Genomic DNA, 57,671 nt, shown 5'->3' on the forward strand with positions numbered 1-57,671 from the left:
CGTCCAGGACCGAGACGGAAATATTCTTGAAAAGGAATTTACCATCATCAGAAATAGGACATCGGTTAGCAATATTGAAATCTTCAATTCCTTCACTCCTGATGGAGACAATGTAAATGATACTTGGGGAATAAAAGAATTGAGATTCTATAAAGGAGTAAGGATTCAGATCTTCGAAAGAAGTGGAAAGCGCCTATTCTATACTGAGAATCCTGATGTCAGATGGGATGGTACTTTCAATTCAACTGATATGCCAACTGGAACTTACTACTGGACAGTAGAAGTAGGAGAAACAGGAGAAGTGAGAAAAGGGATATTGAATTTAATAAGGAAATAAGAACGATGTACAATGTACAAAGTACCAAGAATTACCACTGAATGAGTTTAGAACTCTGACTTGGTACTTGGGACTTTGTACTTAGTACAATAAAAAAATATATCATGAAAAAAACACTCATCATATTTATAGGAATAGTCTTAGTAACTACAACAGATATTCTCGCTCAATCTAGAAAATATGTATCTCAATTCAGTCATATGCAGAGTTACTTCAATCCTGCATTGACGGGGTATGAAGGTTCGAACTTCCGTGGGCTTGTTCGCAATCAGTGGGCAGGCTTTGAAGGGGCGCCCATGACTTATGTGGGTTCGCTCGAGTTTGATATTGCAGATTTTGCGAAGGGCTCAGATGCCAACAAAAATGCATTGGGGATTAATGTTCTACATGATGAATATGGAGCATTTTTAGAGACAGAATTGATCGCTTCTTATGCCTCAAGGATTCAGATTGCGGAGAAAACTTCTCTAAGATTGGGAATGGGCGTTAATTATAATCGAGTAAGATTGGATGGAAATAGTCTAACGACTGAGCAATCTAATGATCCAAAAATTGCACAATACTTGAATGGATTTGCCAATATGCAGGTAGTGGATTTTAACATTGGTTTGGCCTTGACCCATCCGAATTATTACATCTCTTATGCGATGCACAATGTGAATCAGGGAGCGATCAACTCGGGTGATGTTTTTATGGAGCGGAAGCCAAGAGTTGGAATCGTACAAGCGGGTTATAGAAATGCGATCAATGAAAATTTGGCGATAGCGACCAACTTCATGTACAGAAGTCAGGAAGATTTGCCAGACAATGTTGAGTTGAACTTCAAAGTATTGATGATGGACAAGATCTGGCTAGGAGCGGGGCATCGAATCGATTATGCGAACAATTTTCAGTTGGGCATCTTACTTCCGATGATGCGGATTGGCTATGTTTACGAATTACCGATGAACAAGTCCTACTTGCTTCCAAACACTACACATGAATTCCTGGCGGTGATTCCTCTTTTCAAGAAGAATATCAGAGAAGATAAGAAGGAAGTTTTGATTTGGTAGTGTTAAATGATTAATCTGGAAGGTTTATATTCATTTTATGAGTATGAAACTGAGTTGGCTGAAAATCATCAAGTTTAAAAAAATAATAGGTTAGGGCTAATAAATAATAGGATATGATTTCTGATACTGACAATATTCTTGGGCAAAAAATGCTTCAGCTTTTAGAAGAGAATGAAAATTATAAAAATGAAAATTTGGATTTATATAGTTTTTCAAAATTGCTCGGGGTGAGTCCCCGAGCAATATCTAATTTAGTGAGTGAATGTTTCAAAATTGGGTTTCGTGAATTTTTAAATCAATTTAGAGTCAAAAAAGCCGTTGAATTGATTCATTTAAAAAAGAATACTTTAAAAGTTAATGAATATGCTGGCTTGGTAGGGTACAAATCCAGAATAACATTTTTCAATGCATTTAAAAATCAATTAGGAATGAGTCCCGAACAGTTTATAAAAAAGGTATCAATCAGCAAACAAGAAATCTAATTTTTCCAAGGTCTTAATTTCTTCCATATTATTCATGCTTACTGGTTTTTCTATGTAGCCTGCAACTATATCATATTTCTCTGCTCTTAATCTATCAGATTTATTGATTGAAGAGGTGATGATGACTACATAGACATGTTCGCAAAAATTGGATTTGATCAGTAAATCCAAGAAGTCCCAACCATCTAAGTCAGGCATATTGATGTCCAAAAGCACAATTTGTGGCGTAGTATTTTGCTTAAGTGAACTCAAATACTCTAAGGCATCCTGTCCATTTAAAAAGGCTTTTGGATCACCATGTAAATTACTTTTGACTATAAGATGACGGACAAGCTTGATAATGATGTCTTCGTCGTCGACTATTAAAATATCGTATTTCATCGAATTTGATCTATGTTGATTTGTTCTGTTTTGTTTGTAATATCTCGTATGATATTGTCAAGTTCTACTGTAGAATTTAGAATATGCTGAAGCAATTCCTTTTTGTCAACCTCTTGATCATCCTCTTCAGTCATATTAATCAAATTAACAAGCCCCATAAGCCTAGCAAGCGGTGCTCTTACCACGTGTGATTGAATCCAAGCGATTTCCTTAAGTTTTTCATTCTGTTTTTCTATCGCTTCGATATATTGAAATTTCAAGGTGACGTCATTTGCCAAAACAAGTAAAGCTTTACGCTCCTCAAAATCGATTTCATTGTAGCTGATTTCGACATCAATTAGCTCTCCATCTTTTTTAAGATGCTTGAATACCCCTGGAGTTTTCATTCCAGGATCTTCATCATTGAGGATAATTGATTTCGCTCTTTCAATTTCATCTGAAGGTCTAATGTCAAATACCGTCATTGTAAGAAATTCTTCTTTTGTGTAACCGTAATGTGAAATTGCAGCTTGATTTACATCTAAAAATTTAAATGAAGACTTATCAAACACATACATAGGTAGTGGACTCAAGTGGAAAAGCTCTCTATAGCGCTTTTCAGAATATTCAAGTTGATTGAATACTTTCTTTCGTTCTATAGAATAAACGATACTTTTTTGAAGAATATCTGGATTTAGTTCATCTTTCAACAGGTAATCTGCTGTTCCTAGACCGATTGATTTGATTGCAAAATTTCTATCTGAATAACCTGTCAGAACGATCACAGGAATATTTTCTGCAAATCTGAGAATCTCATTGACTAAATCTTCACCGCTTTTATCTGGCAAACTTAAATCCAACAAAATCACATCATAAGAACCGGGATCTTTGGTTAATGATTGTTTGCAAGTTGAAACATGTTCTAAATCGAGTTGATTGAATTGTTCTTCTAAATATTCAGATATCAGGAGAAAATCACCCATGTTATCCTCAATAATTAGAATTCGTTTTATAGTATCAATTTCAGTCATAGAGCCCTAAGTCGTAGATGGTAGTTTTACAATAGAAAACCAAAATTCCTCAATTTGAGAAATCACTGTAAGAAAATCAAGACCGCCAACTGGTTTGGTGATATAGCAGTTGGCATGCTCACGGTATGCTTCAACAACGTCCCTTGGTGTGGATGAAGTTGTGAGCATGATTACTGGAATTTGTTTGAGTGCAGCATTGTTTTTAATGAATTTGAGTACTTCATGACCATTCTTTTTGGGCAGATTAATATCCAAAAGTATGATGTCGGGTGTAATAGCATTTATATATTCTCCAGCCTTTGTCAAGAGTAAAATGGCTTCCTGACCATCTTTTGCGATTTGTAATTCGTTAAGGATTCTTCCTTCTTCAAGCGCCTCAGAAATCAATAATATGTCTCCATCATTATCCTCAACTAATAGGATTTGAATTTTCCTCATCTTTTAATCTTTCAAATAGAATCTTAAACTTTTGATTTAATCTTTGAAAACATAATTACGTAATTTCATGATCAAAAACCAAAGCTTATTCTTTGCTCGTTGGAAGTTTTACAATATTTATCCAAAAATTCTCGATACTTATCACCGCATTAATAAAATCTTCTACATCAATTGGCTTTGTAATAAAACAATTGACATGATTCTTATAAGACTCGTTGATATCTCGAGGTGAAGAGGATGTGGTGAGCATGATTACGGGAATATGCTTATGCTTTTCACTATTTTTTAAATATTTCAAAACTTCATGCCCATTGAGCTTTGGTAAATTCACATCTAAAATGATTAAATCGGGATAGAGTTCATTCTTGAAGTTTTCCAGTTTCTCCACATATTGAATGGCTTTCTCGCCATCTTTTACGACGCTAATCGTGTTTTTCATTTTCGCTTCTTCTAGAGCTTCTAAGGTTAGAAGAATATCTCCTTCATTGTCTTCTACAAGGAGAATATGGACATTTTTCATAAAGTAAAATTTGCAGAAAAGTACTTGAAAATATTTGTTTTTAACATATGTTAAGATAGTAAAAAGTTCGTGTATGATAGGTGGTTCAATATGATTTTATTTTCGTCATTAAATATGCTTCATGCATTATTTGATCTAAAAATTTCAACTGAAATTGCCTCCATGACTATGCTAAATAACATTGCATGCCTCTTTACTCATGGGACATGTTGCGAGTCAATTGTATTTAAGAGGATTTCAGTTTTTCTAAAAAGGTGATACAGTTTTGATCTGTAAGTGGTTTTTCCCAAAACGCCTCAATCTGCGCATAATTTTGCGATTTCAATTTATCATGTTGACTCAATGAGGAAGTCACGATGACTACTTTGTATTTAATGTCTAAGTTTAATTCATTCAGTTTTTCTAAAAATTCCCAACCTGACATTTTTGGCATATTTAGATCTAGGAAAACCAAAAAATCAACCTTTTTTTCTTGGTTTAATTTAAGGAATTCTAATGCTGACAATGGATTATTGAAACAATAGGGATGGGACGAAAGTCCGCTCTCCATGACCATCATTTCATGATAGTATAAAACGCCCGGGTCATCATCAATAATAAGAGTTTCGAAATTCATAGGCTATAAATTTTCAATTTTTTCTGCTTTGAGATGTATTTCTCTGATGATGTCGTCCAACTCTAATAATCCATCTTCCAACTCTAGAATTAATTCAGCTTTTGATTTGTGATTATACTTGTAATTTTCATGATTTTTCAGAAGGTGCGCCAATCCCATTACTCTTGTCAAAGGAGCTCTAACGACATGAGATTGCAACCAGGTGATTTCTTTTAGTTTAGTATTCTGATTTTCAATGTTTCGCAGTGCAATTTCGAGGGCTTGACTAGACTTTTCTAAATCAGCGGTCCTTATTTTAACTTTTTCCTCTAGATTTTTACTTGCTCTAAGCTTTTTGAAGTAAATAATACTTAAGGCTCCTAATATGAATACAAGAATAAATATAAGTAATTGAAAATAGATGGTATCATGAAAGAAACCTTGTACTTTAAAAGTGATTTCGGCTGGTTCAGACCATTTACCTGACTTATAAGCTAATATTTCTACAGTATAAATTCCAGGCTCTATTGAAGTTAGGCTAATTTCCTTTCGATTTCCTAAGGCGATTAAAGATGCTGATTGATTCTTGAATCTGTAATAGTATTGGGTATTTTCTGTATCATCAAAATCAATGGAAGTGAAGTCTATATCAAACTTGAATGTACCTGCGGGAATTTCGATTTTTGATTGATGATCAAAAAATGTATCACCTATCCAAATACCTTCTATTAGAATATTTGGTGCTTCACTTCTTTGAGAAACTAGGTCAAGATCGACTACTACAATGCCTTTGATTGAAGGAAACCAAAGGTTTCCATTGGCTAGTTTGACGGCCGAGGGAAAGCAATTGCCATTAGTCTCACTATTGGCCATGCCGTGTGATCGGTTGAACGACTTTGATCGAATAAAATTTGAACTGGTATTTTCTTTAAAACTCAGTAAATCATCTATTGGAAGACTCAGCAAACCGGAATTTGTACTTAGCCAAACATGGCCAAGGCCATCATCTTGAATAGCATATATGGCTTGAGAACTGATTCCATTATGAGATTTGACTTCAATGAATTTCTGATGATCAAAGTAGATTAACCCAGATTCAGTTGCTAACCATAAGTCACCTTGAGGATCTTCATATATGCTAAAAATGACTTTAGATTTGATGTCTTTTGTAAGCTGAAATTCGCTGACTTGAGTATAATTTTCTATACTTAGCATACCTGTAGCAAATGAACCAAGCCAAATCCGTTTTCTGGAGTCTTCAAGAATAGTAACTAAATCTGTATGGGAAAACTTCTCGGGGATTTCAATTAAATTGATTTCTTCTTCTTCATTCAGAATATGAACTCCACCATTCTCGGTTATTATCCATATTTGATTATTTAAATCTCTATAAACTGCTGTAGCAATTCGGCCTTTAAGTTTTTTATTGATTTCTATTTCTGGATCAATTTTTCTTGTTGTCAAATCAAAACTGTTGATTCCTCCATAAGTGCCAATGTAAATTTTATTGCCTCTGCCATATATTGATGCAATGGTATTGTCGGTTAGTCCATTTTGTGCATTGTATAAGACGGTATCCTTTTCATTCATGTGATAAAAACCTTTGCCGAAGGTACCCGCAAATGCATCTCCATTACTATGCTGATAGATAGGGAAAATGGAAGCGGTAATTGGATTATTTTTCACTTCTAGCATCTTTAAGGAGGCTGGTTTTAAATGAATCATTCCAAGACCATTTGTTCCTAACCAAACATGGTCACCATCTATGAAGATAATTCTGATTAAGTTTTCATCAATCCCTTCAATATCTATTTTGGTAAATTTATTTTTCTCTGAAACAAAAAGCCCTTTTTCTTCAATTCCTGCCCACAAAACATTATTTTCATTTAGAGCGATGTTGTTGACAAAAGAATTTTTATGCTCCTCGTTCAGGTTGTGTGCTTTCAGCTTATTCTCTGAAAAATGATGAATACCATGATTTTTTGTTCCAAACAAATAGTCATTTCCATCAGGGAGAATGGTTATAATGTCAAAAGTTTCAGTTTCAGGAGTAATGCTGATTTTTAAGCTTCTCAAATCGATTTGATACAAGCCTTGATTGGTGCCTACAAGTAACTTATCACCAGCGACATCAATCACTTGGATTTTTCTACCTCTAGCAGTTGTCCATGGTTTAAAAGCCTTTATTTCATCATCTTCTAAATAGTATAGCAAATCACCTAAAGTACCTATCCACAATCTTCCAAAATTGTCTTTAGAAATTGAGCTAATTACATTGTCATCAATGATTTCTCTTGCATCTATGACTTTCTTGATTCTTTTATTGAAAAGGACTAAGCTATTGTCGCTTGCTGCCCATACACCTTCATTATCAACTTTATGGACATCATAGTAGATGTTAGAAATGATTTCTGAATTATTCTCTTTGTTGAATTCCGTGAAGGTGGAGCCGTCATATCTGACCATTCCTTCCTCTGTAGCTATCCAAAGGAATCCAAAATCATCTTTTTCAATATCAAAAACAGTGTTTTGGGGTAGCCCATTTTCATTGTTATAAAAAACAGTAAGGTAAGGCTTTTTCAGCACCTCAACAGTACTATGTTGAGGTAATGCAAGCCCTGAAAGATGTATGGACATGATAATTCCCGTCAAGAAAATTATCTTGTGATATAAACAAAGTTTCATACTGGATTTGATTAGAAGCGTTTTTACGGTGATTTTGCTGTTCTAATCTGGTCTAATGTATGGATATTAAAAAAAATAAAAAAGCGAAACGATATAATTATTTTGAGATAAATAAGGTAATTTTTTTTGAATGAACTATTTTTCAATTCAAATATTGTTTTTTGATGGTGAAGAAAAATTTACTTCCTACACCTTCTTCAGATTTTACCCAAATTTCGCCTCCATGTTGCTTCACGATCTTATTGCAGGTAGCTAGTCCCATTCCTGTACCTGCAAATTCTTCCTTGGTATGAAGTCTATGAAACATTTGAAATATTTCTTCATAATGTTGAGGTGCGATTCCAATTCCATTGTCCTCAACACAAAATTCCCAATTACTAATATTTTCCTTCCCGCTTACTTTGATCAATGTGTTACTTCCTGGTTTTTGATACTTTACAGCATTACCGATAAGATTCTGGAAGAGAGTTTTGATAGGAGTGGTCTTACCAACAATATCTGGCAACTTTTCGATTTCAATTTTTCTATTCTGAATTTCCAGATCCGTATTGAAAAGTGGGAGAATTTCATTTATTAATTCATTGGTCTTGATAAGTTCAATTGGTGCGTCCTCACTTCCTATTTTAGCATAATTCAATAAGTCATTGATTAAATTGGTCATTCGCTTTGCCGCATCCACCGAAAAATGAATGTAAGTGTCAGCTTTATCATCAAACTTGCCTTTATAATTTTGCTCTAGTAAGCTCAAGAAACTACTGATCATTCTAAGAGGTTCTTTCAAATCATGCGAAGCTACACTTGCAAAACGCTCTAGCTCTTCATTCTTTTGAAGCAAGGCTTTTCTAGAGTCTACAATTTCCTGAATTGGCCTTCCTTCTGGGATGATAGCAATTACCTCTCCTGATGCATCGAATAGAGGTTTGAGGTTAAATAGGATGGTGGTAGGTCCCATTCCGCCCAAAACTTCCACTTCGTATTGGATGAATTCACCTTTTGCAGCGCTTTCAATATTTGCTTTTAGCGTTTCCTGAGTTTCTTTAGATATGGTCCACCAATAACAATCCCAAAACTTCTTTCCAATAAGATCATCAGCATGCAGTCCAGCAAAGTTAACAGCTGTTTGATTTGCTTCTAAAAGTGTCCCCTCTGGACTTAGGAAACCTATAAATTGAAAAGTGGAATCAAATATCCCCTTAAATTTAACAGCTATGTCTTCTGCATTTTTTGTTGCCAACTTTAAATTTGTAATGTCAGTCATGGCAATGACGGCACCAAGAAGGTTGTTGTTTTGATCTAAGATTTGATTGCCTGTACAATTGACAAAAATTTTATTCCCAGAAGCATGCTGTATGATAAGTTCACTATTTGAAATTTGCCCATCTTTAAGTGCCATAAAGAGTGGGATTTCATCAAGTTGAAGTGGAGTTATACCATCTGTTTTTAATAAGTCATAATAAGAAGTCCAATTTTTCGATTCTAGTGGATTGAATGGGATGCCATGCATATCGGTAGCAGCTTGATTGAAGAGAGTCAATCGCCCCGTGTGATCGCACACTACAATCCCGACATCTACAGAATTCAAAACTGTATCCAAGAAGGCTTTACTCTTACTGAGTTCATGTTGAGCTTCTTTTAAATTTGTGATATCGGTGTGCGTGCCAAACATCATTAATGGCTTACCATCTTCCGTCCAAGTCATCACTTTTCCTCGATCCAATACCCATATCCAATGACCGTCTTTATGCTGCATCCTGCATTCACAGGTATAATATTCAGACTGTTTCTCGAAACATTCGGTGAGTTTTTGCTCAGAGATGAATAAATCATCAGGATGTGTGAAGTTCATCCAAGTGTTGATGCTTATAGGACTTAGCTCTTCAAGAGTATAGCCAATCAATTCAGCCCATTTTTGATTAAAGATAGTTTCGCCTGTTTGGACATTCCACTCCCAAGTCCCAGCATTGGTACCATCTATGATGTTTTGAATTCTTTGGCTTTGCTCTTCGATTTTTTGGAAGGCATCCTTTCTGGGCGTGATGTTTTCTATTTGTGCTATGAAGTGCTTAAAACTTCCGTCAGGATTTTTTACTTTGGAACCGCTTAGATTGATCCAGATTATATCTCCTTTTTTAGTGAAATAGCGCTTTTCAATTTGATAAGTTTCTATTGCATCATTGACGAGTTTGGACACGTATCCAAGATCTCTTTCTAGGTCATCTGGATGGGTTATTTCTTGAAATGTCAATTTGGTGAATTCCTCAGAGGAATAACCTAAGAGGTCACAAAGACTCTTGTTTACTTTGATAAATCTTCCTTCCAAAGAGACCAAGCCCATTCCTATTGAAGCGTATTCAAAAGCGGTAGCAAATTCATCAGAGCTAGAAGAACTTTCTGTTGATAAATTTGAGTAAGTATTGAATTTCTTTAACCTTAATGCGATATAAAAAATGAAAACAGAGAGCAAAACAATTGCAATGGATAATAACTTGAAAGGATGATCCAAATAGCTAAACAAAAAAGCTGCTAATGCTACTATAGCAACAGACAGTCCTATCAGCGTAGGAATTAGTTTTTGGGTGGAGTTGAGCATGATTTGAAGAATTGGGGTGATTCTATGTATGTAAATTTATATTAAAAAATTCAATTTGATTGCCCTTTTAATCACTATTTTACTCCATAAGCGTAATTATTTTTCTTGTTGTATCTGCTTTCTTATCAATTGTAACCTAGAATGTGATAGTTTCATTTTTGTTAGTCGATTACACTATGTTCATAGGATTTTAGATTGGTAGTTCCTTAAAATAATCTCAATACTTTAGTTGACATTCAATGGACATTTAGCCGTCGACTTTTGACAATTTGATCTTGCCTGATTTTAGTACACACATTAGTATCAAGTGGCAAGTTTTGACTCTTCGTATCATGGTATTTTTGTTATTGGATACTCTTGATTTGAAGTTTTAGACTTTTGTTTTTAGAGTAAATATAAAGTGACTTCCTTTGCCTTCTTCCGATTTGATTCTGATTGTGCCACCGTATTTTTCAACAATTTTCTTACATATGGAGAGTCCAATTCCCGTTCCTGAATATTCATCTTTGCGGTGAAGTCGCTGGAATATTTCAAAAACTTTATTTTGATATTCTTCAGCTATTCCTATTCCGTTGTCCGAAACAGTAAATTCCCATGAATCTTTGAGTGCTTTGCAGGAAATATGAACCTTTGGCCTTGCGGATTCTTTTTGATATTTAAGACCATTGGAAATGAAGTTTTGAAAAAGTTGAAAAATTGGACCTTTTTCACCCTTGATTTCAGGTAAATTGTCCCATGTCAAAAGAGCCTGTTTTTCATCCAAAACCGTGTGATTGATCCTACTGATTTCCTTCATCAGTTCATTTAGATTTATACTTTCTTCCTGATATTCAATCCTGCCAATCCTTGAGAACTCCAACAAATCAAGAATAATTTGTCTCATTCGAACAGCACCGTCTGAAGCAAAATTGAGATATTGTAGGCCTTTTTTATCAAGTACATTTGCATATTTTTTTTCCAGTTGCTGCAAAAAGCTGGTAACCATTCTAAGAGGTTCTTGTAAGTCATGTGATGCCACAAATGCAAATTGCTCCAATTCCGCATTGGACTCTTCCAATTCATGGGCTTTTTGTTCGAGCGTTAGGTTAAGCTCCAACATCTGTAATTCGGCTGCTTTGCGGTCATTGACATTTCTAAAATAAACAGTCACACCATCTTCAGAAGGGAAAGCACTCAAATCCAACCAAAGTTTTAATGGAGGAAAGTACTCTTCAAACCTAATTGGCTTTTGATCCTTCACCGCTTGATCAAGACAGGAGAAAAACTTGAGTTCTTTAGCCTCAGGAAATACTTCCCAAATATTCTTTCCTAAAATGAACGATCGTTCTTTGAATAGCATGTTTTCTGCTTCCGTATTCCAATAAGTTACAATCCAATTTTGATCTAGTGCACAGAATCCATCCTGAATACTTTCCAGTGTTTCTGAAACTTTCTTATTTGATAATTTGAGCTCTTCCTCTTGTATTTTCTTTTCTGTGATGTCTTTTGCAATTGCGAAAATCAGTCCTTCTTCAAGAAGTGGCGTAGATGTCCAAGCGAGCCAGATATAATTTCCATATTTGGTTTTATAGCGACTTTCATAATAAGTGATGTTATTTCCATCACCTAACTTTTCTACCGTAGCCTGTGTACTTCCTTTATCCTCCGGATGGGTAAAATCATTGTAACTAGTGTTTAAAATTTCTTCTTCGCTATATCCTAAAACTTTCACAAAAGACTGGTTGACTTTTTTGAAATAGCCATCAAAACCAGCAATACACAGTAAATCCGGTGATAATTCAAAAAACAAGTTCAATTCATATTCTGCTTTCTTCCTTCGGATCATGGATCCCAATTGAACAAGGAAGTCTATGTCTAAGGTCGGAATATCATGCAAGTCGACTTTTTTATCAATACTACTCAGAATAATGCCTGCTACTACTTGCCCTTCAAATTTCACAGGATAGCATATAGCTGATCTAAAATTGTGTTTAATTAAGAATTCACTTCTTACGATACTTTTATGATCTTTTAATTCCTCAATATAAAGAAATTCATCTTGCCGGGTAATCTCAGCCATTAATCCAACTTTGCCATTAAATTCACGAATTTCGCGATTCGGGACTACATGTTGAGGACCATGAAAAGCCTCCAAAATCATGTTTTTATTGTCTAAACTCAGCATCCATAGCTCGGCGTAGTCTAACCGAGAATATTCTAAGAATAATTTTAATGATTTACTTGCAATATTATTTAAGTCTAAGTCCTCGGTGAATATTGAATTGATGGCTAATCTTAAATTATTCTTCTCTTCAACCTTCATTTTCTCTGTACCATCTTTAGCGATGCAGTAAATCATTTGATCTCGAGAATCAAATTTGGCTGACCAGACAAGCGGTACAATAGATCCATTTTTTCTCACATACCTATTTTCGAAATTGGTCATATTCAGGCCATTCGCAATTTCTTCGGCAGCTTGTTGAGTCTTAGGTTTATCTTCTTCATATACAAAATCCATGAATTTGCGCCCAATCATTTCCTCAGGCTCATAACCCCAGATATTGACTGAAGCAGAACTCATATCTCTGAAATATCCATGCTGATCTATGGTACAAATCACGTCCAAAGATCTGTCAAGTATGTTTTTTAGCTTTGATCTGTTTTTATCTCTTTCTAGCTCTGCTTTTTTCCTATCATTGATGTTCGTCATAATTCCCCGAAGAAGTGTTGGTACACCTTTTTCTTTAATGACCGTAACGACATCACTTATCCAGATAATCTCACCGTTTTTTGCAATAAACCGATATTCAAAATTATGATTAAGCCCTTTTTCAACTTGATCTGAACAGTAACTGACAGTAAAGTCTTTGTCATCGTGATAGATCCTGGACTCCCAAAAACCAAGCGCTTTCCATTCTTCTGGATCAAAACCTAATATGTCTTTTGACTGAGGGCTGACAAAAGTGAATTGAAGAGGATCTATTGTCGCTTCCCAAAAAATACCGTCGATGGTAAATATTAAGTTATCCCATTTTTGATTGGTGGATTTTAAATTTTGCTCAGCCAAAATCTTCGATGTGATATCCTCTGTGGTATGCAGTATATGAGAAACGTTCCCTTTTTGATCAAAAATTGGCGTAAACATAGGATCCCAGTAAATATCCACATATTCATCTGTTCCCCTTAATGGTATTTTATATTTCTGAATTGGCGCTTTATATGTTTCTTTTGAATCCAATACCCTCTGTAAGGCAGCTCTTAACTTTTGTGCATCTCCCTCTTCTTGATTTGCTTCTGATGGAAATGCTTCAAAAAGTCCTCGGCCAATTAGATCTTCTTTTTTGCTATTAGTAACTTTCAAGTACGCAGGATTTGCCGATACCAAAGTAAACTTTGGTTCGTCTACTAAAATCAGTAAAGACGGTAGAGGAGAGGCGTCGAATATTTTTTGATTGATATTGTGCTCTGTCATTGTGCGACTATTTTTACTTTGGGAATGGTGAAAAAGAAAGTACTGCCGATTTCTGGTGTAGACTTAACCCAGATTTCACCTCCGATTTTTTCAAGAATTTTTTTACAAATAGCGAGCCCCATACCAGTCCCTTGATATTTCGTTCTATCATGAAGTCTCTGAAAAATTACAAAAATCTTTTCAAAATATATAGTTTCTATTCCTATTCCGTTATCTTTTATTTCAAATTGATGAAAATTATTTAGGTCTTTGTATGAAATTTGAACAAGAAGAGGAACATCATCCCTTTTGTATTTCAATGCATTAGAAATGATATTATGAAATAGATGTTGTAGGGCAGTTTTTTGCGCGATGATTCGTGGTAAATCAGTAGTTGTAATCGTAGAATCGGAATTTTCTATCAGTTTTTGATTGTCCTGAATTATTTCATCAACCATCAGCTGAATATCGCACATCTCAGTGCTGCTCTCAAGCCTACTCATCCTCGAAAAATCTAATAGTTGTAGGATGATTTCACGCATTCTCTTGGCTCCATCTACTGCATAAAAAATGTATTGCTTTCCTTTTTGATCAAGAATCTCGTCATATTTTTTTTCCAAAAGTGCCAAAAAACTGGAAATCATACGAATTGGTTCTTGTAAATCATGAGAAACTACATAAGTAAAATGCTCCAAGTCTTCGTTTTTTTCTTTTGTTTTTTGCAAAGCAATTTTCAATTCGGCTTGAACTTGATCTTTTTTTAAAATTGTCTTTTCTAATCCTACAAACAGCTTAGGTATAAGAGCTGAGGAAATAAAACTGATAAATATCAAATTTGAAGTAACAGCAATCCATTCACTTACTGAATTAGGATTAATGGTAAGGTGAGGTGCTAGTTCAAAATTTATTAAAAATCCAAAAACTAGGATGATTATTAAGATAATACTACTCCAGAGGTAAGGGAACCTAATTGGAAAAATTAAAAGTGAAAAAATATTTGCAGCAAATAAATAGATTAAACCAGGTCCGCCAATTCCAATTTCATAGAGAAGAAAAATTCCTAAACTATACATACAAATTAAGAAAATCACTTTTTTAATTTGAATATTGATAGTACCAACAAAGCCAATTATCAAGATTAAAAAAAAGATGGTCAGGTCAAAAATGGCCAAACTATAATTTTGTATCAAGAAACTGAAATATACACCCGGAGCAAGCGCAATCAAACACAAAGGAAGTAAGTAGATGATTGTCTCAGCGAAGAGTTTATCGCTCCAATAGGCAATTCCAAAAGACTCAAGATCGCCTTGAGGAAGGCAATTTTTTCTAATAATATTTTTATACGCTTGTAAAAGTTTCATCATTTTCTTTTGAAATTTTAAAGTAAAAAACACTTCCTTTTCCTAGTTCAGATTCAACCCAAATAGAACCACCGAGTTTATCAACAATTTTTTTACAGATAGCTAAACCTATTCCTGTTCCAGATATCTGATCGTTGTGATGCAGTCTGTTGAACATAATGAAGATTTTATCAAAATAATCCTCTTCTATACCAATTCCATTATCAGCAATAGCGAATTGGTGGTACTTCATACCTTCAATATAAGAAATTTCAATGATTGGACTTTGTCCTTCTTGCTTGTATTTTATCGAATTTGAAATGATATTTTGAAAAAGTTGTTTGATTAAAAGTTTTTGAGAGTGAATTGTAGGCATTTTACCGATGATGATTTTTGCATTTGATTCTTCAAGACTTTTGCGTAAAAGACCTTCCGTTTTCACAATCACATCTTTGATGTTTACTAATTCTAACTTTTCTCCATCTTTGCCAACACGTGAATATTCTAGCAGATCGAGGATTGTTTGACGCATCTGCTGCGCACCACTTGATGCGAACTGGATGTAATTTTTGGCTTTATCATCGAGTTGGTCTCCATATTTAATTTCCAGCCTACTCAGAAATGAGCTGATCATCCGAAGTGGTTCTTGCAAATCGTGTGAAGCTACGTAGGCAAATTGCTCCAATTCTGCGTTAGAAACTGCCAAATCTTGTGCTCTATTTTCTAGTTTCTTATTGAGTTTCTCCAGGGATTCTTTATTTTTTTTCAATAAAGTAATATCTGTGGCCGTAGCAATAATCCGACGATGATCAAGATCTGGAGTAGGAGTCCAAGCAAGCCAGACTATTTTTTTTGTTTTAGTGATAAATCGGATTTCAACCTGAGGACTCTTGTTTTCACTTACTAATTTCTTCAGAGATTTGTCCGCATATACCAAGTCATCAGGATGTACAAATGTCTTGTAGGGTATCTCTAACAATTCTTTTTCGGTATACCCTAGTATTTTGCTTGCAGCAGGATTTACTTTTTTGAAAAACCCATCAAATCCTGCTATAACAATAATATTAGGTGAAATTTTAAATATATAATCAAGTTCTTGTTCAACAAGCTTTCTCTTAATTTCTCCTCCCAAAAATGTCCCTATGTGGTCAAAATGAATTTTTAAATTTTGATCATTTGACATCAGGCTTGTTGATCCTAATATCAACACTCCAATGATCTCCTCATTAAAAAATAGAGGTAATCCAAAAAACGATTTTAAATCATTTTTATAAGCAGCTTCTTTTCTTAAAAATATGGGATCATCAGAGCTCCAATGCTGAAATTCTTTTGTTTCCCAGACAACACCGGGTAGGCCCTGTCCGATAGCAACTTTATTTAAAAGTTTGGAGTCCTCGTAGAATAAGTTTACTTCTTTATTTTTTACCTTTTTGCTGTATAAGAGTAATTTTTCAGTTCCGGACTCTTGAATCCATATCTCTGCAAGTGAAACTCGAGCGTAATTTATAAATTCCTTTAAAACCTTTTTTAGAGACTTTTGAATGGAATTTGTATTATTAAAGTGTTGGCTAATTTTAGATGTTAGCTCATTTTGGAGTGCATAGGATTTTTTATTGGTGATATCTCGCTGTACTGCTATCCAATGAGTGTAAGTCCCCGTTTCATCTGCGAGTGGACTTAGGGAAATATTATTCCAAAACTGTTCTCCATCTTTTTTGTAATTCAAAACCTCTACTTCGATCGGTTTCCAAGCATTGATAGCAAGTCTTATTTGGTTGAGTGTTTCGAGTTCTGTTTTTTCACCTTGAAGCATTCTTGGTGTATTACCTATAGCTTCCTCCTTGGAGTAACCTGTCATTCGGACAAAAGCATCATTTACATAGACGATTTTCGGTCCGGGGAAATTTGAGGGGTCAGCTTCTGTGATCACCACCATGTCGTTGGCGTTTTCAAGAACCGACTCCATCAATTTGAGCTTCAATTCCCGTTTTTTGATTTCTGTAATGTCTTTGCTGATTCCAACTAACCCAATGATTTCGTTTAGATGATTGTAAAATGGTACTTTGCTTGTGATATACCACTTTGATTCATTTTTCCTAGTCTTTAAATTTTCCTCAAAATTCAGAATTTCTTTTCCTGTTGCGAATATCTCCTTATCATCTTTTAAAAAATCAGTAGCTGTAATTTCGGAAAGTAGTTCTAATCCGGTTTTATTTAAGAGTTCTTCTTCAGATGTTGCCCCCAACAATTCCATATTGGCTTTGTTGGTAACCAAGTGTCTTGACTCCAAATCTTTCACAAAAATGGCATCAGGAATAATGTCAATTAAAGAGCGCAATAAATTTCTTTCATTGATCAACAACTCCTCTGATTTTAGCTTTTCGGTAATGTCTTTTGCAATTCCAAAGACTCCGATCACTTCATTATTTACTATAATTGGCAAATTTGTTACATTGATTACACGTTTATTTCCTTTTGTTGTCAGAAATCCTGATTGGTAATTTGAAGTTTCTCCTAAAGTGGCTTTTTGGAAATATTGGAAAACGCGATCTTGATCTTCTTCTGGAATAAGTGGCACAAAAGAAATAGAAAGGAGGTGTTCGATTGTAGTCTCAGCAAGTAAAGCAGATGCAGGATTTACCTGAATAAATTTTCCTTCTAAATCAAATGAATAGACAGCATCAGGATTTTCCCAAAATAACGAATGGTAGTTTTCCTCGCTTTTCTGAAGATGCTCTTGAAAATACTTGATTTGAGAGATATCCTGCAAAAATGAAATAAAATGAACTGGTTTTTTGTTCTTATCCCTTACCAATGTTGCATTGAGTAAAATCCATACAACTTCTCCATTTTTATTGATGTAGCGCTTTTCGATTTGATAGTCATCAATTTTACCAGAAATCAATTGATCTAACAAGTTCAGATCATTTTCTAAATCATCTGGGTGTGTAATGTCTTGAAAGGTTAGCTTTTCAAGCTCCTCTTTAGAAAATCCTGTAATAGCTTCTACCTGTTTATTGAACTTTAGCCAAGAGCCATCCATACCCAAAATTGCAATTCCTCCAGAAGATTTTTCAAAGACACTTCTATAAAGTTCTTGAGTGAAATTTAAAAGATCATTCGTGGTATTTTCTTTTTCAACCTTTTGGTTTTCTGAAACGCTGAAAGTCAAAAATATATGCGTTAGACTTTTTTTATCTTCGTCAAAAAGAGGTACAAGACTAATATCCCAATACTTCGCAACAGAATCAAAATGAAGCAAAAGCTGACTTATTTGCTGCGGTTGATTGGTTTGAATGATTTCTGTTATGCTTTGCTTAAAGTGAACCTTTGAATGAGCATTTGATTCTAACAACTTAAATAAATCACAATTAAGAACGTCTTGCTTTTTTAATTTAATCAAGTTTAAAAAAGAAAGGTTGACATCAATAATTTTAAAATTATGATGATTTGGATCCAGCACAAAAGCAGGGATAGGTAAATGGACAAACAAATCCTTGAGTTCGTGTGATCCCAGCATTTCTTATTTTTGATAAGGTGTAAGTCGTTAAAAATTAGGTTTAAACTGTTTACAATATAGTGTAAATGGTTCAGATTTGATGTTATCTTTATTTTGGAAGAGAAAAGAAAAATGTACTTCCCTCGTTTGGTTTAGATTCTACCCAAATCTTACCTTCATATCTATCGAGAATTTTTTTACAAATGGCTAGACCCATTCCCGAACCTTCGTATTCATCTTTTGGATGCAACTTTTGGAAGATGATGAATATTTTCTCCATATAATCGTTCTCTATTCCTATTCCTTTATCAGAAACACCAAAGATCCAATTGTGCTCATCCTTGATATAGCTTATTTTGATTTCAGGTTGTTGTCCAACTTGATGGTATTTTAAGGCATTGCCAATCAAATTTTGAAAAATTTGTTGAAGTGGTGTTTTTTCAATTTTAATAACAGGCATTTCATCCCAATAAACATTTGCATTTTTTTCTTTGATGATTCTTCTATTCAAAATGATAATGTTTCTGAGGATTTGGTCAACTGCGATTTCTTCTATTTTTTCGTTATAGTTCCCAACTCTTGAATATTCTAGTAGGTCTAGGATAATTTGCCGCATTCTTTTAGCGCCGTCTGTAGCAAAGAAGATGTATTTTTGAGCTTTATCATCCAAAACATTCCTGTATTTCAGCTCCAATTGATTTAGAAATCCGGTGATCATTCTTAGCGGCTCCTGCAGGTCATGTGATGCTACATAAGCAAACTGCTCTAATTCTGTATTAGAAATCTCAAGTTTTCGAGCTCTAAGAGCAAGTTCCTGGCTCAGTTCAAGGAGCTTTCTTTCGTTTGATTTTGACTGAGTAATGTCCCTCATTGCCACTACTGCTCCTAATTTTTTCCCCTCTAGCGAGGTAATAGGTGTTCCTGTTGCTAATACAGACCTTTCTGATTTATCTTTAGGTTTGATTTTGAACTCTTCCTCGTAGATTTTTTCTCCGCGAAAAGCTCTGAAAAGTGGGATCTCTTCTTTTTTCAATATCGTTTTACCGTCTTTATGATAAAGGTCGTAGGTTTCCCCCCAATTTTCTGGCATGGTTTCTTTGATTTCCATTCCATGAAGTTCTCTTGCTGCACGGTTTGATAGAATTATTTTTCCGCTTTCTTCACACGCTATTATCGCTTCTGAAAGGCTCTCCATAAGTGAATTTAAAAACTCTCTTTCGTTCTCTAATTCTGTTTGAGCTTGTTTTCTAGAGGTAATATCTTGTGTAGCACCAATCATCCTGAGGGCTTTACCCTTTTGATCTCTAATGATAATCCCTTTATCTAGGACATAAGCGTATTTACCATTGGCTTTTTTGAATCTGAAAGTTGATTCCCAAAACTCGTCAGAACCTGATTGAAATGCCTGCATTTCTTTTTGAACATCAGGGTAATCTTCAGGATGAATTTGGCTAATCCAGAAGTCCTTGTTGTTGGTGTAATTGTCGATCTTATGGCCAAAAAGTTTCTCGAAGTTTGAAGATCGATATACAATTCCAGTAGATAAATCCCAATCCCAAATGGCATCAGAAGTAGCTATTGAAGCATATTCAAATCTCAAGTTGCTGATTTTTAATTCTTTGGTTCTGTTGTCTAGTTTTATGTTTAAGAGAGATGGGAGTTTTGTTAAATAATAAGCAATAAATCCCAGCATAGCTGATAGAAATATTCTTAAAATCAAAAAAGGTAAAACTTCTTTGAATGCGGTGGATTCTTTGAGTTGTACCGTAAGTTTCCAATCGCCCTCTCTCAAAGTAACGGTGTTTTCAAAGCCTGTATAAGTAGCAGTAGGAGGAGGGAGGAACAGTTTTTCTTCTCCTGTATTTTGATTTATTTTTGAAAATTGAATGTAAAATGGATTGGTTTCAGAAGTATCAATGTTAGCAGTCTCTAAGAAAGAGTCAAATCTGATTATCACTGCAGCAAAGCCCCAAAATTCGTTGTTTTTAAAAATTGGGTTACGACCTACAATTCCGACACCGCCTTGCTTTAAGTTGAGCGGTCCAGCAAAATAAAGCTGATTTTTTTCAATTGTTTTGATTGCTTCATCTCTTAAAGAAGGTTCTGCAAGAATATCATACCCAATAGCATCTTCATTTCCTTCTAATGGATAAGTGTATTTTATAATTCCTCCTTCTACAAGCTGTAAGGCATCGATATGTCTATTATTTGCTAATAATTCTGCTGCGATCGTATCGAAATCATCACCAATCCCATAATTTTCTTCTATGTACTTTAATACTTTTGTCGTAGAAATGCTGTTGGCTATAGAACTTGAAATTTGCTTTTGGATAAGACTAGTGTAGTCTATTACTCGCTGTCTTTCGGTATTGATTTTTAAGTCATAGTCTTTGACTGTAAAATACTGTAAGCCAGTGATAAGTAAAAAAACTAATATACCCGTAAGCAAAGGGAACTTGAAAAAAAAATTGCTATTTTTCGTTTTCATAAAATAATCAGCTTTATAACAATTAGTTTATAATACTTCTTAAGTGTCAATATATGTTTTTATTCATTTAAATGCTATTTAGGTAAAGTAAAATAAAATACACTTCCCATACCTACTTCTGATTCCACCCATATTTTCCCGCCCAGATTTTGGATGATTTTCTGACAGATGGCTAAACCTAGTCCTGTCCCTTCATATTCTGATTTGGTATGTAATCTTTGAAATATGGCAAATACTTTTTCTAAATATTCGGATTCGATTCCTATGCCATTATCTGACACAGCGAATAGCCAATTTCTTCCTTGATCTTCTACTTTAATATTGATAACGGGTTTCTGATCTGGTTTCTGGTATTTGAGACCATTATTGATTAGGTTTTGAAAAACCTGTTGAAGCGGTGTTTTTTGACTGTGCACTATTGGCATAGGGCCAAAGTTGATTTCGGCATGTTTTTCCTCAATCAATCTGCTGTTGAGAACAAGGATATTTTCTAAGATTAATTCGATATTGACATCTTGATATTGTTCCTTGATTCGTCCGATTCTTGAAAATTCCAACAAGTCTAAGATGATTTGCCTCATTCTTGCTGCTCCATCAGTGGCGAAGTGGATATATTTTTTTCCTTTTTCATCAAGGATATCATCATATTTCTTTTGCAGTTGGGAAAGGAAACCTGTAATCATACGAAGTGGTTCCTGCAAATCGTGAGATGCAACATAAGCGAATTGTTCCAAATCAGCATTTGAAATTTCTAGTTCTTTTGCCCTGCGAATCAGTTGGGAGCTTAGATTGAGGAGTTCTTGTTCATCATTTTTTCTTGCCGTGATGTCTTGCGTAGCACCGATCATTCGAATCGGTTTATTATCACTATCTCTTAAGAGGATGCCTTTATCTAATACAACCGCATACTCACCACTACTTTTCATCAACCTAAATTCCGACTCCCAATACTCTTCGTTGCTTTCTAAAAATCTATTCATGCTTCTGGTTATTTCCCTTCTGTCATCAGGGTGAACAAGCTGCAGCCAATATTGATCATTGGAGGTAAACTTATCAATTTCGTGTCCGAAAATCGTTTTGAAATTGGCAGCCCTAACCACTTTATTGGTTTCAAAATCCCAATCCCAAATGGTATCAGAAGTTGCTTTTGTGGCGATTTCATAGCGAAGGTTACTTTCAATTAGGGCATTAGTAGCTGATTTTGCTTCGGAGATATCAATGTTGAACCTGAAAATTTGAATGGGTCTATTTGGGATTTCTATTAAAGTGTAATTGACAAATACGGGTACAACACTTCCATCTTTTTTCTTGTGAATTTCTTCTCTAGACTTAAGACTTACACCCTTTTCAACCATTTCTTTGATAGCATTTAATAAGGTTGATTTTTCTTTTTCTACAGTTGTGATATTGGAAATGGATTCACCTATTGCTTCCTTTTCGCTGTAGCCATAAAGTTTTTCACTGGATTTATTCCAATATAGAATTTCCCCATTTTCATCTATTCCCTGTACAGCTAGATGACTTACATTATCGAAAAGATTTTTGAAAATTTGCTCTCTTTCTTTAGCTAATTTTTCATTTCTTACCTGATCAGAAATATCCATAAATACACCAATCATCCGGCTTGGGATGCCGTTTTCGTTAAGTTCGACCGTACCTACGGATTTGATGTGTTTAATTATTCCATCTGGAGTGATAATCCTTTTTTCTAACTCAAAATCCTCACCTTTTTCTATCGCATTTTGGTATACTTGAATGGCTTTTTCTTTGTCTTCAGGGTGAATAAGACTTAACCTCAACGCATACGATGGTGTATGGATTTTCTTATCTAACCCGCAAATTCTAAAGAACTCATCAGACCAAATTGACTCTTCTGTAATTAAATTAAGTTCGGAGCTTCCTACTTTTGAGATTGCCTCAGTTCTCTTGAGAAGATCTGCTGTTCTTTTCTGCTCTTTAAGTAGGTAGTATTGGTGCGTAATGTTCTGAAGTGTACCAAAAAGTTTGACTGTTTTCTTATTTGCAAGTATTGGTTTGCAAGTGATTCTTACCCAAATAGTATCCTCATTTGTATTATAGCCTTGAATTTCTAAATCAAATGCTTCTCCTTTTTCTAAAGCACATTTCATGGCTTTGTCTAAGATGACTTTGGCCTCATCTTTAAACATATTGGATGAAAAAGAGTAGGATGCATCTGTATCTTCGGGAATTTCAAAAATATTTTTGGCCTCCTCCGAAAGTGAGAAAACACCCGTGATGTTATCATACTCCCAACCTCCCACAAGTGCTGTGTCAGAAGACCTCTGAAGAATGTTTTTATATCTCTTATTTTCCGTGATGTCTTTTACTGAGGTGACTTTGTACCGTGAGCCATCTTCATAAACCAGGAGTTTAGCACTGGCAAATACATCAATCAACGCACCATTTTTTCTCATTACACTCCATTCAGCACTGAGTTCTTCTTTCCCATCAATGAATTCATCATGTAACTTTTCAAGATGCTTTTTATATTCTTGCGGAACTACTTTAGTAAAATGATAGCCTATCAATTCCTTTTTGCTGTAGCCGTAGATTTTACAATATTCATCATTGACATCGACGAATTTCCCTTCAGAATCAGTGATACAAATGCCCGTGTTGTTTGCATCAAAGACAGAAGTGAGCAGTTTTTCAGACCTGTTGAGTTGGGCTGAGAATTCAATTTTTTCAGAAATATCAATTATTCCCATGGAGACGATTTTCACCTCCTCAGAATTCTCAAAAACTGGAGTTAAAGAATATTCAAACCATAATTCCTTTTGGCTTGCGTCTAATTCTTTTCGTTGACCTTTGATGATTTTGCCTTTGAATGCCTCTCTGATTTCCTTAATAAAAGTCTCAAGATTATCATTTGAAATAAGATCAAGAATTGTTTCTCCTTTTTTGAGGTGGGTATTTCTTAAGGTAAGAGACAAATCATCCGCAACTTGATTCCACTCAAGGACTGCATAAGCATCATCAATTAAGAAGAAAGCTTGAAGTGAATTGTTTAATAATGCATTGAGGTTAACTTCTTTATTCTGAAGTTGTTGTTCTTTGAGTTTTAAGATTTCAAGTGTGGACTTTAGCTCAGAATAGGCAATTTGAACTTCTTCATAAGTGGATTGAAGTTCTTCATTGCTTGTTTCAAGTTCTTCGTTGGTAGATTGAAGCTCTTCATTGGTAGATTGCACCTCTTCATTAAGAGATTGTAGTTCCTCGTTGCTAGTTTCTATTTCTTCGATGTAGGTCTGTACTTGTTGTTTTGTAGACAAAAGTTCAGTTTCCAAATCCAAAATCCTCTGATCGATTAAAGATTCATCGCTCGTATTCATTCCTTTAGAAATAAATTCATCTAAATCCAATTGTTCAAAAATGACGATAAAGAGATCCTTAATTTTAGCATTAAAAATTAATGGCTTAGCGGTAATTCTTACATAATATGTCTTTCCAAAAAGTGTAAATTTTTTGATGGTACTTTTATTGATTTGTCTTTCCTTAATTGTCTTAGCGAGGATAGATCTGACTTCAATTTGCAACTCTGAATTGAGTGATTTAAAGAGATTGAGATTGGCTTTACCAGAACTCAGACTAATAAAAAGTCTAATGTCTCCGTGTATTTCCTGAATGTCACACTCTTCATTGACCACTACATAAGGGTAGTCATAGGTTTTGAATAAGGTTTCTTTGATCAAGTCATTGACCGTGTAATTTGGCTCGTTTTTGTTCCCTTTTGAAACAATTGGATTTGATGTGATAGCGGAAATTATCGGGAATTTCGTTTTTCTGTGGCTTTCACCCGGTTTTCTTTGGAAAATTTTGTTTTTGGGATCTAAGGTTTGAAAAAGCTTTTCAAACTGTCCTACTGTTTCTGATTTTCCAAGAAAAAGTATTCCTTTTGGTAAGAGTGAATAATGAAATAAGGGTATGATATGACTCTGTAAATGTTGATCAAAATAGATCAAAAGATTTCTACAAGAAATCAAATCTAACTTAAAAAATGGAGGGTTTTTGATCAAATCATGTTTGGAAAATAAAATCATTTCCCTGATATTTTTATTTATAGTGAATTCTTCTTCACTTTTTGAAAAGTAAGTTTCTGCCAAATCTTTGGGGAGCGTTGAAATTGCGTCCTCTGAGTATGTACCTTTTCTAGCAAAGTCTATAGAGCGCTCATCGATGTCTGTTGCAAAGATTTGGACAGGTATCGAAAGCCCTTTTTCATTCAAAATTCGGTCAAAGGCAATAGCAATAGAATAGGGTTCTTCACCTGTTGAGCATCCAGGAGTCCAAATTCTTATTACATCTGACTTGGTTTTATGATCAATTATCCTCCTAATTTGCTCTTCTAAAGCTTGAAACGCCCCTTTATCTCTAAAGAAAGACGTGACTCCAATAAGTATTGTGTTGAACATTTCATCCACTTCTTTAGGATCATTCTTGAGAATAGAGAGATAATCTTCTAAATTTTCGAGGTGAAGATGCGCTAATCGTTTATTGAGTCGTCTACCGATAGTGGCAGATTTATAATTTGTGAAATCTGTTCCAGTTCTACTGCTGAGAATTTGAAAAATCTTGTTCAAAGTCCCATCTGCATCAGGTGATTGTCTGATCACATGATTGGGATTGATGATGTAATCGAGAATTTCTGCCCCGATTTCATCTGGAGCTAAGACAGCATCAACTACACCCGAATTGATGGCGGAAACTGGCATTCCATCATATTTGGCTGTATGCGGTTCTTGTACAATTACATAACCTTTGAACTCTTTTACTGTGATGATACCTGCGGCACCATCAGAACCTGTTCCTGAAAGAATCACTGCAATGACATTTTCTTTAAAATCTTTGGCTAAAGATGTCAATAGAACATCTACCGAAGGCTTAGGTCCAATGCTTGAGGATGGTTTTTTTAAGATGACCTTCCCTTGCTCGATGGTGATTTCACTCCCGGGAGGAGTGATGTAGACTTTGCCTGCTTCTAACTTCTTTTGATGAGTTGCTTCAGCTACTTCAAGCTTTGTTTTTTTACTTAAAAGTGCCACCAACATGCTTTTATGTGTTGGGCTCAAATGCTGTGCAATGATGATACAAGCATTTTCAATAGGGGGTAAGTTGGATAAAAAATCTTGTAAAGCTTCCAATCCTCCGGCAGAAGCGCCGACAGCGATTACTTTTAGTTTATTGTGGGTTTTTCTCGGGGATTGAGAGATATTCTTGGATTCCATCTGTATTGAAATTTCTTATAATAAGATGCTTGGGGATAGCAATACAAAAGGTAGTCATTAAATAATGTTCGACATAATTTGATTACTATTATTTGTGATTTTTGGGAACTGTAAAATAAAAAATACTGCCGCTACCCAACTCGGATTCTACCCAAATTTTTCCACCTAAAAAATCTATTATCTTCTTACAAATTGCGAGACCAATACCTGAACCAGAATATGAAGATTTATCATGCAGTCTTTGGAAGATCACAAATATCTTTTCGTGATATTCAGGTGCAATTCCTATCCCATTGTCTTTGATCGAAAACACCCACTCACTTTGTTTTTCTTGACAAGAAATCTCAATAATAGGTTTGTTATCTGATTTTTGATATTTAATAGCGTTGGATATCAGGTTTTGGACGAGTTGTCTGAAAGCTGCTCTTTGTGTATTGATCTCAGGAAGATTGGAATGAATGATTACAGCTTTTGAGCTTTGAATTTGTCCTTTTAACAGGCTTTCTATTTCTCTTACAACCACCTCAGATTGGAAGGGATATTTTTTCAAATCTCCAACTCGTCCAACTCTTGAGAATTCTAATAGGTCTAAAATTATATCTCGCATTCGCTTTGCTCCATCAGAAGCGAAGTGAATGTATTGTTTTCCTTTTTCATCTAGTTTATCATGATATTTCCTTTCGATCAGAGCCAAAAAGCTTGTGATCATCCTCAAGGGTTCTTGAAGATCATGTGAGGCAACGTAGGCAAATTGCTCCAACTCAGAATTCGATAGCGCCAAGTTTTTGTTACTGATTCTTAATTCTTCATTGAGATTTTTTAAGGATTTTTCAAAATCAGCTTTTTCGATGGCTACACCGATATTTGTGGCAATTGTTTGTAAAAAAGATACTTCTTCATTTGTCCAAGTCCGACCATGGGTACAATCATCTAATCCTATATATCCAAAGAAATTTTCTTTGATAAATATGGGAATCTGAAGCGTTGATTTAATGTCTTGCTCAGCTAGAATTTGCCTAGTAGCGCCCGAAGTTTGAGAAGTTAGGATAGCAAAATGCGATTTTCTAGAAACTTCTGTTAAAAAGTCAGGATAAAGAGAAAGTTGGATGTTTTGGTAGTTTTGATTGTCTATTTGAGGAGAAATCCCATCTTTTGCCCATTCATATACCTGTCTCGAATGAAGTTCAGATGTGGTAGAATCTATAAAGTTTATCATAAAATATGTTCTATCACTTCCGACAGCTTCACCGATTAGCTTTAGATTTTCCTGTACGACATTTTCCCAATCATTGTAAAGTAAAAGTGCCTCCACAATATTAGAAATCGTTTCTAGATATTTGGTTTTATTTAAAAGCGCTTCTTCAGATTGCTTTCTTTTGGTCATGTCTTGTAGCGCACCTACCATTCTGGTTGGTTTACCATTTTTATCACGTAGAATTACCGTATTTTCAAGTACATAAGCATAATCCCCATCAGCTTTTTGAAATCTATATTCACCAGTCCATTTATCAATTGTTGGATTCTTTCGTGCTTGCTCTACACTTTCTAGAATAGCTTGCTTGTCTTCTGGATGGACTTTAGTTTCCCAGAGGTCTTCAGAAACATACATTTCGTTCGATTGATAGCCAAAAAGTGATTCATAGCCACTTCCCCAAAACACTGTACCTGCATCGATATCCCAATCCCATATGGCATCTGACACTGCTTTAGTGGCATATAAAAACCTTTCATTACTTAACTGAAGGGCTTTTTCAGCTTGAATTTTTTCTGTTTCATCAATCACAGTCGATATCATAATCTTTTGATCATACACTGGGATATTTTTTGCAGAAATAATTTTCTTGATTCCTGATTTTGTTGTTATTTCTATGCCTTTCCATTCCATTCGGGAAGGGTCACCACTTTTTATATCGGCAATGATTTGAGAGCTTATTTGGGCTCTGTAAGTGGGATTTGGATATACTTTTTCAAAAAACGAGGGTACATCTCTAAGTTCTTTTTCTGGCCAACCATAAATCTCGGAAAACTGCTTATTCATTAATGTTGCCTCTCCTGAATCCATTTTATTTACTGCAATACCGATAGGTAAGTTATCTAAGGCAGTTTCAATAAATTGTGTCCTAGCTTTAAGCTCCATTTCAGATTTCTTTTGCTCAGTGATATCCTGCATGGCACCTACGAATCTGATGACGTTTCCTTTGGAATCTCTGACGATTACTGCCCTGTCATTCACTAGACTATATCTTCCATTTGCTTTTTTGAACAAGTATTCTTCTTGCCAGATTTCTGATTTACCCTTTTCATCATGCGCCATGCTTTCTAGGATGCGTTGCTGATCATTTACATGAATGAGTTTAATCCAACCTTCTTTGGTATTTTCAAGTTTATTACGGTCGTATCCAAAAATATTTTGTATGCCTTCTCCCCAAAAAATAGTGTTGGTTTTCAAATCTAAATCTCTTACCGCATCAAAAGTTGCTTTTGTTACGAAATGATATCTTTTGACGAGTTCTTTTAGTGATTCCTTGAGTGATTCTTCCTCAGTGATGTCTTGGACTGTACCTACAAGTTTGATAGGTATATTTTTAGCATCGTATTCTATACTTGCTTTGATATTAGTCCATTTGATCAGCCCATTTTTTAAAATAATTCTTTGGGTCGAATCCAAGGGAATATCACCCATTATTACATTTTCCTGTTTGACATTGAGTCGCTCAAGATCTTCAGGATGAATAGTTGAAAAGAAATAGGTTGGGCTGAGATCAATTTCTTTTTTATCTACATCCCAAATTCTATAGACTTCATCAGACCAAGTCAATTTTTGATTGGGGATATTCAATTCCCAATTCCCAATTTTGGCAAGACGCTGTGCGTAAAGCAATTTAGCTTCACTTTCTTCAATTTGTTGACGTGTTCGTATTCTTTGAGAAATGTCGCTAGTTGTAATGATGACGCTTTCTAGCGTTTGTTCATAGCCGGGGACTACTGTCCATTTCAATTGAATATCCTTGATGACTCCGTCCAAAGTTTTTGTCTTAGAATCAACTTCAAAATGATTGATTCCAGTACAAATTGCAATCAATTGATCTATTAAGGTATCAAATGACTCTTCAACAAAAATAGAAGAGAAATTCGCTAACAATTGCTCTTTAGAAGTCGCATGATGCAATTCTAGACAAGCTGTATTTAGATTAAGCAATTGAACTTTTGAGACACAGGCGCTGAGTTGATCAGGATTTTCATTAAAAAATAGTCTGATGAAATTTTCTTCCTTACCCAAGAGATTCAATTCTGCTAGATAGGTTTTGACATTTGAAAAATCTTCTTCCCAAATCGGAATAGGAATGATTTCAAAAATAGAATGAAAGCGTGAATTATCCTTTTCCATGCTTTGAGCTGTGTTGACGAATTGTTAAAGAAAAATTGGATTTAATAGGTCATTCATTTTTTAATAACCCACTTAATCTTGGTATTTCTTTCTCAATATGAGAATATATAGCAAATAAATAAAGTTTAAATAAAAAAATATTCTGAGGATAAAATTTTTAAAAAAGATGATTATCCACAATGATATCAGTATTCGAAAATTTCACTTATAATTATTCGGATAATAGTCCTCTACACGCACTAGACAACAACGTCTCGCCGCAAAAGTGTCAATAGAAAACAGCTGATTGCTATAAACTTCATATACTATTATAAATGGCTACTGCTAAGAAATCGGATATACAATTAAAGAAACACCTATTACCAAATTACCAAATTGTCATCTCCTGCTTTTCCATATTTTCTCCAAAGTGAGAATGTAGCGATAAATTCATGAGTAGGCTGGGGGATTAGATAAGATTTATTTGTTGGGATTTCGTGCGTATATCCTAGTTTGATTTGATTATGAACTACTCCGAAAGTGAAATTATTGGCGTAGTCAACTCTATGACCTACACCAAGCCATATTTTGTCTAGAAATATTCCTTTGATATTAGCCTCAAAGTGATTTGGTAAATCATTTTGCGCACGGTACATGACATGAGAAGCAATACTAACAGTGGAACTGATAGCCTGTCTAAATCCGGACTGAAAGACACTTACTCGAGGTTTTTTGTCAAAGAACACATCCCCAAATCTGATAGAACCTTGATTGATATTTTGCATTGAATAGCCGATGTAATAATTCTGATGTGTCAACGCCAAACCTAGGTTAAAATCAACAATGCCCATGTTTGCGAAGCTATTGAGGTATTGACTTACCGTCGGATCATTCGCTTGCTCTGTGTTCAAGCTGTTCCCATCTAATCGAGAGTTTGCATAAGTAATGGCTGCACCTAATCTTAAATTAGCATTTCTTGATACACGTATTCTTGCAGCGTAAGTGGCTTGAATCTCAGTATCTAAAAATGCACCATAAGATTCGCTAAGAAAATTCACACCTACCGCATTTTGACCTATCAGGGCAGCATCTTTATCTCCTCTCATTTCAGAAAAATCAAGTTCAGTAGATAAATAATACAGCTGTGGAGCTCCGTCAAATCCTGACCATTGATTTCTTACAAATCCTTTGATAGTAGACCCTTCGTAACCTGTCATTCCTGCATTGAAGTAATTCTGGAAATGATTAAATTGACTCATATAGCGTCTTCCTTGTCCATAAGAAGCCAAAGAGATAAATGTAATGAAGAGCGTAAGTAAAAATATCTTTTTCATTTTAATCTTTATTTTTTCAGTTGCCAAACTGTTGATTTTGAATTTACAAGGTTATTTTCTTCTGAGTAAGTTGATTACTCCCTTTCGATTTTGACTCAAATCTTCTTTTTCTAAGATGTAGAAATAAGCTCCAACAGGTAATTCATCGCCAAAGTATTTCCCATCCCATCTTTCATCAGGATTGTTTGTTCTGAAAATCAATTGTCCTCCTTTTTCGAAAATAGTCAGTCTGATTCCATTGTAAATCCGAAGGCTATTGATTCCCCAAGTATCGTTGATTCCATCTCCATCTGGAGTGAAAGTGTTTGGAATATCTAATTCTTCCAAGCTTGGAATTCTTCGGTTTATGACAAACTCTTTAGTAAATGTGTTTCCATCTCGATCAGTCACAAGCACTACAATAGTGAAAGTTTCTTCTCCAGGTCTCAAATCCGAATTATTCCAGAATAACTGCCCATCAATGATGACAAAAAGATCATTATCCCCAGCATCAGAGACTAATTCAATCAAATGGGTGTCATCAATTGGGTCGATAACAGTGAAGTCACCAACATAAATAGGATTATTGATGTCATTATGAAGGAAATTATCATTGCTGAGAAGCAAATCTGTTGGAGGGTCTTTTTGTAAGACAATTACTGTAATGGAAACTTCTCTATCTATTTCATCTATGTAACTGTTTGGGAAAGTGATCACACCAATCAAGACATAAACACCACTCTGATTACCATCAAACTCAGAAATTAACCAAGTGACAGGAAGAAATACTCTTTCGCCATTTTCCAAAGTCACCCAGATACTTGTTGGGAGTTCTAAATCAGTAAAACCTGTTCCCCAAGGCACTGTAATTACCTCTTGATTATCGTAGTCTACGACTATTGTCGGTGTAATTTCATTGATTGAACAACCAAATTGATCAACTTCTTCACCTTCAGGTGTATCAGGACATAAATCTACGTCATCAGTTACTCCATCATTGTCAGAGTCTTTTTGGAAAAGCGCGCAACCATTTTCATCCACTTCAGCTCCTTGAGGCGTGTCAGGACACAAGTCCAAATCATCAGTCACCCCATCATTATCAGAATCTTTCTGCGAAAGTGCACAACCATTTTCATCCACTTCAGCACCTTCAGGCGTGTCAGGACATAAATCTAAGTCATCAGTTACTCCATCGTTATCAGAATCTTTTTGAGAAAGTGCACAACCATTTTCATCCACTTCAGCACCTTGAGGTGTATCAGGACATAAATCCAAATCATCGGTTACCCCGTCATTGTCAGAATCTTTTTGCGAAAGTGCACAACCGTTTTCATCCACTTCAGCACCTTGTGGCGTATCAGGACATAAATCTCTATCGTCTGTGATACCATCATTATCAGAATCTTTCTGCGAAAGTGCACAACCATTTTCATCTACTTCAGCACCTTGAGGCGTATCAGGACATAAATCTCTATCGTCTGTGACACCGTCATTATCAGAATCTTTCTGCGAAAGTGCACAACCATTTTCATCAACTTCAGCACCTTGTGGCGTGTCAGGACATAAATCTAAGTCATCAGTTACCCCATCGTTATCAGAATCTTTTTGCGAAAGTGCACAACCATTTTCATCCACTTCAGCACCTTGAGGCGTATCAGGACATAAATCTCTATCGTCTGTGACACCATCATTGTCGGAGTCTTTTTGCGAAAGCGCACAACCATTTTCATCCACTTCAGCACCTTGAGGCGTATCAGGACATAAATCTAAGTCATCAGTTACTCCATCGTTATCAGAGTCTTTTTGCGAAAGTGCACAACCATTTTCATCCACTTCAGCACCTTGAGGCGTATCAGGACATAAATCTCTATCGTCTGTGACACCGTCATTATCAGAATCTTTTTGCGAAAGTGCACAACCGTTTTCATCCACTTCAGCACCTTGAGGTGTATTAGGACATAAATCTAAGTCATCAGTTACGCCATCGTTATCAGAATCTTTTTGAGAAAGTGCGCAACCATTTTCATCCACTTCAGCACCTTGAGGCGTATCAGGACACAAGTCCAAGTCATCAGTTACACCGTCATTGTCAGAATCTTTTTGAGAAAGTGCACAACCATTTTCATCTATTTCAGCACCTTGAGGCGTATCAGGACACAAGTCTAAATAATCTGGTATTCCATCGCCATCTGTATCTATTTGATCAATGGAACAACCATTTTCATCTACTTCAGCTCCTTGAGGCGTATCAGGACATAAATCCAAATCATCAGTTACCCCATCATTATCAGAGTCTTTTTGCGAAAGCGCACAACCATTTTCATCTACTTCGGCACCTTGTGGCGTATCAGGACATAAATCTCTATCATCTGTGACACCGTCATTGTCCGAATCTTTTTGAGAAAGTGCACAACCGTTTTCGTCTACTTCGGCACCTTGAGGAGTATCAGGACATAAATCTCTATCATCTGTGACACCGTCATTATCAGAGTCTTTTTGCGAAAGCGCACAACCATTTTCATCTACTTCAGCTCCTTGTGGTGTAACAGGACATAAATCTCTATCGTCTGTGACACCGTCATTGTCAGAGTCTTTTTGCGAAAGTGCACAACCGTTTTCGTCTACTTCAGCACCTTGAGGGGTATCAGGACACAAGTCCAAATCATCGGTTACCCCGTCATTATCAGAATCTTTTTGCGAAAGCGCGCAACCATTTTCATCCACTTCAGCTCCTTGAGGGGTATCAGGACACAAGTCCAAGTCATCAGTTACACCGTCATTATCAGAATCTTTTTGAGAAAGCGCACAACCATTTTCATCTACTTCAGCACCTTGAGGCGTATCAGGACACAAGTCTAGATAATCTGGGATTCCATCGCCATCTGTATCTATTTGATCAATGGAACAACCATTTTCGTCTACCTCAGCTCCCTCAGGAGTATTAGGACATAAATCTAAGTCATCAGTTACGCCATCGTTATCAGAATCTTTTTGAGAAAGTGCACAACCATTTTCGTCTACTTCCTCTCCTTGAGGCGTATCAGGACATAAATCTCTATCGTCTGTGACACCGTCATTATCAGAATCTTTTTGAGAAAGCGCACAGCCATTTTCATCAACTTCTTCTCCTTGAGGTGTATCAGGACATAAATCTCTATCATCTGTGACACCGTCATTGTCAGAGTCTTTTTGCGAAAGCGCACAACCATTTTCATCTACTTCTTCTCCTTGAGGTGTATCAGGACACAAGTCCAAGTCATCAGTTACACCGTCATTGTCAGAATCTTTTTGCGAAAGCGCACAGCCATTTTCATCTACTTCAGCTCCTTGTGGTGTATCAGGACACAAGTCCAAATCATCTGTGACACCGTCATTATCAGAATCTTTTTGCGAAAGCGCGCAACCATTTTCATCCACTTCAGCTCCTTGAGGCGTATCAGGACATAAATCTAAGTCATCAGTTACGCCATCGTTATCAGAGTCTTTTTGAGAAAGTGAACATCCATCACCATCTACCGACTCACCAGCTGGGGTGTTTGGACAAAGGTCTCTATCATCGGTAACTCCATCATTGTCGCTGTCTTTTTGTGAAAGCGCACAACCATTTTCATCCACAGTTTCACCAAAAGGAGTATCAGGACATTGATCTAGATCATCTGTCACACCATCTCCATCAGAATCATATTGTGAAAGTGAACACCCAAACATATCTACTTGCTGACCAAAAGGGGTGTTTGGGCAAAGGTCTATAATGTCAGGTACGCCATCACGATCTGTATCTCTTGTACACTCCTCGTCATTCTCTTTGGAGATATTATCAAAACAATCTTGCGGATAAGTTCTCCATTCGTCAATTTCTTGAGGTGTGGGAGTAGGCCTTATGATATATACAAAATATTGATTTACAATTTGACCATCTTTCAGGAGGTTGATAGGAATAGTAGTGGTGCCAAATAGCAACTGCACTCTCGTCTCATTGAAATTGGCTCTAGGGTTGTTTCCATTGACTTGAATCAACACAGCGCTGTCGTCAGTATTTGCTCTTAATAAAATGTCAGAGTCCAAAAAGGTAACTTGAATATTGTAATTGTAAGTATTAGGATCAAATACAGGGTTCAATGTGCCTTTATTTGAACTGATATTTGTGAGCTGATTAATATCTTTTGAAATATTTTTTTCTACTGCAAGACTTGGTGTTGTAGAATTGAAAAATATAATCAATCCAAAAGCTATTAATTGAATCTGCTTGAAAATATTATGACTCATATTTGAATCTTGTTTTGGTGTTACTTGGTTTGTGTACTTTTGATTTAGGGTGACTAAAATTGTGAAAAATATTCTGAATTATAAAAATTAAATTTTTTTAAAAAGTGGTAAATCAGTATATTATTTCATGATGCCAATATTTTTATTGATGAAATACAATATAGTAGATGTACAAATATTTGGTACTTTTTGTTAAAAACTGGTAAAATCACGTTTTTATGATGATGAATTGTGATTAACACTGATTTTGAACTTTTAAAAAAGTTGCAGAAACACTCTCTTTTTTTCATTCTGAATAATTTGAAATCAACATTATTGACTTTAAATTATTTTTTAGTTAATTGTGGTAGAATTTATAAATATGAAGAAACTGATTTCACATAATATTGGCACATTTCTAATTGCTTGCATGATATTTTCATGTGGACAAAATTTCTCAGATAGTGGTACTTCAGAAATTGGACATGATGGAGAAAATTTTGAAGAACTATTAGATATTCCTCTCACAGAACAACCACCACCTCCACCACCTCCTAAAAATATTTCTGCAAATGAAATTTCTAGAAAGCTCATCAAGTCAGGAAGACTTGAGTTAGAGTCAAAGAATTTTCAGAAAGATCGCCAAGTAATATTAGATTATTTGGGAAAATTCGGTGGGTATGTTGAGCAGGAGAATGAAAATAATTCTGAATTCCGTAAGACGCTCTTCCTTACGATTAGAATCCCATCTAATTCTTTTGATTCTATGTTCATTCTTTCAACTGCTGTAGGAAGAAAAGTCATCAATAGGTCTGTTAATGTAGAAGATGCTACATTGAGGTATTTGGATTTGGAAGCGTCCATAGAAAGTTCGAAAGCATTAGAAAATAGGTATAGAGAAATATTGAAGCAAGCCAATTCAATAAAGGATATCTTAGAGATAGAAAAAAGCTTAAATTCAATCAGGGCAGAGATTGATTTATACGAGTCTCGATTTAGAAATCTATCCAGCAAAATTTCTTATAGCAGTTTAGAAATAATTCTATCTGAAAATGTAACTGTTGCCGAAAATCCAGATCTAGGTTATCTTAATAAGCTTATCAATTCTTTTGGATATGGCTGGAAGGGTTTAGGTCAATTTTTATTGGGAATTGTGAGTATTTGGCCATTTATATTGGTAGCTGGATTAATTGGTTTCTTGATTAGAAGAAGGATTAAGAAAAAGTAGGACATACTTGCTATAAAAAGTTTGAATTGGGAAATCAAAAATGCTTCTTTGCCGTTTACCAAAGAAAGTAAAACCCATCTATGCAATTTTTATATAGATTTTTAATCCTTCAGATTAGTTTTGGACTTCTTCCTTTAATAGAATCCTTTGCTCAAGATAAGCAGGTATTGGAGGGCGTAGTTCTAGATTTTGCAATGAATCAGCCAATTCCTGGTGCAAATGTCTATTGGCAAGATGACTTGACGAATGGAGTGACGACTGATCTTGATGGAAATTTTCAAATTCAAGTTAGCTCGCTTCCCGCAAAGCTTATCATATCCTTCGTTGGATTTGAGGAGGTTATTAGAGTCATTCAGGAAAAAGATATCGCAAAGCCGATTAAATTTTTCTTAAGGGTGGAAGATATGGACTTGGAAGAAGTTACTGTCAGCAGTACAAGACCTGATGAAAATGTGAGAAGTTTGGATATGGGTAAATCAGTAATACCCATTCAAACAATAAAAAATATCCCTGCATTATTCGGAGAAGTCGATTTATTGAGAAGTCTTCAGTTGCTTCCTGGAGTGCAAACAGCAGGAGAGGGAACTACGGGGCTTTTTGTAAGAGGTGGATCTGCAGATCAAAATTTGCTTCAAATCGATGGTGCACCTGTGTACAATCCATCCCACTTTTTTGGGTTTTTCTCGGTTTTCAACCCTGATGCTTTGAGTGGAGTGGATTTTTATAAGGGGAATATTCCTGCCAATTTTGGTGGGCGAGTATCGAGTGTCATTGATATTTCATTGAAAGAGGGAAATTTTGAAAAAATAAGAGGTGAAGGTGGGATTGGTACAATTAGTTCTCGCTTGACGGTAGATGGGCCACTTTTATCTGACAAATCAAGTTTTTCAATTTCTGGAAGAAGAACGTATGCAGATATGTTTTTGAGATTGTCTTCTGATCCTTCAATTAATAGCAATGATTTATATTTCTATGATCTCAACGGGAAATTTACTTTTCTACTGGGAGATAGAGATAAATTAACTGTTTCTTCTTACTATGGAGCTGATTTTTTGGGTCTATCAGCACAGTTTGGTTTAGGTTGGAGCAATTGGGTTTCTTCAGTTAATTGGAGTAGGAATATATCAGAGAACATGTTTTTTGATATGAATTTGTACCACAGTTCATATCAGTACAATGTCAACTTTGATGATCCTGATAATGGATTTAAATGGGGAAATACTTTAGCCGAAACAGGACTGAAAGCAACATGGTCTTATCAAGCTTCAGAGCGTACCCTCCTCAATTGGGGTGCACACAGTCAGCTTTATGGATTCTCTCCAATAAGTTTGGATCCTGCGCCGGGAAGTGCAATAGAGCCATTTGCTACAAACCCGCGTAATGGTTTTCAAAACAATATTTTTATCGGAGCGACTACCGAAATTAGTCCAAAGTTCAGTATTGAGGCTGGATTAAGATGGTCTTTTTATCAGCAGCAAGGCAAAGGTGTTGATTACAGATATGAAGGTGGACAACCCAGTCCTCAAGCAGAGATACTTGATTCTTTAGTTTTTAAAAGATTTGAAAGAATAAAGACTTATCAGGGTTTAGAACCGAGATTGGCTACAAGATATTTATTGAATGAAGGGCTTTCTCTAAAAGCATCTTTCAACAGGAATTTCCAATATCTGCAAGTAGCCTCCAATAGCTCCGCAGGTCTGCCAATTGATCGATGGATTTTGGCAGGTACTTATGTTCCGCCGATCAGGGGAGACCAAGTTTCTTTGGGGATTTTTAAAAATCTCAACGATAATATTTGGGAGATTTCTGCTGAAGGATATTACAAAGATTTTAAGAATATAATTGATCTTAGACAAGGTGCAAACATCCTTTTTACAGATAATGTAGAAACTGAAATACTTGCTGGAAATGGCTATGCTTATGGTCTTGAGTTGTTGTTGAGAAAAAATGTTGGTAAAACCACAGGATGGTTGAGTTACACATATTCGAGAACATGGAGAAGGGTAGAAGGCATCAGCTTTGATCAGTGGTACAATCCTAGGTTTGATAGACCGCATGATTTGACTTTAGTAGTCAATCATGAATTTAATAAGAGATGGTCAGCTGGATTGACATTTGTATATACCACAGGACAAGCAGTAACTTTTCCTATTGGATCTTATGAAATTGATAACCAAAGACTTCCTTTGTTTAGTGGAGTAAGAAATGACGACAGGTTTCCAGATTATCATAGAATGGACGCCTCTGTTACTTGGAAAAACGCCGATAAAGGTAAAAAATGGAGAGGAAGTTGGAATTTCAGTGTCTATAATCTCTATGGAAGAAAAAATCCATTTGCTTATCAATTTACTGAAATTTACAATGATCAAATCAATTTTACTCCAAGTCAAAGTAATCCGATAACTTCAAGACGACCGGGTACGGTGATGACTTATTTATTTACATTTCTCCCATCAGTAACTTATAATTTTAATTTTTGATGAAAAAGCTTTTGATTTTGCTCTCTATTCTGTTTGCCTTTTCCTCGTGTCAGGAAGAGGTTGTTTTGGAGTTGCAGACTTCAGAAAGGATTCCTGTGATAGAAGGAGTTTGGACAGATACACCTAATTTTAATCAAGTTCTCGTCTCTTATTCAAAAGAATACTATTCAGATGAACCAGATGAAATAGTGAAAAATGCTACTGTTTTTGTTAGAAATGTTGGTAATGGTCAAATAGATAATTTTCGATACAATGATCAAGTAAAGCGCTATGTACCTGTACAGAATCAAATTGGAGTAATCGGAGAAACCTATGAGTTGAATGTGATTATTGAAGGGAAAGCCTATATTTCTACCGGCACACTTCTAGAACCACCCACGCTAGATTCATTGACTTACAAATTTCAAGAAGAGAGGGTGTTTCGAGAAGAAGGATATTATTTGACATTATATGGTAAAATTCCTTTTGAAGACGATAATAACTATCGGATTAGAATAATTAGAAACGATACATTGCTCAATAGAAGGTCCGATTATTTGCTTTTTGATGATTCCTTTGGTACTTCTATTCTAGATAGGGGATTCGAATTAGGAGGTTTTTCTTTTAAGGAAAGAGATCAAGTCAGGTTAGAATTGTTTAGGCTCAATCAAGATGCTTATGACTATCTATCACAATTGGTGAATCTTCTTTTCAACGATGGGGGATTATTCAGCCCACCACCCCAAAATCCTGTTTCAAACATATATCCTTTCAATGGCGAAGGTGAGGTTTTGGGTTATTTTGTGGTGAGTCCATATCTGAGTGCGGCTGTCAGTATAACAGCCCAAGACAGTGATTAATTAAAAAAACGATTTCAAATCACTAAGATTCCTTACTTTTGCACCATGTTAGATTTTACGCAAAAAGGAAAGGTAGTCATTACTTTTAAAGATAGATTTTCTCCATTTGTTGAAAAGGAGTTGATTGATCTCGGATTCAAGCCAAAGAATGTTTTTAGAACCTACATTGAGTTGTACGCATCTTTACATGAATGTATGTATCTGAATATGCATCTAAGAGTGGCAAGTCATGTTCTTTTTGAAATCAAATCATTCTATCTGCATCATGCAGATGATATTTATAGAAGAGTAAAAACACTCCCTTGGGAAGAATACATCACCAAAGACACCTATTTTTCTGTCAATTCCCATGTAGAGAATGACAGTGTTGACAATCCATTATTTGTCAATGTGCGCGTAAAAGATGCTATCGTAGATCGTTTTAGGGAAAATACTGGGTTGAGACCTGATACAGGTTCAGCTTATGATGGAGCAGTTTTTCAACTCTTTTGGAAAGAAACTCAGGCAACACTATATATCAATACTTCAGGAGAAACTATTGCCAAGCATGGCTACAGAAAAATCCCTGGAAAAGCACCTATGCTGGAGGCACTCGCGGCTGCTACAATCTATGCTACGGGCTGGGATAGGAAAAGTCCTTTTGTGAATCCTATGTGTGGTTCTGGAACATTAGCGATTGAAGCGGCTTTAATAGCTACAAACCGATATCCTGGACTGTATCGCGATCATTATTCTTTTATGCATATCATTGGCTACGAAGAAGAGGCATACTTGAAAATGAAAGCCGAATTGGAAGAAAAAATCACTTCAATAGAAGGGATAGAAATCATAGCAAGTGATATCGCCGAACAAGCGGTGATGTTTACCAAAGAAAATGCTGCCACAGCGGGTGTGGAGGACCTCCTTTCTTATGAAGTTTGTGATTTTGAAGAGACTACTATTCCCGAATCAGATACAGGAATCATGATGGTTAATCCCGAATATGGTGAGCGCTTGGGAGAAGAGGATGAGTTGGAAGCAACTTACAAGCGTCTTGGAGATTTTATGAAACAGAAATGTGCTGGTTACACAGGTTTTGTGTTTACTGGGAATCTGGACTTGGCAAAAAGAGTAGGTTTAAGACCATCAAGAAAACTCGAATTTTATAATGGTACGATTGATTGCAGACTTTTGAAGTACGAATTATACAAAGGCAAGAAAGAAGCTTAATTTTTTAGCTGATTTTAATCAGTTTAAGACCTGAGTAATATTGCATTTTAGCGGTTGGTAGATAGGTATTTTTGATGCTTTAACAAATACCAACCGCTTTGACAATGCAAGAATTAAAATCTCACAGTTTTCATATCCCTGTAATGGGATTAGGCTATACCTTAGAAACCCCTCTCAAAGTTGCCAAATATGGTATTTCTTCTGTAGTATCCATCATGGATGACTCACTTTTGGAAGACATGCGTAGGGTGAAAAGCAGAATTTTAGGAGTTCCCTATTTGCCAATAGATGCAAAAACAAATGATAGTCGCGCAAAGCGAATTACTGCCTATCTAAACTTTTTGCATGATCAAATCACCCAGCAAATTGATAGGATTAAGCAACAGCTCTTTGGAGAGGGAAATGATTTGGACACCTATTTTGAGTTACTTTCTGATAAACATCCAGCGAAAGTGCTTTTTGAAAAACTGATCATGCTAAAGGGTGCAGAACGTACACAAGTTGAACAGCAGCTCAAGAATTTTATTCGGCCAGGAAATATTGATGTGAATATCATGACCAAAGTTGACAAGCTGAATTATGATGTAAATGGTGAGGAACTTCCGAGAGAGTTTTCTGATGCACTTTCTGCATTACGAGGATTTGCTGAGAGTAACTTGAATGCATCTGTTGTATTTTCAGCAGGAATGAATCCCGCTCTTTTTAGTTATGCAGAGCAGTTTGATTCATTTTTTCCTGACAGCAAAGGTGAAATTCAAAAACGAATCATTTTGAAAGTAAGCGATTACAGGTCTGCGATGATTCAAGGGAGATTCTTGGCTAAAAAAGGGCTTTGGGTTTCTGAATTTAGAATCGAATCAGGACTGAATTGTGGAGGTCACGCCTTTGCCACGGATGGCATTTTGCTGGGTCCTATTTTAGAGGAATTCAAAGAAAATAGAGAAGCACTCAATGCAACACTCGTGGAAGCTTGCAATCAAGCTCTGCTTTCAAAAAAGAAACCTCTTTTGCTGTCTAATGAAAAATTGAAAATTACCGTTCAGGGTGGAATCGGAACAGCAAATGAAGATGAATTTTTGATGGACCATTACCAACTTGATGGCACCGGTTGGGGTAGTCCCTTCTTGATGGTTCCAGAGGCAACGAATGTTGATGATTATACTTTGCAGAAATTAGTGAATGCCAAGAAATCAGATTATTATCTTAGCCATGCCTCACCGCTTGGTATTAGATTTAATAATCTCAGAACGAGTAGTTCGGAAGATCAACGTAAATCACGAATCGACAAGGATAGAGCTGGCAGTCCTTGCTACAAGAAGTTTTTATCCTTCAATACCGAGTTTACAGAAAAGCCAATTTGCACAGCTTCTAGACAATACTTAAATCTCAAGTTAAAAGAGATGAAAGAGAAATTTTCAGATGTAATGGAGTTTGAAAAGAGGACGGAAAAGATTTTGGCAAAAGATTGTATTTGCGAGGGGCTTGGAGCTCCTGCATTGATTACGAATGGTGAAACTCCTGCAAGAAATCTTACTGCTGTTACTATCTGTCCGGGGCCGAATCTAGCGTATTTCTCAGGAGTATTTAGCCTCAAAGAAATGGTAGGGCACATTTATGGTAAATTCTCCATTATGCACGATACAGATCGTCCCCACATGTTTGTAAAGGAACTTCAACTTTATGTGTCCTATTTAAAGGAAGAAATGGATAATTATCTTGTTGAGCAACCTGCGAAATTTGAAGCTTACGTCGATAAATTTAAAGCTAACCTCAAGGAAGGAGTTGCTTATTATCAAAAGTTAATTGAAGAAATTCCTGTAGATACAGAAGAGATGATTAATAGGATGAAAAATCAATTTCAAGCAACACTAGCAGAAATTGAGGAAATTGCTGTCCCAAGCTTAGTTGATTAGTCAATCAAATTGAGAGCTATTAGATAGCAGTTGATCAGTGATTGGGGCTGTAATTTAGGATCAATAAAAGTACCTATTTGGCTACACGTCTAAGTCTTGTATAATTTAAAAAATAGTTCAAAATATTGAAAACAGACCTGTCAGATTTTGAAAACCTGACAGGTCTTATTTTTTATACCATCAACTTCTTCAGCTGATCTTTTTCTATTTTGTTGTACTTCCAAATGGCAAGCAAAGAAATAATCAGCAATCCTGCCACTATCCAATACACCCAAATAGGAATAGGGACAGGGTCTCCGGCTGCGTAGGAATGCAATCCAGAAAGGTAATAATTCACTCCAAATGATGTCATGATGATGGAGCTAAAAGCCCAAAGGCTTGCCAAGTTGAAAATCAGACTTTTTTTGAGTGATGGGATTAGCCTTAGGTGAAGAACAATCGCATAAACGATCACAGAAATCAATGCCCATGTTTCTTTTGGATCCCAAGCCCAGTATCTTCCCCAACTTTCATTTGCCCAAACGCCACCTAAAAACGTTCCCACGGTGAGTAAGAACAAACCGATCGTAATTGACATTTCATTCACGATATTCAGCTCTTGCAAGCTGAGCCACCATTTAGCTTTCGGCAGTGAAGGTTTGAATATAATCAGAATTAGACTCAATAGGGCAATAATAGCAGAAAGTGCCAAAGGTGCATACCCACTCACAATGATTGCTACGTGTATTTTTAGCCAATAGGAGTGGAGCACAGGCATGAGGTTTGTAATCTCTGGATTGAGCCAATCCAAAAATCCCACAAACAGCAAAGTTCCTGAAAACAGCAATGACAGAGGGATGGTAAACTGTGATTTGTTGGAAAAGATCATTCCAAAAAGTAAAACACCCCAAGCTACAAATACCATCATCTCAAAGCCATCAGACCAAGGTGGATGCTTAGCAATATACCATCTCAACGCTAGGTGGAACGTGAACAAGATGAATCCTATCCATGTAAAAATCACACCGATTTTCCATGAAAGGCTTATCATTTTTGTTTGTTTGAAAAGCGATAGAATTCCTATAGCCAGCATAAGGATTCCGAGAAGCCAAAATGGACCAAACAACCGCGTTCCTAAATTCAATTTCGTGTAAAGAAGCTCAGCTTTGATTTCGGTTTCATTTGGATAGACTTCGCTTCCAGCTTTTTGCTGATAGAGTTCGATATAAGAAAGTGTCTCTTCCGCTTCTGCCCATTCACCGGTTTTGATTCCTTTGTCAACAGCTGCGAGATACAGTGAGGTAATGTTTTTGACAAATACAGCATCATCTTCATCAAATCCCTGCATGAATTGCTGACTCGTAAACCAAGTATTATTTCTGTCTAACTTGTTTGGAAAAAGTCGTAAGAAATCACCTGTCAACAGGGCGTAGAAAATATTGAAACGTTCATCTATTTTGAGAATTTCTTTATCTGATTCATTTCGCTCAGACGGTTTGAGCTTATTACTAGCCTCGACCATTTCCTGCAAAAGATAATTGCCATCTTCATCTAGGAAATCTCGAAAACTTAGCCTATCTGTTGGTTCTACTCCGAGCGTTTGAAATACATAATAAGATTTTTTTTGATCGATTTTGATCAAAGGAAGATGACTATAGGTAACAGGATCTAATTGAACAGCAAGCAAAAACTGTTCAGAACTAAATATCATCAGCCCATCTTCCGTTGGTACGTCGATTTTGGTCTTTCCACTGAGCTTTCTTATAATCTCGTTGGCCAATGTATTCAGGGGCTTCATTCTTCCATCAAGATCCTGCACGATCAATTTTCCATACGCCTCAGCATGTTCCTTAGGTGTCAAGGATAATCTAGGGTCCTGCATGGGTACTTCCTGTGCAAATAGAGTTGAGATAGAAAGCAGTACCAGTATGACAGTAGCAGCAGCTTTTTTACGAAGCAACCCAAGTTTTTTATTGAGCAATTGAAACCTACTACCTTTCGCAAAAAGCGTTAGAATCATTCCTAAAGTCAAAAGTGTGTAACCTAAATAAGTCAAATAGGTACCCGGACGATCTTGATTGACGGAAAGGATAGTCCCTTTTTCATCATTGTCATAAGAAGACTGATAGAAGCGATATCCTCGGTGATCAAGCACATTATTCATATAAATTCTGTAGGGAAATTCTTCTCCATTTGACCTTACCATTACTTCTGAAGCATAGGAAGCTGGGCTTTGACTCCCAGGATAGCGTTCTAGATCAAAATCATTGAGGTAAAGTTCAAATGGGAGTTTGATGTTTTTTGGACCGAAAGTGAGACTATAATTGAACCCCTTATGACTGAAAGGATGCCAACTCGGGTTGAAGCTTACCTTGCGGATATAGGTGTTGCTAATCAATTCGCCATCTGTGTTCAAAATTTCAAGATGAACGACATCGGGCATATTTTTGGCGAGCATTTCGTCAGTTTCAGCTTGGTAGACGATAGCTGCATCTTCTACAATTGATTTTATCATAAAAGCACCGCCATCCCATTGATATAGTGAGCGCAGTTGTAGCTGACTTGTTTCTCCTTCATGCATGACTCCGATCTGCTGTGTGCTCATTTCCATGATTTGTAGATGCGTATTAGTTTCTATCATCCACTTGTCAAGTTCTTTGAATATTTTGATTGGGCTTGTAGAGGTTTGTACAGTTCCCAAAGAAATATTCCCCAAAGCCAAATCATTACCTTCGGTCAGGATATAATCTTCCCTTCCAGTTCCTATAGCAACAGCGAGATCGATGTAAGTTTCATCTCCGTCGATATATGTCTCTACACCAGCTTTGATGTATTCTTTTATCCTTACTTGAAGTTTGTTGTCATTGAAATCTACCTGATGAACTTCAGGGCTAAACTGATGAGGAACGATATTGATGGGTTTTTCAAATTTCAAACCTTTACTGTCTTGTGACAATTTTACTTGAAGGTAGTCTGTTGATGTGTGAAATGAGTTTTCGGATCCTCCTTCTCTAATGTGCATTACCCCATCAACACTCAGATAGCGCGTCACGCCTGCACCCAAAAGAATAACCACAAATGCGAGATGGAAAAGACCCACAGGCCAGCGGTTGGCATGAAGTAATTTATATTGACTGATATGTGCTAGAAAATTAAATGCTAGCCATAACATAATGATCTCAAACCACCAAGCATCATACACTAGCTTCCAAGCGACGGCTGTGCCATGATCATTTTCGATAAATGTGGCCACAGCCATAGAGACTGCAAAGGCAATTAATAAGACTAAACTAACTTTGGTTGAAAATAGAATTTTCAAAAATTTCATATACTTAGAGTAAAATCCCTATAAATCGATTTTTCATTGTAGGCCTAAAGATTAACATCAAGTAGGACCAATTTTGGGTGTTTTTTAAAGTGCCTCTATTCTGCAGACTTTGGAAAGTATCTGAGTAGAGGAAATGACTATAGCCCCCTTGTAGCGAAATAGCCGAATTGAAAATGTATCCAAAAGAAAGATCCAATTCAGTTCCCAGATTTTTGTCCAGTTGCGAAATTCCTTGAATCACATTTTTATGTGTTAAAAAGCGATGAATGTCACCTTGGAGAAAGAATTTAGGGTTGAAGTCATACCTTCCTTTGATGTAATAATCTTGTAAGCCTACATTGTTTTCATGCGCAGCACCAACATAGAAAAGGTCCATATAGCCATTAAAAAGATGATTTGTCCCATAAAGAGGAGAGAAGGAGTTGTTTTCTTGAGTTCCAGTATTGGATGTCCCGCTCAAAACTTCTAATCCAGCGACGAATCTAAATTTTTTACCTGTTTCGGAATCTATATCAAACTGCTGAGTGACTTGTGCCGAAAGATCCCAAGCATTTACACTTCTGCCATTATTATCAACACCAAGCTGGTGATAGTAAAAACCACTCAATGTTGTATTGCCCTTTTGATATTTCAAGGTTGGAATACCAACTGTCTGTCTGTAATTGATTCCTTCATCGGTGATTGTTCCCGCTTGATTCCTGACAGCAAACTGCCTCCCATCATTCCAAAAGAGGAGAGAGAAGTTAAGCGCGCCAAATTTATTTTCATAGCGAATCATTTGCGCTGCTTTGTAATTATTGTTCATGTCATAGAAGACACCTGCAAGTCGTTGTTCACTTTGGTTATAGCCGCCACCAAAATGCAGTTTCATGTCTTCTTTTTCATATTTGACCAAAGCAAAATCGTGCGCCCTCGCTTGTAAAGCCCAATCTAAGTTTCCTAGAAATCTGAAATTATCATAGTTCAATTCTTGGCGGCCGAGTTTGATTTTCCAATTTTCTCCAATATTGGTTTCGAGCCAAGCTTCATGGACAGAAAGGAAATTATCAGTTGCTTTCACTTGTGGTGTATTTCCCCAAGTCCGAATATCTTGAATCGACATATAAAAGTTGATATTTTCCATCTTGTAGCTAGCCTGTAGTCTTGCTCTATGAGCGATGAATTTTGCAGGAACTTCATTTTCCAAAATAGGTCTATTGAATCCGTTTCGGAATTCACCTCTTTGAATAAATTGCCCTTCTAAATTGAATTGGGCAAATGTAGGATTAAAAGAAAGGGCCATAAAAATGGCCCCTCCTAAAAGCATTAACTTTCTCATTGTGCTGGGTCTGATAGGTTATTTACTACTGATGACTTTTACTTCTTTTTTCGCTTCTCTAGCTTTACCATCTTTGATCCACTGAGGGACTACTTGTTCTAAAAAGGTTTCTTTCGCCGCTTTTTCTGCTGGTATATCTAGCCCTATGTAGGCTTGAAGTGTTTTTTTATCAAAGGTGGGCATGTCAACAGGTTTGTTGTGACCAAGATCAGCAAGAAGTCTTGCAAGTTTTATTCTGGTTTCTTGGGCTATGCCTGTAGCAGAGGTGACTATTCTACTGGTTTCTAAAGGAGCGTGAAAAGCGGCTCCGTGAGATGCTACTGCGTAATCCCATCTCCATTGAGAATGACGAATTCCAAGAAGAATATCTTTCATTTGAGATTCTGTGGCTCCTAATTCCCAAGCTTTTGCAGCTTCTACATGTGCCATTGCCAATAGCTTTTGTAGTTTGGAGGTTCCTTCTTTGATTTTTCTTTGTCTATCATAGACATCTGTCATAAGATCACTTTCTTTCTCCCTGTGACATACGAAACAAGAGTTTTCGACATTACTCAAAGGAGAACCAATGTGGTGATCTGTGAATTTTTGACCACCTTCAGTTTTGTACGGCATGTGACAGTCTGCACATGAGACGCCTCTTTTAGCATGTACACCTAGCGTGAAAAGCTCGTAGTCAGGATGCTGTGCTTTCAGCATCCTAGCTTTAGATAAAGGGTGAACCCAATCTGCAAAATCTATATTATCAAAATAAGCTTCTACAGATTCTACATCCATTCCATCTTTCCAAGGGAATGTAAGGTATTGAGCATTTTCTTTTCCAGGTTTAGTTTTGTCAAAGTAATACTCGACATGGCATTGCGCACAGACTAAAGAGCGCATTTCTTGATGTGATGCTTGATTGATATCTTTTCCCATTGCCTCATAAGCTTCTATCAAAGCGGGACGGGTGATGGTTAGATTCATAGTTTCTGGATTGTGGCAATCAGCACAACCAATAGGATTGATCACTTCTTTTCCGAAATCAGAGAGTTTTTGACTGTAATATTCGGTTACCCCCAATTCACTCATTAGCCTAGGAACATCGGGACTTTTACAGGTCCAGCATGTACTTGGCATGACACCATCTCCAGCTTCCATGGGAGAGCCAATTCGGAGAGAGTTTTGAACATCAGTGACAGCATACGCGTGCCCACGAGGTTGATTGTAGTCTTTACTGAAAGCATATCCTGCCCAAAGAATAACCAATTCTGGCTGCTCGTCTAATACATCAAGGAATCCAGATGTATTGTACATACTGCTGAATGTGGTGTCTTGGGTTTTCATGTAAGATTGATATTGTCTTGGGTAGTTGAGTCCCCAGATAGAATCTCGAGGTTCTATCCCATCTATGCTGACTTTTGCCTGATAGGCAAATCTTGCCTCAGTTTTTCTATCCATGATCGTATAGGCGAGCATGGCGAGTAAAAAGACTGATAAAGCTGTAAGGCCGAAAAGAATCCAATTTTTCATAGTTGTGGTTATTTGATTGAGGCTTGATTTTCTTTTTTATCCATTGACTCTTTGAGCCATTTGGGAATCACACTAATGTCTGAAGGAGCATGTGCTTTTATGGGTTCTATTTGATGTCCAACAGCAGAGAGACTCTTTGTTCTTCCATGAGGAACTTCTCTGTGACATTCCCAACAGATTCTATCAGTTCTTTTAGCATGATGATCATCCACAAAAGAAGCCATTTTCGCATCCGTGACTTGTGGCTCGTGACATCTGATACAATTACTTTGGATCACTGCAATAGAAGGTTCTAGTGCTTTGATTACTTCAGGTTCAGCGCGTATGGTAAATATGGAGGCATGATAGAGACCATCTTTGGCTTTGAAAAAATACTTATTGAAGACATTATTATGGGGTACATGGCAATCATTGCAATGGGCAACTTCTCTATGAGAACTATTCGTCCAAGTGATATACTGTGGAGTCATGATGTGGCAATTGACACATGCCTGAGGATCATCCGATAGATAAGATACTGCATTACTGATTCTTAAGACATAGATGCCAAGTCCAAAAATTATAGCCACCAATACGGTAGCATAAGGTCTCCATTTTCTTGGAGGGACAAGACTATATCTAAAAAGAAATTTTTTGAAACTTTGAAATTTCGACATGGTGCGGGTTGAGTTGATGGTTCAAAGTTAATATCACATTTGCCATTCGTTTATGACAAAAATCATGTATGTGACAAAAGTTACAAAAAAAATAATGAATAGTGAAATTATAAATATCAAGTTTTTTGTAGTTTATAAACTATTCTATCACAGAATATCAATATTTCCTGATATATTGGAACTCAATAATCGGATTGAATTTCATTAATTTTATTTACATGAATAATATTCTTAAAAGTTTCTATTCACTGCCTGGTCTGAAGCGCAGTTATGCGTTAAAGTTTTTTGTGATCACATTTCTTGGGATACATATTCCACTGCTTGGTTTGTCAGTATTTCTGTTGATTCTACCCAATCAAATTGACTCGCTTACTATTTTTTGGATTGTATTAGGATTTACCTTATTGGGCACTGGCTTGACTTTGTACATTTTGAATTATTTGATCAAACCTATTCAGAGTGCAGATCGGGCTTTGCTTCAATATATTTCTGACAGAGAAATCCCAAAGCTCAGTATTGAAGGAGAAGATGAACTCTCTAGACTCTTGAAAAGTATGGAGAAGACAATTTTCAGAACAGAAGAATTGATCGATCAAAAAGATGATTTAATTTATCTTTTATCTCATGATTTTAGAGCACCATTGATTAAGGCAAAGGGTGTGTTTGAATTGCTGCAGTACGAAACAGATAGCGCGTTTATCGAGGAAGTATCGAATCAATTGGCGGAAGAGATGAGTATGCAGCTTGACTTGATGGAGAGTTTATTGCGATTGATGCAAGATGAAAAGGCAAGTAGTCAGGCTCAAGAATTTGATTTGGAAGAACTTCAAGAAGTTTTGAAAGAAATCATAAGGAGTAGTAAAAATCAAATTGAAGGGAAAGATTTGAACGTTCACTTTGAAATAAAAGGCAAGGCGAAGATTAGAGCTGAGAAAGTTCTAGTCCGTCAATTGGTATTTAATTTACTATCTAATGCCATCAAATTCAGTAAAAATGGAGGGAACATAAAGATAGAAGGTCTTGCAAAATCTGATTCATTTTCTTTTCAAGTACAAGATGAAGGGATCGGGTTTGACCCAAGGTTGGCCAATCGGTTTTTTCAGAAATTCTCGTCGCATCGAAAAGAGGGAGTCAATGGTGAGAAATCCACAGGGCTCGGCTTGTACATTAGCAGAAAAATCGCCGAACGCTATGGAGCAAAGTTATCAGCCTATAGTCAAGGAGAAGATAAAGGAGCTGTCTTTGAGGTTGTATTTCCAGTTGATTCAAAAAATGAATAAAATGCTTTTCAATTTACAAAAAGTGATTTTTTTGATTGGATTAAATTTAGTTTGAATAAACTAAGGATTATACGTTAAGAATTAATATCTTTTTGAATTCTTAATATTGACTATGACAAAATTGTACAAAATATTCATTTGCACTTCTTTTTTCATCCTAACATCTTTCTATTTCGTGGAGGCTTCTCCTAACCATGATTATGAGAAGCTTTGGAGAAAAGTGGAGATTTATGAACTGAAGGGACTTCCAAAGTCTGCAAGTGAAGTCGTCAATTCTATTTATGATCAGGCCAAAAGAGAAAAAGAATCAGCTCAAATAATCAAAGCCTTGATTTATCAGAGTAAGTTTTCTTTGACTCTCGAAGAAAATGCTGAATTAAAGTTATTCAAAAGATTTCAAGCAGAGATTGAAGAAGCTGATGGAATCTACAAATCGCTTTTGCAAAATAAATTAGCAGAGATTCTCACAGATTATTATAAAAACAATAGATATGTCTATCAAAGAAGAGCCAAAACAGAGGAAAAAATAAATATTGATGATTTTAGGACATGGAATGAATCTAATATACAGTCAACTATCCTACAACTCTACGAAAGCTCTTTAGAAAATAAAACGCTGCTTGAAGAAACTGAACTTGAGAAGGTTTCTGAATTTATATTGAAAGAGATTGAGACTGAAGTGGAGGGAGATTATAAGTGGAGCATTTATGATCTTTTTTCAGAAAATTACATTTCATTTTTGAATTTTTTAAACTTGATTAATTCAGATGGATTTACAGAAAATCAAATAAAAGAAAGGGACTATTTTGTCAATTTTCACTACGATAACCTCTCAGAAAGCGACAAATTTGACTCCAAGATAAAAATCCTTAAGCTTTATAAAGATCGAATTCACTTTCATGTGGAGCATAATCAAGATAGTGAAGCAGTGAGTTGGATTTTAAAACGACTTGATTTTGTCTACAGTCAGACTTTCCTGATCAAAGCAGATACTTATTATGTGGAAGCTCTGAAAGATATGATTGATCAATTTGGTGAGTTGCCCATATCTAATTTAATCAAATTTAAGCTTGCTAATTTTTATGTTTCCCAAAAAAGCAGCTCTAGAGATTCGAGTTTTCAACAAAACTATCAACTAGCCCACCAACTGCTGTCAGAAATACTTAAAGATGCTGCTGATTTAAAAATTGGCAGAAGAGCAGAAGCTCTCAAAAAAGAAATAGAAAAGCCTTATTTAGAAATCTCTTTAGATAGGTTTATTCCTCAACAAACACCATCAAGGATATATTTAGATTACAGAAATTTGGATGGATTGACTTGGAATCTGCTTCAATCGAATGATGAATTTGTCAGCACTTTTTCAAAAGTATATAATGGAGATAAAATTAGGAGCTTATTATCTGAATTGGACTTAATCAAATCATGGAATACAGAATTAATTAATTTGAACGATTTTAATGGGGTTGCAATGGAAGATGTTTTGCCACCTCTTGAATACGGGTCATATATCTTAGTCGGAATACATCCAGAAAATGAAGAGATTATTGGCTACAAGATTTTTAATATCACTGATTTAGCAATCATTACTCAAAGAATTGATGATAGCAATACTGTAAGAGTGGTTGATAGATTAACTGGTTCGCCTCTCAATGACGTTTCTTTAAAATTTGTCAGTAAGGATAAAAAAAATAAATATGAATTTTCAAATCAATGGTTTTCTACTGATGATCAAGGAAAAGTAGAGGTTAAGTACAGCAATATCATTACAAACATAGATATAAGCTTAAAAGTCGATTCTGATAGTGTGACATTTAATCCAAGAGGTTTTTTCGATAGAGGAAGTGCAAGAAATCAAGATAAAATTCAAGTTGAGACCGATCTTTTTTTTGATCGACAAATCTATCGTCCTAGTCAAAAAGTCTTATTCAAAGGAATTGTTTATCAAGGCAATGATATTTCAAAAGAAACCTCCGTAGGAGAGAAAATCCTCCTTACACTTTATGATCCCAACTTAGTGGTGATTGATCAGAAAGAATTCGAGACCAACGAATTTGGGAGTTTTTCGGGGGAATTCATATTACCAGATAAAGGGCTGAATGGGGTGTATAGAATTTTATCAAAAAAGGCTGACTCAAAAGATATGATCAGTAAAGATCAAAGAAATTTTGAAGTAGGAAATTTTTTCTTCCATGTAGAGGAATACAAGCGTCCAAATTTTGAGATTATTTTTGATCCAATCAAAGCGAGGTACAGCGTATCTGATTCAATTACCGTTTCAGGAAATATAACAGCATTTTCAGGAGCAGGTATAGATAATTCCACATTGAAATATACTGTGTTCCGAAGGATTAATTTGAATCGTGAATTTTATTTGAATTATCCAAGGGCAAGAAACTTCATTAACCAAAATCAGGAAATATATCACGGGCAAGTGCTCACAGCTAAGAACGGGAATTTTTCTTTTGATTTTTTAGCCTTACCGATTGAAGAAATTGAGCCAGAGTACAATCCTAATTATACCTATGAAGTAAAAGTGGAAGTGACAGACCCAAGTGGCGAGACTAATTCATCCTCTATTTACTACAACGTGGCTTATCATACCTTAAAGATCGTATCTGAGGTGCCGGCCATTGTCTATAAAAATAGTATTGATCAAAAAATTGAGGTTTACACCACGAATTTAAATGGGAATAAGGTTCCTGCAGAGTTAGAGATCGAAGTTTTTAAAATTCAATCTCCTGATCGCGTTCTAATACCCCACAATAGAACAATAGCACCTGATTTTCAAAGAGAGTCAAAAGAGGAGTTTGAAGAAATATTTCCCTATGAATTCAATCATTTTTATGATACCATATCCAAAAATAAAATTTGGTCAACAAGAATAAACACTGCTAATAATTCAAAAATAGATTTAGATGAAATAAAACCTTGGGAAGAGGGTAAATATGTTGTTAAACTTTATCACACTGACAGCCTTGGTCATATAGTTAAAGAAGAAAAAGAGTTTGAGGTTATTGAATTTTCTTCTAAAAATATTGCTGATAATCAATTGTTTTTCCTTCATACAGACAAAACAAGTTATTCTCCAAATGAGAAAGTGAAATTGAAATTTGGCTCAGCAGCTGACCTCTTGCATGTTTTTATGCAAGTTGAGCAGAAAAATCAAATCGTCGCTGAATATCATTATGAATTGAGTAATGAAGTCAAATTCTTAGAAATCCCCACTTCAGACAAAGATCTAGGAGGGATGCATGTTCATTATCAATACGTGTTTGCGAATAGCGCTTTTTCAGAATCGAAATTTATACCTATCAATGCTCCGAGGGTTGACCTACGAATAGAAACCTTGAGTTTTAGAGACAAATTATTACCCGGTCAGACAGAAACTTGGACATTCAAAATTTCACAAAATAATAAAAGAGTCAAACAAGCTGAATTACTTGCAGGAATGTATGACTTATCCTTGGACAAGCTATCTAATAGCACAAATAGATGGGGATTTGAGCCTTTTGAAAACACTATTTTTTACAGTAGAATAGGAACAAGTCTTGGGGATGGTTTTACTAAAGCGAGTGGTTTTTTGTTGACGGATCGCTATTGGATAAACACCATTAATCCTAACCTTTCATTTATCCCAAACTTTGACTGGTTTGGCTTTAGCATTTCACCAAGGAGTATCAAGAACACAAATTACCGAGCTAGATTATCTGAAAAGCTCTACCAAAATAGAATACAAACAAGTAAAGACTCAAAAATCCCTAAAGGAGTGATAACAGGAATAGTAACCGATATCTTGGGAGATCCTCTAGAAAGTGTCAGAGTAGGGAATTTTGAATCAAAAGCTCACACAAGCTCTGATAAGAATGGATTTTTTCAAATTAAGGCTGAAAATGGTCATTCTTTGACTTTTCATTATCCTAATTATCTCAAGGATACAGTGAAAATCACTGATTTTAATAGCATCTCTATAGCTCTGCTTGAAAGGACTATTGAACTCGAAGGAGTGAATGTGATAGGTTATCTCTCTCAAAATAAAAGAGAAATTAAGATCCGTGGGTCTAGTTCTCTTTTTGATTCAGGCCCTGTTTATGAAATTACAGAAGATGTTCAATTTGAGGAAAGTATAGTAGTTAATAATGAAATTGAGACTGCAAGCTCTTCCCCAAAAGATCTCTCAAGTGAAGCAAGCCTTGGAATGTATCCTATACAATACAGGTCTAATCTTAACGAGACAGCATTTTTTCTACCACATTTGAATACGAATAGGAAGGGAGAAGTAGCGTTTTCATTTGATATTCCTGAGTCTTTGACATCGTGGAAGCTGATGCTTTTGGCACATGATAAGAATCTCAACAAATCGTATAAAGAGCTGAAAGTTTTCACACAAAAAGAGCTGATGATCAGTCCCAATTTCCCAAGATTCCTTAGAGAGGGAGATCAGGTAACCTTGAAAGCAAGGATTGATAATTTCAGTAAAGAACCAATACTTGGTAAAGCTAAATTGATTCTCTCAACTCCTGATGGGAAAGACTCAATTCCAAATCAAAATTTTGAAAATGTTGACGTCAAAATACAAGGACAAAGTAATGCAACAGTTAGCTGGGATGTCTTGGTGCCATCAGGAGTCGATCTCCTAGCGTATAAAGTTTCTTTTGCAAGCGAAAAATATTCAGACGGGGAAAAGAATGTTTTGCCAATCTTAAGTAAAAGGATACTGATGACGGAAACCATGTCATTGTGGGCCAATCGGGGTGAAATCAGAAACTTTTCATTTGAAAAACTTAAAAATAATCAATCCTCAACGCTCGAAAGTAAATCCTTAAGCTTTGATCTTTATACAAACCCTATTTGGCATATTCTCCAAAGCTTTCCATTTATTGATCAATTACCAAAGGAAAATTCAGAGCAATTGATATCTAAAATCTTTGTAAACAGTATAGGAATTCAACTCATCAAGCAAAATGACGAGATCAGAAATTTGTTGGAGTCATGGCGTGATTCAAGTTCTGATCATTCCAATTTGAATATCGATGATAAAATTAGTGCCATTCTGCTGCAGGAATCCCCTTGGGTTAAGAGTTTTGAATCAGATGAGGTAAAAAAAGAAAAACTAGCAAGGCTATTAGATACGCTACGACTTAAAGATCAAATAGAAATTGATTCTAAAAAATTAGCAGAATTTCAGAAAGTAGATGGAAGTTTTGCTTGGTTCAAGGGCTCGAGAGGTTCTAATATTCCAATGACCATGCACGTCTTAGAAGTTTTGGGAAAATTGAGTCAATTAGATAATAATTTATTGAGTGGCGACCTGCGTCAGATTGCTGAGAAAGCTTTAGAATTTGTAGGTTATGAAATGCAGCGAAGTTACAAAGACCTACTTAATCGTGCGTCTGAAATGGAGGTTAAAGAACAAAAGGAATTCTTAAACCAAAACTGGATTAGTCTAAATCAGCTCAATGCCTTGTATTTGAAAGTGCTTTTTAATAAAAAATACCTCACTTCCCAAAGTATAGCAGCTGAAGAATTTTATTTACAAAACCTTAAAAAGCATGCTTCTAACCTTAGCCTTTATAGAAAAGCCAAAGCAGCATTGATTTTCGAAAATTCTAATGATGATTTTTATCGTGATTTGATCATGTCTATTTATGAAAATAGCATTCAATCCGAAGAAATGGGTGTTTATTGGGCTCAGCCAGAAGGTTTTTATTCTTGGAATGAAGACCCGATTGGAACACATGCTTCATTCATTGAAGTTTTTTCATTTCTTGGAAATCGTGTTTTTGGAGAAGAGAAAAATCAAAGTTTCTTGAATGAAATGAAAAAATGGCTGATAAAAAATAAGCAAACTACCAATTGGACAACTTCTAAGTCAACAGTCGCCGCTATTGCTGCACTTTTAATAAATGACACAAAATCTGATCAGCAAAATAAAGAAGTTACAGTGACTGTGGGCAATCAGTATTTTTATTCAGTCGATCCTACTGATGCTGCTATTTCCACTGGCTACCTTAGCAATACTTGGGGAAAAAGTGAGATAAAGTCAGAGCTTTCAGAAGTTAAAATACAGAACGATAGTAAAGAACCTGTTTTTGGAGGAGTGTACTGGCAATACCTTGAAGAAATCGAAAATATTTCCAATAGCGGGTCACATTTAAATATAGAAAAATCAATACTATTAAAAAGCAGACAAGAGGGAATAGAAAAATTTAGTACAGTAAATGAACAAACTCAAATAGAAATAGGCGATTTAGTCAAAATAAGACTAGAAGTTCGAGTCGATAGAGATGTGGATTACATTTATATCAAAGATCAGAGGGCATCAGGACTAGAACCTACAAAGGTATTGTCTGGATTTAAATATCAGAATAATGTGGGGTATTATGCAAGTCATAAAGATGCTTCTTCACACTTCTATTTCGAATCTTTGAAAAAAGGAGTACATGTTTTTGAGTATGAACTTAGAGCTTCCCAGGCGGGCGAATATTCCGGGGGTATTGCCCAGATTCAAAGTTACTATGCGCCTGAGTTTTCTAGTCAAGCAAGAAGTAAAAAAATTGTAATTGATTAATTACCAAAAAGCTTTTACTGACCTTGAGTTTTAATAATCAAAGGGTTGATTGTAAGTGATTGGCAAAAAGACTATATTCGACTCAGTAAAGTTTACTTGAAATTTGTTTTTTTTTCACTCTTTTTTAAACAAAAATTCTAACGTTATGGAAGATCTAAAACCATTTTTAGACTTCATCAAGGTGACCAAAAAACCTGCTGCGCTTATAAAAGCTGACGGAGATCGCTTTATTGTCATTTTCTCAAACCCATCATTTCAAGCCTTCTTCAATAAAGAACAGGTAGAAGAAGATTTGCATTTAGTTTACCAAAATATCATAAGTGACGAACACCAAAAGAAGGTTGAT

Annotated in this window: 30 protein-coding genes and 1 pseudogene (1 of these 31 running past the window's edge); 12 read left to right on the forward strand and 19 right to left on the reverse strand. The window is 35.8% G+C overall.

Annotation, left to right across the window (positions count from 1 at the left end; genetic code table 11):
- The 3 genes from IEV57_RS15205 to IEV57_RS15215 form a co-directional block, all read left to right on the forward strand.
- The coding region (locus IEV57_RS15205; protein WP_188443903.1) for a T9SS type B sorting domain-containing protein at positions 1-337 on the forward strand (337 nt) is incomplete at its 5' end.
- A 104-nt stretch (positions 338-441) separates the two neighbouring features.
- A complete protein-coding gene (locus tag IEV57_RS15210; RefSeq protein ID WP_188443904.1) occupies positions 442-1,389 on the forward strand; it encodes a PorP/SprF family type IX secretion system membrane protein in 948 nt (315 codons plus the stop codon).
- Positions 1,390-1,502: 113 nt separating this feature from the next.
- A complete protein-coding gene (locus IEV57_RS15215) occupies positions 1,503-1,871 on the forward strand; it encodes a helix-turn-helix domain-containing protein (protein ID WP_188443905.1) in 369 nt (122 codons plus the stop codon).
- Here IEV57_RS15215 and IEV57_RS15220 read toward each other — a convergent pair.
- The 15 genes from IEV57_RS15220 to IEV57_RS19480 all read right to left on the reverse strand — a co-directional run bounded on the left by IEV57_RS15220 (position 1,848) and on the right by IEV57_RS19480 (position 35,039).
- Complete coding sequence (locus tag IEV57_RS15220; RefSeq protein ID WP_188443906.1) at positions 1,848-2,252, reverse strand: response regulator; 405 nt, start codon at positions 2,250-2,252, stop codon at positions 1,848-1,850. The two genes, IEV57_RS15215 and IEV57_RS15220, sit on opposite strands and share 24 nt — an antisense overlap.
- Complete coding sequence (locus IEV57_RS15225; RefSeq protein ID WP_188443907.1) at positions 2,249-3,262, reverse strand: PAS domain S-box protein; 1,014 nt, start codon at positions 3,260-3,262, stop codon at positions 2,249-2,251. Before IEV57_RS15225 ends, IEV57_RS15220 begins: the two co-directional genes overlap by 4 nt.
- A gap of 6 nt (positions 3,263-3,268) precedes the next feature.
- A complete protein-coding gene (locus tag IEV57_RS15230; protein WP_188443908.1) occupies positions 3,269-3,700 on the reverse strand; it encodes a response regulator in 432 nt (143 codons plus the stop codon).
- Positions 3,701-3,785: 85 nt separating this feature from the next.
- Entirely contained in the window at positions 3,786-4,220 is a 435-nt protein-coding gene (locus IEV57_RS15235; RefSeq protein ID WP_188443909.1) for a response regulator, read from the reverse strand.
- A 226-nt stretch (positions 4,221-4,446) separates the two neighbouring features.
- Complete coding sequence (locus IEV57_RS15240) at positions 4,447-4,836, reverse strand: response regulator (RefSeq protein ID WP_188443910.1); 390 nt, start codon at positions 4,834-4,836, stop codon at positions 4,447-4,449.
- 3 nt (positions 4,837-4,839) lie between these two features.
- A complete protein-coding gene (locus IEV57_RS15245) occupies positions 4,840-7,452 on the reverse strand; it encodes a ligand-binding sensor domain-containing protein (protein WP_229744533.1) in 2,613 nt (870 codons plus the stop codon).
- 190 nt (positions 7,453-7,642) lie between these two features.
- Positions 7,643-10,090, reverse strand: a complete 2,448-nt coding sequence (locus tag IEV57_RS15250; protein ID WP_188443912.1) for a PAS domain S-box protein — start codon at positions 10,088-10,090, stop codon at positions 7,643-7,645.
- A 370-nt stretch (positions 10,091-10,460) separates the two neighbouring features.
- Complete coding sequence (locus IEV57_RS15255; protein WP_188443913.1) at positions 10,461-13,541, reverse strand: PAS domain S-box protein; 3,081 nt, start codon at positions 13,539-13,541, stop codon at positions 10,461-10,463.
- A complete protein-coding gene (locus IEV57_RS15260) occupies positions 13,538-14,884 on the reverse strand; it encodes a sensor histidine kinase (protein ID WP_188443914.1) in 1,347 nt (448 codons plus the stop codon). The genes IEV57_RS15255 and IEV57_RS15260 overlap by 4 nt, the downstream gene beginning before the upstream one ends.
- Entirely contained in the window at positions 14,859-18,380 is a 3,522-nt protein-coding gene (locus tag IEV57_RS15265) for a PAS domain S-box protein (protein WP_188443915.1), read from the reverse strand. Before IEV57_RS15265 ends, IEV57_RS15260 begins: the two co-directional genes overlap by 26 nt.
- An 88-nt stretch (positions 18,381-18,468) precedes the next feature.
- The gene (locus tag IEV57_RS15270) at positions 18,469-20,847 is read right to left on the reverse strand and encodes a PAS domain S-box protein (protein ID WP_188443916.1); all 2,379 of its coding nucleotides are present in this window, start codon (positions 20,845-20,847) and stop codon (positions 18,469-18,471) included.
- A 74-nt stretch (positions 20,848-20,921) separates the two neighbouring features.
- The gene (locus IEV57_RS15275) at positions 20,922-26,093 is read right to left on the reverse strand and encodes a PAS domain S-box protein (protein WP_188443917.1); all 5,172 of its coding nucleotides are present in this window, start codon (positions 26,091-26,093) and stop codon (positions 20,922-20,924) included.
- An 88-nt stretch (positions 26,094-26,181) separates the two neighbouring features.
- Positions 26,182-29,481, reverse strand: a complete 3,300-nt coding sequence (locus IEV57_RS15280; RefSeq protein WP_188443918.1) for a PAS domain-containing sensor histidine kinase — start codon at positions 29,479-29,481, stop codon at positions 26,182-26,184.
- 359 nt (positions 29,482-29,840) lie between these two features.
- Positions 29,841-30,794: a PorP/SprF family type IX secretion system membrane protein gene (locus IEV57_RS15285; protein WP_188443919.1), complete on the reverse strand. Its 954-nt coding sequence runs from the start codon at positions 30,792-30,794 to the stop codon at positions 29,841-29,843.
- A gap of 51 nt (positions 30,795-30,845) precedes the next feature.
- Positions 30,846-35,039 carry a thrombospondin type 3 repeat-containing protein gene (locus tag IEV57_RS19480; RefSeq protein WP_188443920.1) on the reverse strand — a complete coding sequence of 1,398 codons (4,194 nt, stop codon included), beginning with the start codon at positions 35,037-35,039 and terminating at the stop codon, positions 30,846-30,848.
- A 361-nt stretch (positions 35,040-35,400) separates the two neighbouring features.
- Here IEV57_RS19480 and IEV57_RS15295 point away from each other — a divergent pair, with 361 nt between their 5' ends.
- The 6 genes and pseudogenes from IEV57_RS15295 to IEV57_RS15315 all read left to right on the forward strand — a co-directional run bounded on the left by IEV57_RS15295 (position 35,401) and on the right by IEV57_RS15315 (position 42,687).
- A complete protein-coding gene (locus IEV57_RS15295) occupies positions 35,401-36,246 on the forward strand; it encodes a DUF4349 domain-containing protein (protein WP_188443921.1) in 846 nt (281 codons plus the stop codon).
- An 80-nt stretch (positions 36,247-36,326) separates the two neighbouring features.
- Positions 36,327-38,726 carry a TonB-dependent receptor gene (locus IEV57_RS15300; protein WP_188443922.1) on the forward strand — a complete coding sequence of 800 codons (2,400 nt, stop codon included), beginning with the start codon at positions 36,327-36,329 and terminating at the stop codon, positions 38,724-38,726.
- Complete coding sequence (locus IEV57_RS15305; RefSeq protein WP_188443923.1) at positions 38,726-39,565, forward strand: DUF4249 family protein; 840 nt, start codon at positions 38,726-38,728, stop codon at positions 39,563-39,565. The genes IEV57_RS15300 and IEV57_RS15305 overlap by 1 nt, the downstream gene beginning before the upstream one ends.
- Positions 39,566-39,772: 207 nt before the next feature.
- Positions 39,773-39,958, forward strand: a pseudogene (locus IEV57_RS19530) (THUMP domain-containing protein); the annotation flags it as partial.
- A gap of 186 nt (positions 39,959-40,144) precedes the next feature.
- Complete coding sequence (locus tag IEV57_RS19535) at positions 40,145-40,774, forward strand: THUMP domain-containing class I SAM-dependent RNA methyltransferase (RefSeq protein ID WP_373282262.1); 630 nt, start codon at positions 40,145-40,147, stop codon at positions 40,772-40,774.
- A 104-nt stretch (positions 40,775-40,878) separates the two neighbouring features.
- Positions 40,879-42,687: a hypothetical protein gene (locus IEV57_RS15315; protein ID WP_188443925.1), complete on the forward strand. Its 1,809-nt coding sequence runs from the start codon at positions 40,879-40,881 to the stop codon at positions 42,685-42,687.
- Positions 42,688-42,859: 172 nt separating this feature from the next.
- On the opposite strand, the gene IEV57_RS15320 is transcribed toward IEV57_RS15315, so the two are convergent.
- Genes IEV57_RS15320 through nrfH form a run of 4 tightly spaced genes read right to left on the reverse strand, consistent with a single transcriptional unit; the run spans position 42,860 to position 49,477 of the window.
- Positions 42,860-45,994 carry a cytochrome c biogenesis protein CcsA gene (locus IEV57_RS15320; protein ID WP_188443926.1) on the reverse strand — a complete coding sequence of 1,045 codons (3,135 nt, stop codon included), beginning with the start codon at positions 45,992-45,994 and terminating at the stop codon, positions 42,860-42,862.
- Between the two features lie 4 nt (positions 45,995-45,998).
- A complete protein-coding gene (locus IEV57_RS15325) occupies positions 45,999-47,312 on the reverse strand; it encodes an alginate export family protein (protein ID WP_229744534.1) in 1,314 nt (437 codons plus the stop codon).
- Between the two features lie 18 nt (positions 47,313-47,330).
- Positions 47,331-48,821, reverse strand: a complete 1,491-nt coding sequence (gene nrfA / locus IEV57_RS15330) for an ammonia-forming cytochrome c nitrite reductase (RefSeq protein ID WP_188443927.1) — start codon at positions 48,819-48,821, stop codon at positions 47,331-47,333.
- Positions 48,822-48,829: 8 nt separating this feature from the next.
- Complete coding sequence (nrfH, locus tag IEV57_RS15335) at positions 48,830-49,477, reverse strand: cytochrome c nitrite reductase small subunit (RefSeq protein WP_188443928.1); 648 nt, start codon at positions 49,475-49,477, stop codon at positions 48,830-48,832.
- 218 nt (positions 49,478-49,695) lie between these two features.
- On the opposite strand from nrfH, the gene IEV57_RS15340 reads away from it, so the two are divergent.
- The 3 genes from IEV57_RS15340 to IEV57_RS15350 all read left to right on the forward strand — a co-directional run.
- On the forward strand, positions 49,696-50,757 hold the full coding sequence (locus IEV57_RS15340; RefSeq protein ID WP_188443929.1) for a sensor histidine kinase: 1,062 nt from the start codon (positions 49,696-49,698) through the stop codon (positions 50,755-50,757).
- Positions 50,758-50,869: 112 nt separating this feature from the next.
- Positions 50,870-57,325 carry an alpha-2-macroglobulin family protein gene (locus IEV57_RS15345; protein ID WP_188443930.1) on the forward strand — a complete coding sequence of 2,152 codons (6,456 nt, stop codon included), beginning with the start codon at positions 50,870-50,872 and terminating at the stop codon, positions 57,323-57,325.
- Positions 57,326-57,470: 145 nt separating this feature from the next.
- Positions 57,471-57,671 carry the 5' end (the start) of a PAS domain-containing protein gene (locus IEV57_RS15350; RefSeq protein WP_188443931.1) on the forward strand. It continues 2,919 nt past the right edge of the window, so 201 of the gene's 3,120 nt are visible here — the first part of the coding sequence; its start codon is at positions 57,471-57,473; its stop codon lies beyond the right edge, outside the window.

This window comes from Belliella aquatica (assembly GCF_014637795.1).
Lineage (GTDB): Bacteria > Bacteroidota > Bacteroidia > Cytophagales > Cyclobacteriaceae > Belliella > Belliella aquatica.

Coding starts and splice junctions, on each gene's coding strand:
- nrfA (WP_188443927.1), bottom strand. CDS start 48,821: ATGAAAAATTGGATTCTTTTCGGCCTTACAGCTTTATCAGTCTTTTTA.
- IEV57_RS15215 (WP_188443905.1), top strand. CDS start 1,503: ATGATTTCTGATACTGACAATATTCTTGGGCAAAAAATGCTTCAGCTT.
- IEV57_RS15305 (WP_188443923.1), top strand. CDS start 38,726: ATGAAAAAGCTTTTGATTTTGCTCTCTATTCTGTTTGCCTTTTCCTCG.
- IEV57_RS15345 (WP_188443930.1), top strand. CDS start 50,870: ATGACAAAATTGTACAAAATATTCATTTGCACTTCTTTTTTCATCCTA.
- IEV57_RS15210 (WP_188443904.1), top strand. CDS start 442: ATGAAAAAAACACTCATCATATTTATAGGAATAGTCTTAGTAACTACA.
- IEV57_RS15295 (WP_188443921.1), top strand. CDS start 35,401: ATGAAGAAACTGATTTCACATAATATTGGCACATTTCTAATTGCTTGC.
- IEV57_RS15340 (WP_188443929.1), top strand. CDS start 49,696: ATGAATAATATTCTTAAAAGTTTCTATTCACTGCCTGGTCTGAAGCGC.
- IEV57_RS15265 (WP_188443915.1), bottom strand. CDS start 18,380: ATGCTGGGATCACACGAACTCAAGGATTTGTTTGTCCATTTACCTATC.
- IEV57_RS15240 (WP_188443910.1), bottom strand. CDS start 4,836: ATGAATTTCGAAACTCTTATTATTGATGATGACCCGGGCGTTTTATAC.
- IEV57_RS15260 (WP_188443914.1), bottom strand. CDS start 14,884: ATGATGAAACTTTTACAAGCGTATAAAAATATTATTAGAAAAAATTGC.
- IEV57_RS15245 (WP_229744533.1), bottom strand. CDS start 7,452: ATGTCCATACATCTTTCAGGGCTTGCATTACCTCAACATAGTACTGTT.
- IEV57_RS15325 (WP_229744534.1), bottom strand. CDS start 47,312: ATGAGAAAGTTAATGCTTTTAGGAGGGGCCATTTTTATGGCCCTTTCT.
- IEV57_RS15280 (WP_188443918.1), bottom strand. CDS start 29,481: ATGGAAAAGGATAATTCACGCTTTCATTCTATTTTTGAAATCATTCCT.
- IEV57_RS19480 (WP_188443920.1), bottom strand. CDS start 35,039: ATGAGTCATAATATTTTCAAGCAGATTCAATTAATAGCTTTTGGATTG.
- IEV57_RS15230 (WP_188443908.1), bottom strand. CDS start 3,700: ATGAGGAAAATTCAAATCCTATTAGTTGAGGATAATGATGGAGACATA.
- nrfH (WP_188443928.1), bottom strand. CDS start 49,477: ATGTCGAAATTTCAAAGTTTCAAAAAATTTCTTTTTAGATATAGTCTT.
- IEV57_RS15270 (WP_188443916.1), bottom strand. CDS start 20,847: ATGAAAACGAAAAATAGCAATTTTTTTTTCAAGTTCCCTTTGCTTACG.
- IEV57_RS15250 (WP_188443912.1), bottom strand. CDS start 10,090: ATGCTCAACTCCACCCAAAAACTAATTCCTACGCTGATAGGACTGTCT.
- IEV57_RS15320 (WP_188443926.1), bottom strand. CDS start 45,994: ATGAAATTTTTGAAAATTCTATTTTCAACCAAAGTTAGTTTAGTCTTA.
- IEV57_RS15300 (WP_188443922.1), top strand. CDS start 36,327: ATGCAATTTTTATATAGATTTTTAATCCTTCAGATTAGTTTTGGACTT.
- IEV57_RS19535 (WP_373282262.1), top strand. CDS start 40,145: ATGCTGGAGGCACTCGCGGCTGCTACAATCTATGCTACGGGCTGGGAT.
- IEV57_RS15255 (WP_188443913.1), bottom strand. CDS start 13,541: ATGACAGAGCACAATATCAATCAAAAAATATTCGACGCCTCTCCTCTA.
- IEV57_RS15225 (WP_188443907.1), bottom strand. CDS start 3,262: ATGACTGAAATTGATACTATAAAACGAATTCTAATTATTGAGGATAAC.
- IEV57_RS15235 (WP_188443909.1), bottom strand. CDS start 4,220: ATGAAAAATGTCCATATTCTCCTTGTAGAAGACAATGAAGGAGATATT.
- IEV57_RS15315 (WP_188443925.1), top strand. CDS start 40,879: ATGCAAGAATTAAAATCTCACAGTTTTCATATCCCTGTAATGGGATTA.
- IEV57_RS15220 (WP_188443906.1), bottom strand. CDS start 2,252: ATGAAATACGATATTTTAATAGTCGACGACGAAGACATCATTATCAAG.
- IEV57_RS15285 (WP_188443919.1), bottom strand. CDS start 30,794: ATGAAAAAGATATTTTTACTTACGCTCTTCATTACATTTATCTCTTTG.
- IEV57_RS15275 (WP_188443917.1), bottom strand. CDS start 26,093: ATGGAATCCAAGAATATCTCTCAATCCCCGAGAAAAACCCACAATAAA.